Raw genomic sequence first — 57,671 nt, 5'->3', positions numbered from 1 at the left:
CCCAGAGCACGGAAGGCGAAGCCCGTGCAGAGGACGGATTCGATGAGCTTGTAGAGGGCGATGAAGATCAGGGGCGCTCCGGCCACCACGCAGACGATGCCGTAGCCTATGCCCAGCAGGGCCGAAGGCACGCGGATGCGCATCTCCACGTCCTGCCGCCCGCGGGCCTGGCAGAGCGCGAAGAAAGAGTCCGTCACCCCGTCGAGACCGAAGCCCGTAGCGATGAACAGGACGATGAGCCGCAGCTCGAAGCTGTACCCCAGCCAGCCCGTCACGAACCAGGTGACGATCAGGGCCAGCATCATGAAACAGGTCTTGAGGCCCGTCACCTCGCCCAGCAGGGTACGGGGACGTTCTTCCCGACGGGCGAACGTGGACAGCAGAAAGTCGTTGAGCCCCACGTCCGAGACGGTCTTGACCAGATAGCCGCAGGAAAGGGCCACGGCGATCTGGCCCAGCATCTCGGGGCTGCGCCGTGCCAGCAGGATGGTGAAGATGGTCCAGGAAAGGTCCCTGGTCCATTGGGCCCCTAGGATGTATCCCAGCTGGCGCGGCAGGCTTTTCAGCTTCATGGGCTACTCGGCAGCGCCAAAGCGCACCAGTGCCTTGAAGCCGGGCTTGAGCTCAAGCTGGCTGTTGGGCACGGTCAGTTCCACCGTGTAGTACGAGGGCTGGGCCACGTCCATGTTGGTGGAGATCCACGAGATCTCCGTGATGGTGGCCGAGAACACCTTGTCGCCCAGCGAGGGGATCTCCACGCGGGCATGGCCGCCTTCCTTGATGCGGCCCAGGTCGCCTTCATAGACCGGCACCTGGATCAGTACCGGGTCCAGCTGGCCCACGGTCACGGGCGTGGCCTGGGCAGGCAGCAGCACATCGGGATTGAGGTTGGGCATGAGCTGCAGCACATAGCCGTCGATGGGGGAGGTCAGCACCAGCTGATCCGGCAGGGTCTCGCCCTCCCGGATGGGCTGGCCGTAATAGCCTTCCAGTTCCTTCAGGCGGGCCCGGAAGCTCTCTTCGTTCTTCTTGATGGAGATCTGGGTCAGCTCGATGCGGTGCTGCAGGGAGCGCACGCTCTCTTCCAGACGCCCCAGGGCCTGGCGCGAGCCCAGCCCGGAAGCGGCCAGCTGGCTGGCGCGATTGCGCTCGGCGCGGGCCTGCACCAGTTCGCGCTCCAGATCAAGGATCTGGCCGCGCAGGCTCTCGGTGGCGGCACCGGTGGTCACTTCGCGCTGCAGCACGCGTTCGGCCTCGTCCTGCAGATGATAACGCACCAGCGGATCCCCGGCCTTGATGGCATCCCCGGGACGGACCAGCACCTCGTCGATGACGGCATTGAAGGGCAGACGCACATCACGCGTCACGGTGGCCACCACCTTGCCGGTGGCGGTGGTCTCCACGGCCATGGCCGGGGCGGCCAGCAGCAGACAGGCCAGCAGGGCCCAGAAAACGGTCAGTCTTTTCATTATTTTTCAATCTCCGTGGCAGGAAGGCCCAGGAAGCGTTCCTGCAAGAGGTTGGCGACGTACATCCATTCCAGATTGGCCAGCTTGAGTTCCAGTTCGGCTTCGATCAGCTTGATGCGGCTCTGGACCATGGCCTCGTGGGCGGAACTCATGGCAGGCATGTCGCCCAGACCGGTCTCGAAGGAGATGCGGGCTTCCTTGTAGCGCATCTCGGCCGTTTCGAAATGGACTTTGGCCAGGCGGCGGTTGGTCTCGGCCAGGGCCACGCGCTGTTCGCACTGCAGCCAGGTGTTGGAGTAATCCGTGCGCTTGCGCGACAGCTCATGGAAGGCCTGGGCCTTCTTCATGCGGGCCGCCTGCACGCCGCGATAGCGGCGGTTCCAGTCGATGAGCGGGAAGTCGAAGGTCAGGCGCCAGAAGTAGTCTTCCTGGCCGTCAGCGGGCTGGTACTGGCCGGCGGGCGGGTTCTTGTCCACGCGGATGGTCATGTCGGGCACGTATTCGGCCCAGGCCAGCATGATGTTGTAATCACCCAGACGGATCTGGGAACGCAGCAGCAGATTATCTTCCGTGACCAGCCAGCGGTCTTCCCAGCGGTAATCCTTGCCGTTGAAACCGCGCAGGATGTCGTTGGCGCTCTTGCTGTCGATGTTCAGGCGCTGCTGCGGCTCCACACCGGCCAGGATCTTGAGGCTGGTGCGCTCCATGACCTCTTCCATGGTCATGCGCTCGCTGGTCAGCTCCACTTCGCGCTCGTGCTGCTGGGCCAGATTGAGGGCCACGCCCTGACGGCCGTCAGCGGACTCCAGCTGCTCCCAGTAACGGGTCGTTTCCCTGGCAAGGGGAGCGACTTCTTTCTGGATGCGCAAAATCTCGTTCTTGGCCTCCAGACGCAGATAGGCCTGGGCCACCTTGTAGATGGCCTCGCCCACGGCCTTGCGGTGCGTGGAGATGGCCAGGTTGACCATGATCTTCTGGGCCTGATGATTGAAATAGGACTCTACGGGGTTGGGGAAACGCGCGTAGAAGCCGATGCGGGGCACCACCTTGCCGTAATTGCTGGGCACGTCGTCACGGTCCGCATTGTAATAGGTCAGGGTATTGCCCACTTCCACGGTCATGCGGGGTTCGGGCAGATACTTCCAGACCGCATCGGTCAGGGCCAGGCGCTTGATCTCCAGTTCCACGGCGCTGTTGACCAGCAGCGGCGACTGCTGGATGGTCAGGAACACGCAATCCTCGAACGAGAATTTCTTGGCCGGGTCATAGAGGTTGGGGATCACGGCCTCGAGCTTGCCCTTGTTCTCCACCGGCACACCGGGCACGTCTTCCAGCCAGTGCTTGGCGGGCAGTTCCGGGGCATCCGACCCGGCCTTCTGCGAAGCACATCCCGAAAGCGCCATCCCGGCGCACAAGGCCGCCACAGCCAGTCCCCGTTTCCAGCGAACCCTTCTTTTCGTCATGGTCATTCCCTTGCGACAAATATTAGGCACCGGCGCCTTCCTGCGGCCGGACATCCTTTTCAAATTCCATCTGGTGCAATGTCAGCAGCACCCGGCCGTCCGCATCCACGACCTGGGCGTCATAGCGCTGCAGACGTTCATCGTCCCAGCCGCGGCGCAACTGGATGCGCCAGGGCATCCGGGCACCGCACAGCAGCCCAGTGTCCGCGAAACGGATGAAGCCGATGCCGCTCAGACGCCAGCCCTGCGGCCAGAGCAGACGTCCTCCGGCAAGCTCCGCCCGGGGGACGGTCTCTTCCATGATACGGCAGGCTGCCTGCAAAATGGCGTCCACAGCGGACAGCAAGCTACAATAGCCGGATTTGCCAGCCGGGGCAATGCCTTGCGCCATGCCGTCGAAGCGGCCCTGCCACAGGTCATCGCCCGCCGGAGCCAGCTCTTCCAGCAGTCGCCAGCCTTCCGCCATACCGCAGCCCGCGTAGAAGTCTTCCAGAGGCAGATCAGGGCCGGTAACGGCCATCTCGCCGTCCCACAGGGGCGGCAGGCTCCCCGCGGCAGCGGCCAGGAAGACCATGCCCCGTGCCAGAGGCGAAAAATGGTTGATGCGCCGCAGGTTCGGGGCCAGATCCCGGCTTTGCAGGCGCACATGGCACATGCGCGTCATCACGCCGTCCTGCAGCAGCCAGGACTGGGAACGGGCCGTGATGCGGCACTCCCGGGTCACGGCCTCGGGCAGGGGCAGGGGCGCGGCAAAGCGCAGGTCGGAGAACCCGGTGGGTTCCAGCCACGGCAGCTGCAAACGACCGCTCTCCAGCATGGTCTGAAGCAGTTCGCTCAGGGGCAGCCAGGGCTGGCCGTCCTGCGGCAGGGCACCATGCCCGGCAAGACGCGGATCGGCATAGCGGGAGAACTGCGCGCAGGCGAGCATCTGGCGGGAAGAAGCCCGGGCGGCTTCTGGCCAGGGCATGGCCTCGTGCGCCACAGCGGCGGAAAACACACGGGGGAAGAGCTCGGGCCGCTCCAGCCACTGCCAGTCACGGACGGGGGCATCGGCCGGGGCGCGCCGCCAGAGCACCCTGTCGGACGTCCCGTGCGTCAGGGCACGGGCCAGCAGGTCGCCCAGTTCGCGGGGGATGGGAGGCCGTCCGCCGTCGTCCACGCAGACCACCCGCCAGGGCAGGTCCAGCTCACGGGCGGCCGCTTCACCGGCTTCCTGCCAGGGGGCCGCATGGGCCGCATCACCGGCATGCAGCCAGCGCAGGGCATAGACATAGCGCACACCGCAGGCTTTGGCCGAGCGGCACAGCGCTTCCATCTCGTCAGCGGCCAGCGCCCTGTCCGCGGGCGCGCACAGCAGGATGCCGTCCAGGCGCCCGCAGGCACGATGCACGGTCTCGGGCAGGGCCGTGAGGGCCGTCAGCGCGGGCAGGCCGTACAGGTGGCCGCCCAGTTGCTCCAGCGACAGACAATCTTCCAGCGCGGCATCAGGCAGGGCAAAGGTCATGCCCAGGGGGGCCAGCGCCCCCAGCAGCTCGGCCAGAGGCAATGCCTGGGCATCGGGCCCCCAGACAGCCAGCACGTCACCGGCGTGGGCACCCATGCCCCGGGCGGCCGGATCGAGGACCAGAGGCAACGGCCGGCCGTCTTCGTCGCAGCAGCCCAGATCGAAGCAGCACAGGGGCGGCAGATCTTCACCGGAGCCGTGCTGCGGCGCGCTCAGGGGAGCGACCTCTCCGGGCTTCCTCTCCGCCGGGGCAAGGCTGGCCAGCACGCGCAGCAGGTCGCCCACGGTGGCCACGTGCAGCAGGGCCTCGAAATCCACGCTGATGCCCAGCTCTTCCTCCACTTCCTGCACGATGAGCGGGAAGCGGCTGGACCGCAGGGCCAGGTCATAGCGCAGATCCATCTCCGGCTTCAGGGAATCCGCGTCACGACCGCAGGCAGCGGCCAGGATCTCCAGTACCTTGCGGGCGGCCTCGGGCAGCTCGTCCCTGGCCGGAGCAGCCGCGCGCGCCGCCGGGGCGGCAGGGGCCTCCGCAGAGGCGGCCGGAGCGGGGGCCGCATCCAGCCAGCGCTGCCGGTGCCGCGCCACGCCGTCATGCGTCAGATGGCCAAGGGCATAGAGGCGCGCGCAGGTCTGGCGCATGCCTTCGGCTTCCTTGCCTTTGCGGCCGGCAGCCAGGCACAGGGCCTGCGGCTCGATGTCGTTCACCAGACCGCACAGGGTATCCTGCGGACCCACTTCCACGAAATGCCGGATGCCGTCGCGCTGCCACATGGCCTGCACGCATTCCACCCAGCGCACGGAATTCTCGTCCAGGTCGCCGATGTGCTCGCAGATGCCGGGCTGGTCGTCGGGATAGGGGCGCGTGGTGATGCAGCTGAGCATGGGGATCTGCGGCGCCTGCATGGCCAAGGCATTGAGGCGGCGCAGGGACATATCGCGCAGCACGCGCATGCTGGGGTGATGGAAAGCCAGGCTCACGTTGAGCATGATGGCCGGGATGCGGCGTTTGCGCAGGCTCTTGCGGGCCTCCAGCAGCACGTCGCGGGGGCCGCTGATGATGAACTGGCGCGGGGAGTTGTAATTGGAGACGTAGAGCTGGGGCCAGGTCTTGCGGGCCTCTTCGATGACCGAGGCCTCGGCGGGCACGGCCATCATGCCGGTCTCGCGGGTGGCGCGGGCCTCCAGTTCGGCCATGTGGGTGGAACGGGTGTCCAGGATGTACCAGGCCACTTCCGGTTCGTAGACGCCGGCCAGGCACAGGGCGATGAGCTCGCCCAGGCTGTGCCCGCAAATGAGGGAAGGCCGCAGTCCCAGCGAGGCCAGGTGGCTCCACTGGGCGTATTCCAGCAAAAAGAGGTAGGGCTGCTGCCAGCGGGTCAGGCCGATCTTTTCCACATCGGTCTCGTCCAGCAGGGCCAGCACGTCCCAGTCGGCGGCGCGGGCGATGCGGTCCATGGCGGCCCGGGCCGCCGGGAAGTGGTCGTAGAGCTCGCGGCCCATGCCGGGCCAGACGGCCCCCTGCCCGCAGCACATGACGGCCAGCGGCGGCACGTCGCCCTGCGGATGCAGCCAGATGCCCCGCTGTCCCATGGCTTCGAGGGCCGCGGCATCGGGACGGGCCCCGAGGGCCAGCAGTTCCTGACGCCAGGCGGGCACCACGGAGCCTGCGTGCCAGATGGCCCCGCCGTGCGGCAGGTCGGCGAAGCGCACGCCGTCACAGGCGATCTCCCCTTCTCCGGGCTCACAGGACGATGCGGGCATGTCGGGCATGCTCACCACGGCAGCCTCCGGCGCAGGAGCCGCCACGTCATCCTTGCGGGCAAGCAGCATGCCTTCCCAGGGGCCTTCGGGGCGGGGCTGGAGGAGCAGGACAGGACGGTCTCCACCGGCCAGCCGGGCCAGATCGCCGGGACCGGGGACAGCCGGAAGGGCCTCGGGCTCAAGACCGGGCCAAAGCCCGACAGCCAGAGGACGGAGCATGTCGAGCGCGGCGGCCGTGGCCTGCCCGCTGCCGGCGGGACTGAGGACGAGACGGGGGGCCTTGCCCCGGAGCTGGGGCAGGCGGGAAGCTTCTTCGAGGAGCAGGCGGCAGGACTCGCCGCTGTCGGCGCCCTCGCGCCCGGCAAGGGGCCAAAGTTCGAGAGCCGCAGACGCTCCGCAAGATTCGGGTCGTTGCATCGTAAGGATACCGGGAATACCGCCACCGGCGGGTAAGGGACCCGGAGGGGTCCGGTATGTACAGCCCGCTGCCCAAGGGAGCCGCGGCCATTCTATCACAATGTTAAAAGCAAATTTTAGGCCATCTCAGGCCGCTTGTCCAGCCCGCGCCAACCGCGAGGCTTTCTCGCTTGCCTTGGTGGAACTCTTGGGATATGGTTAGCCGTTAAAAACAATTTTTACGGGCAGTTTGCCCGGAACGTTTACTGTACGTCACCTGTAACGTACGGTTTTTATACTATATCTGAGAGGATCCGGAATGAAAGAAAACCACTCCAGCCAGAACGCCCAGGAGAGCGGCACCAGCAGTTTCACACGGTTGCGCTCCAAACTGTCGTTTGAGCGCATGGTGGAAATGGGTGCCAAGATGGGCATGGAAAACCCGCTCTTCCTGTGCCACGAGCGGGCGGCTAAGGCCACCACGGTGATCAATGGCAAGGAGTACATCAACTTCTCCACCTACGACTATCTGGACCTCAATACCCATCCCGAGATCACCGAAGCCGTCACCGGAGCCGCCAAGGTCTTCGGCAGCTCCGCCGGCGCCAGCCGCCTGGTGGGCGGCGAACGTCCGCCCCATCGCCAGCTCGAGCGCGCCCTGGCCGACTTCTACGGTGTCGAGGACTGCATCGCCTATGTGAGCGGCCACGCCACCAACGTCTCCACCCTGGGTTTCCTTTTCGGTCACCGCGACGCCATCTTCTATGACGGTCTCGCCCACAACTCCCTGATGCAGGGCGCCCGCCTTTCCGGCGCCGACCGCTACTCCTACGAGCACAACGACTGCGATGCCCTGGAGAAGATGCTCAAGGAGCACCGCGGCAAGCACAAGCGCGCCTGCATCGTCACCGAAGGCCTGTTCAGCATGGACGGCAACATCCCCGACCTGCCGCGCATCATCGAGCTGAAGAAGAAGTACGACTGCATGCTGCTGGTGGACGAGGCCCACTCCTTTGGTGTGCTGGGCGCCACCGGCCGCGGCGTGCACGAATACTTCGGCATCGACGCCAACGAAGTGGACATGTGGATGAGCACCCTCAGCAAGGCCATGTGCGGTTGCGGCGGTTTCATCGCCGGTCGCAAGGAGCTGGTGGAATACCTCAAGTACGGTTCCCCGGGCTTCGTCTTCAGCGTGGGCATGCCTCCCATCGTGGCCGCTGCCTGCCACAAGGCCCTGGAACTCATGCAGCGTGAGCCCGAGCGCGTGCACAAGCTGCAGAAGATCTCCCAGTTCTTCCTCAACTACGCCCAGGAAAAGGGCCTGGATACCGGCGCCGCCCAGGGCTACGCCATCGTGCCCATCATGGTGGGCGACTCCATGGTCAGCGGCTTCCTGGCCACCCGCCTCTTTGCCCGCGGCATCTATGTGATGCCCATCACCTTCCCCGCCGTAAAGGAAGGCGCCGCCCGCCTGCGCTTCTTCCTTTCCGCCTCCCACACGGAAGAACAGATCCGCAAGACCATCGACACCGTGGTCGAAGAGATCCCCGTGGCCCGGGAGATCGTGGAGAAATTCCGCCGCGAGCACCAGGACGAACAGAACGCCTAGTCTGTCGCACAGCACGAGGCCGGGCACCCTGCCCGGCCTTTTTTTTCTTCCCCAACATCCTGCCCATCCGAGGTCCCTATGCTGTCCCCCCGTATGGCCTATGTGCTGCTCTGGTTCCCCCTCTCCTCCGAGACCTTCGTCTTCCGTGAGATCCAGCAGCTGGTCCAGCGCGGCATGGATATCCGCGTCTACACCATGTACGGTGAGAAGCTGCGCGGTTGCAGCGACGAGATGAAGAATTACGCCGGGCCCATCAAACGCTTCGGCTCCGTGGCGACCCTGCGCCTGCTCAAGGCCTTCTGGCGTGCCTGGAAACGCGACCGCGAGACCGTCAAGACCCTGATGCGCCGCGGCCTGTTCCGCAAGATGCGCAATCTGGAAGCCTATGCCGAGAACCTCTGGTGTTTCCTGGCCGGTTTCCTGCTGGCCGAAGAGGCCCAGCGCGACGGCATCGAGCTTTTGCACTCCTCCTGGGGCAACGGGCCCGCCACCGCCGTCTGGGTGGCCTCGCGCCTGTCGGGCATCCCCTTCGCCTTCACCGGCCGCGCGGGCGACATCTACCCGCAGGACGGCATCCTGGCCGAAAAATCGCGCGACGCCATCTTCATCCGCACCAACAACATGGCCAACAAGCCCTGGCTCCAGAGCTTCTGCCCCGCCGGACAGAAGGACAAGGTGCACGTCATCTACAACGGCCTGACCCTGGGCCGCCGCGTGGATTGCCGCGCTCCCTTCCAGAAGCCCTACCGCCTGCTGGCCATCGGCCGCTTTGCCCGCACCAAGGGTTTCCCCGAGCTGCTCACGGCCATGGCCCGTCTGCGTGACGACGGCTTCCCCGTGCGTCTGACCCTGGTGGGCGACGGCAACTGGAAGCGCAAGCTGGTGGACATGCGCAAGCGCCTGCATCTGGAAGATCTGGTGGACATGCCGGGCTTCGTGCCCAATGACCGCATCCGTACCTTCATGGAAGAGCACGACATGCTGGTGGTGCCCAGCGTGGTGCACACCAACGGCGACCGCGACGGCATCCCCAACGTCATCATGGAGGCCCTTTCCTGCGGCATGCCCGTGGTGGCCACCGATGTCTGCGGCGTGGGCGAGGTCATCCGCAACGGCGAGACCGGCTACCTCATCCCCCAGCGCGATCCCGCCGCCCTGGCCGATGCCATCCGCCGCATGCTCTCCGACCGCGAGGCGGCCCTGCGCATGGCCCGGACCGGGCGCGAGCTCGTCTTCCGCATGTTCGATACCGAGACCAATATCGCGGCCCTCCAGGATCTCTACTGCCGGCAGTACACGCAGTGGCGCACCACCCACGGCCCCAACGTTTAGGGAGGGATCACCGGGGAAGGGGCCCTTCCGCCAGTACGGAAGTTGGCCCTTCCCCGGCCCTCTTTTCCGGGGCACTTTCGGAAAGATGCCCTGCCGTGGTCAGCCGCGGCGCTCCCTCCGGCAGCGCCCCTGCCGGGAACGCAAACAATCCCCCTTTCCCCGCTCCGCGACGGTCTTCCGCCGGAGCCCCTTCCCCGACACCTGCAACCGGCGGCCGGCGGCCTGAACCTCCGGTACGCCCTGTGGATATGCCATGTGCGGAATAGCCGGTATCTGCCGTCTTGACGGCCAGCCCCTGAACGAGGACGCCCGGGCCCATGTCCGGGCCATGACCGACGTCATCACCTACCGCGGCCCCGACGGCAGCGGCATCTGGCAGGAAGGGCCCGTCAGCCTGGGGCACCGCCGCCTGTCCATCATCGACCTTTCCGGCGGCAGCCAGCCCATGCAGGACGTGGACGGCGAGCTCTGCATCGTCTTCAACGGCGAGATCTACAACTTTGCCGAACTCCGGCAGGAACTGCTGCAGGCGGGTGCCCGCTTCCACAGCAGCCACTCCGATACGGAGGTCATCCTCCAGGCCTACCGCGTCTGGGGCACGGACTGCCTCCAGCGCTTCGACGGCATGTTCGCCTTCGCCCTCTGGGATGCTCCCCGCCGCCGCCTGTTCTGCGCCCGTGACCGCTTCGGCAAAAAGCCCTTCTTCTACACCCTGCAGCAGGGCAGCCTGTTCTTCGGCTCGGAGCTCAACTGCCTGGCCGCCGTGCCGGGGCTGGAGCTCACTCTCGATCCGCAGGCCGTCATGCGCTACCTGGCCTACGAATACGTGCCCACCCCGGACACCATGTACCGCGAGGCCAAGAGCCTGCCGCCCTCGCACTGGCTGCTGGTGGAGGACGGGCGCCTGAGCATCCGCCGTTACTGGGACCTGCCCCCGGCCGATGAGGACGACCGTCGCTCCGAGGCCGACATCTGCGCCGACGTGCACGAGCTGCTCACCCGCGCCGTGGGCCGCCGCATGGTCAGCGACGTGCCCCTGGGGGTCTTCCTCTCCGGCGGCATCGACTCGTCCATCGTGGCCGGTCTCATGGCCCGCCAGTCTTCCACGCCCATCAAGACCTTTTCCATCGGCTTCACCGAGGCCAGCTACGACGAGAGCCGCTACGCCCGCGTGGTGGCCCAGCGCTGGAACACCGACCATCACGAGCGCGTGCTCTCGGCCGAGGACTGCGCCGAGCATCTGCCCAACATCATCAGCCGCATGGACGTACCCATGGCCGACGCCTCGGTGGCGCCCACCTGGCTGCTTTCGGGCGTGACCCGCGAAAAAGTCACCGTGGCCCTGGGCGGCGACGGTGCCGACGAGCTCTGGGCCGGGTACGAGCACTACATCGCCTTCAAGATCGCCGAATGGTACAACGCCATCCCCGGCATCCTGCGCCGCGGCGTCATCGAGCCCCTGACCCGACTCCTGCCCGCTTCGGCCGGATACATCAATCCCCGTCTGGCGGTGGAGACCTTTTTGCGCGGCGCCCACGCCCCGGCCTGGGAACGGGTGCAGACCCTGCTCACCTCCTTCACGCCCGAGATGCAGGCCGAGCTGCTGGCCCGGCCCGACCACGACTTCCTGCGCCGCGAGAACCTCTTCGCGCCCACGCGGGAGCAGTTCGAGCACTGGCCCGCCGGTCCCTCGCCCCTGGCACGGGCCTTCCACGTCTATGCCCGCCAGTTCATGCTGGACGACATCCTGGTCAAGGTGGACCGCTGCTCCATGCTCCACTCGCTGGAAGTGCGCGCGCCCTTCCTGGACAAGGATTTTGCCGAATATGTGGCCCGCCTGCCCATCCGGCACAAGCTGCACGGTTTCCAGCGCAAATACCTGCTCAAGAAGGCCTTCACCGACGTGCTGCCGCCCGAGATCCTGCACCGCAACAAGCGCGGCTTCCAGATCCCCGTGGCGGCCTGGCTGCGCGGGCGCATGCGTCCGCTCATGGAAGAGCTTTTCGCTCCCGAGCGCCTGCGTGCCCAGGGCCTGTTCCGGCCCGAGGCCGTGCGCTCCCTGGTGGACGCCCACTGCTCCGGCAAGGCCGACCTGCGCAAGCCGCTCTGGACGCTGCTCGTGCTCCAGCTCTGGCTGCGCGCCCGGGGGATGTAACGGATAAAAAAAGAGGCCCGGTACGGCTGGCAGCCTTCCGGGATGGAGGGGGGGGGGGGGGGGGGGGGGGGGGGGGGGGGGGGGGGGGGGGGGGGGGGCGGGGGAACTTTTCCTGGCGGAAAAAAGTTCCCCCGCCCCCTCGCGCTCCCCCACCCCTTCAAAAACCGCTCATACGGATTGGGAAAAGAGACAAGAGCATCCTGCAGGTCTGGGGAGGACGCCTCCCCATGGATCAGGTGTCCTTCAGACAGACAACTAACGACAGGGGCAGGCCGAGGCCCGCCCCTGGATAAGGTTTGAAAAGAAGGGATGCGTGGAGAAGACCGCCTGTCCGTGCTGACGCCTTATGCCTTCACATAGCTGCTGAGGCCCCGGTGGATCTCCCTGGCCTCGTCCGTGAACAGGGCATCGAGACCGGCCACGCCCTTGGTCTTGAAGCCCGCCAGACCGGTGTTCAGACGCTGCATCTCCAGATTGCCGCCGTTGAGGGCCACCTGCTGGAAGATCTGCTGGTCCATGGAGCTGCGCGGGGCATTGAAGGGCGGCAGCAGGCCGCCGTTCTCGTGCATCTGCAGGGCCAGGGTCTTGCAGGCCACGTCCATCTGCCCGGTGCGGTCCTTGCCGCTCTTGCAGTTGAACAGCGGCATCATGCCCATGATGTGCCCCAGCATAGCCAGACGCGCAGGCAGGCGATAGGGGTCGGCCCCGCTCATCCTGTAGCCTCCGGCGGCCCAGAGGGCGTGGATCTCGTAGCGCAGGGCCTGTATGTTCTGCCTGTCCCTGGCGGAGATGTCCGACCGCGCAAGATAGGTCTCCACCATCCCGCCGAGCATGTCGTCCCCGAAAAGCTGGGCCATGGCTTCCCTGTTGTACCGGTCGGACGTGCCCCAGCCGCCGATCAGGCCCTGGAGCCCGCCCTGCGCACCGGTGTTCACGCCGAAATTGAAGGTGAGCACCTGCGGCCTGACCTTGACCGCCCTTTCCTGCCCGTCAGGCAGGACCACGTTCACCGTGCAGGTGCCGTCAGGCCCGCAGGCATCCTTCCACGAAGCGCATTGCTCGGCCAGATAGGTCTTTTCCGACGTGCCGAAGATCTCGCGCGGCACATCGGGCGTGACCAGACTGGTGGAAAGCAAAGGCAGGTCGATGACGGCATCGGGGTTCACCGCCAGCCTGCGCTGGACGTCCGCCAGCTTCGGGGAGCTTTGCAGGGCCGCCGTGAAGATCTCCGTGGCGCGGGTGGCGTTGGCCGCCCTTCTGGCCGCGGGATTCTTGATGGAATAGGCGCTGTTGATACCGTGCCGGAGGCCCCGGAACAAAGTGTTGCCGCCCACGGCGATCTCCGTGCGGGCCAGGTTCAGGGCATGGTTGGGCTGGCCCCTGTCCTCGCAGGAGACGCCATTGATGCCGTGCCGGGCCATGCTCCGGCCGATGGGGCCGGGCTGTGCGCCCGCACCGATATGGCAGGCGGGCGTGATGGTGGACGTGGCCGTCACTCCAGCGCCCCCGCGTCCCAGATATTGCAGATCGCGCCGGATGACGCCCCAGCCCTGTTCGTTGAGCACCTGGATATGGGCCTCCTTGATCTCCCTGGCCAGCTTCCCCGCCGACAGGCCGGGCAGCAGCCGGTGCAGTTCCTTGCCCAGCTCTCCGGGGAGCTCATTGAAGGACTTCATCACCGCATCGGGGACGCGTTCCCCGTCGGCCAGGCCACGCAGCTCGGGCGGATCGGTCATCTTGTCCTGCATGGCCGCCATCAGCCTGCTGAGATCCCGGGCCCGTTCCGCAAGGCGCATGCCCTTGTCCGAAGCGGGATCCAGGGTCCCCAGCTCCACACCCGTCCGGCGCACATGCTCCCCTATGACCCGTTCGTAGGCGGCATAGGTCTGCTGAAAGGCAAGACGCACGTTCCCGGCCGTGAAGGGGCTCTGCTCCTTCTGGGCGGCCATGATGTCCCGCTTGGTATCCAGCTGTGCCTTGAGCCCTTCCAGACAATGGAGCACCCCGGCCACGCCCTCCGCGCCTGCGGGCAGCCCCGCCTGGAAGGTGTCCAGATCCCTGCGCATGGCGTCCACCGCCCAGGAGACCGCGGCAAGCTCCCGCTCGCCCTCGGCAACGGACTGCTGCCCCCAGAAATCGTTCCCCACCAGACGCACGCCCTGGCTCACCAGGCTGACGAAATAGTCGGGATCCACACCGGCCCGGCCCAGCTCCGCCATAAGCTCCGGCCGGAGGGCCCGTCGCCCCGTGGCCACCATGCCGCGCCCCAGGCAGGCCAGGTTGCGCTCCGCCGCTGCATCCAGGAGCCTGGACAGGTTACCGCCGGTGAAGGCCTTGCCCTCCAGGGACTTCTTGCCGATGTACTGGTTGAACAAACGTGTGCCCTCGGCCTTGCCGCAGTAGGCGCAGACGCTGTCGCGCACGCGCTCGGCCGCGGCCCTGTTCCCGGCCTTTTCCTGGCTGCGTTGCGACAACTGCCAGAAACGGGCCTTGGCGGTCGTCGTCTGGAGCTTGTCCGTGCTCTGGTCGAGGCGGACGAAACTGCCCTGGGCCTGACTCAGGTGGCGCAGGCCGGCTATGGAATCGATAGGCATGGCTCCCCTCCTAGACCTTCACATAAAAGGGCTGCTCGCTCTCCATCACGGTGTCGCCCAGGGTCGCGCAGCGCTGCGTCCAGAAGTCCAGCGACAGGGCGAAGGATTGCAGGAAGGCATCCAGTTTGTCCGCCGTGGCCTGTTCGGGCAGCCACATCTGCTGCAACAGCACGGTGTCGCTCTCCGGGGCCAGGGTGATGGTGGCGCCCTGGGTATCCTGCCACATGAGGTTGGCGGTGAGCAGGGCCCGCAGTTCCCGCAGGGCCACTTCCTCATCCTCGGAAAGCGTACCTATGCTGCCGAAGGCGATGAACGTGCCCTGCCCTTCATCGAAACGCAGATGCACCACATGGTCGTCGGCCGAAGCCAGGGCGCAGTAATTGGCGTCATCGAGCTGCAAAGGCTCGATCTCCTGCTGGCGGGAAAATTCTTCCAGAAGCGTGTTGGCGGTCTCGCGGCTTATCATGATGCCTCCTTCCGTGCAGAGGTCTAAAGAAGTTCAGGGGATATTTTCGGCCTGTTCCTGATGTTGGCGGTACTGCCGACAGCGTTGGCAACGGACAGGCTATACCAATGAATCAGCAAAAAGAGTGCCAGAGAGCAACCGCGGCATGGCAGCGGGGCAGACCCGCGCACCATACGCCTCCGGGCAGAGCGCCTTGCCCTGCCGGAGGGGAAGCAAAAGTCCATGCCCTCCCCGGCCGAGATGAGGGGAAGCCATATGCCATTATCCCCCAGGGGCTTGGACTTTTCAATCTGTCCGCCTCCCGGCGGCCCTGGCGAAACCGGAGCGCATGGTCCGGCAAGACGCCCCGGCGGACAGCCGTACCGGCGACGGCCCGGCGATCTGGCCCATCCCGGCCGGAGGGTCGTGCTGCGGGGCCAGCGTCCGCCGGCAGGGACAAAAAAAGCGAAGCCCCGGCAGCGGGGCTCCGCATCATACAACAAGGAAGGGAGAGAGGTATCAGAGGTTGGCGTTGAAAAACGCCTCGATCCTGTCGAAGGGGATGATGTCCACCCGGTCGTACAGGTCCGTATGCGAGGCCCGGGGCACGATCATCAGTTCCTTGTTGTTACCGCTGAGCTTCTTGAAGGCATCCTCGCTGAAGTAGCGGGAATGGGCCTTTTCCCCGTGGACCAGCAGGACCGCGCTGCGGATCTCGCCCGCATAGGCCAGCAACGGCATGTTCAGGAAGGACAGGGCCGAGGTGGCGTTCCAGGCACCATTGGAGTTGATGGAACGGGGATGGAAGCCGCGCCTGGTCTTGTAATAGCCGAAGTAATCCTTGACGAACTGCGGCTCGTCGCCCGTCAGGGCCTCGGGCAGGCCTGCGGCGGACGGTGCGATGCTGCCGGAACGTGCGTCCCGGGTGCGCTGTGCGTTCAACTGCTGGCGCAGCGCGTAGCGGGCCTCGGCATCCATGGCGTCAAAATAGCCGTTGGCCGTGACGCGGCTCATGTCGTACATGGTGACGGCCACGGTGGCCTTGATGCGGGTATCCATGGCGGCGGCGTTCAGGCCCATGCCGCCAAAACCGCAGATGCCGATGATGCCGATGCGCTCCGCATCCACCGCGTCCAGCGTGGTGAGGAAGTCCACCGCGGCGCTGAAGTCTTCGGTATTGATGTCCGGCGAGGCCACATGACGCGGCTCGCCGCTGCTCTCGCCCGTATAGGAGGGGTCGAAGGCCAGCGTCAGGAAGCCGCGTTCGGCCATGGTCTGGGCATAGAGCCCGGACGCCTGTTCCTTCACCGCGCCAAAGGGGCCGCTCACGGCCAGGGCCGCCAGCTTGCCCCTGGCATCCCGGGGCACGTACAGATCGCCCGCCAGGACAGTGCCGTAACGGGTGCGGAAGGTCACCTTGCGGTGTTCCACTTTGTCGCTCCTGGGAAAGACCTTGTCCCATTCCTGTACCAGTTCCATAGCCTTACCATCCTTGGAAGAAGCCGTGCCAGAGGGGGCCTTGTCCGCTGCGGCCGCAGATCCGGCAAACAGCATCGTGCCTGCCAGGATCGTCGCCGCCAGTGTTTTGCACATGCTCATCATGTCGCTCCGGCTTGAAGTTGTCCGGCAGGAACGTGCCTGCAGGCGTTCTTTTCTGTGTAGCCGCAGCTTCTATCCATGACAAATACCTATATCGAATGCTTCACCATAGAAATAATGCATGGATAAGCCGACATATGTCCCGCCTGGGCACACCGCTCCGGCACGGAAGGCCCCAGCAGTGCATTGCAAGAAAGGGAAGCCCATCAAACGTGCACCTCGTGGCGTTCGCGCCGCGCCACTTGATTTTTTCAAGAAAACGGCACGCATTTCTTGGCCCGGCTTCTGGCCCGGCCCCGGCGCCCCTGATACCTTTCCCTCCGGATACCGGGACTCCGCAACAACATCCCAGAGAGGTGACCCAGATGAAGATACAGCAGATCCGCAACGCCATGGTCCGCATCCGCTACGCCGGCAAGACCTTCCTCACCGACCCCTGGCTGGCGCCCAGGGGCAGCATGGGGACGTTCCGCGACTATCCCATGTTCCGCTGCCGCCCCGAACGGCTGGACCTGCCCCTGCCCCTGTGCGACCTGCCCATGCCGGTGGCCGACATCCTGGCCGGTGTGGATGCCTATATCGTGACCCATGTGCATCCCGACCATATCGACATGGCCGCCGACGGCAGCGTGGGCGCGCCGCTGGACAAGACGGTGCCCGTGTTCGTGCAGAGCGAAGAGGATGCCGCCGTGCTCCGGCGCTCCGGCTTCGCCCGGGTGGAAGTGCTGGGAGAGGAGACCGTCTTTGCGGGCATCCGCCTCAGCAAGACGCCCGGACGCCACGGCACCATCATCCCCTGCGGGCCATCCTGCGGCGTGGTCTTCCGGCATCCTGACGAAAAGACGCTCTATGTGGCCGGTGACACCATCTGGTTCGACGGTGTGGCCGAAAGCCTGCGCCGTTACCGGCCCGATGTGGTCATGGTCAATGCCTGCGCGGCCGAACTGCTGGACGAGGGCCGCCTGATCATGGACGACGCGGACGTGGCCGCCCTGCACGCCGCCCGCCCGGAAGCGCGGATCATCGTCAGCCATATGGACACCGTGCCCCATGCGGCCCTGACCCGGCAGGACATGGACCAGGCCCTGCGCCGTCGCGGCATCCGGGAGGCCGTCTTCATGCCCGACGACGGCCAGAGCGCCGATTTTTAACGGCAGGAAAACTCCGCACGGCCCGCAGACGGACGGGCTGACGCATAGCGTGGCAGGCAGGAGGGATCCGTCCCGCCACGGTGCCTGCGCTCCGGCAGGGCCACGGCTCCGCCCGGCGCCCCTGCCCTGTGCCCTCCCCGAATCAGGTCCCCGCCGGTCCCCAGGCAGAACGCCTTCCTTCCTCTTCCCCCTCCGGCGGGGGCCTTCATTCCGCCAGATCTTCCGCTTCCCGAAGGACCACATGCAGCTCGTAGCTGCCCAGCGGTTCCACCTCGGCCAGGAAGGCGTCCAGGGCCTCCATGTCCAGAAAATACATGTCGAGGAAATAGAGGTTGTCGCCTGTGGTGCGGTAACAGTGGATGGTGCGTCTGCCTTCCTTGCGGCAGCAGGCCTTCAGGGCCTCCACAGGGCCGTGCCTGAGCTGCACCCTGATGACGGCATGGACCTTGTAGCCGAAGACCGGGCAATTGACGTTGATGGTGTAGCGCTGAAGGATGCCCATGTCCTCCAGCCGTTCCACCCTGTTCCTGACGGCCTGCCCGGTAAGGAAGACCCGCGCCCCCAGTTCCTTCATGGTGATGCGCGCGTTCTTCCTGAGTTCTTCGACGATCCTCACATCCGTTGCATCTATCTTGGTCTTCATACGGCCTCCGCTCTGCCCCGCCATCTTCCCGGATAAGCAGGCCAAAAGCAAATCTTCCATCCTCCTGACGGCAAGGCGGCATCTTTGCCCTCCGCTTTTCCTGCCCGTCTTCCGCCCCTTCTGCAGCACAGCCCGCTTTCGTTGCCACATGACGGCAGGCGGCCTCCCCGGCCGCGAAGGCGACCCGTTACCCGCCTATCCCGGCAGAGGGCACGAAAAAAGCCCGGCGGACAGGGCATGCCTGTCTGCCGGGCTCGATGAGGCGGACGGATCGTCGCTGCTAGTAAGCGTGCTCGTCCTTCAGGTCTTCAGCGCTCAGGCTGTGGGAGAACAGGCGGTAGACCCAGAACTGGTACAGCAGTACGATGGGCACCATGACCAGAGCCACGCCCAGCATGATCTTAAGGGTCAGCTCGGACGAGGAGGCATTGAAGGCCGTCAGGGTGGCGGTGGGATCGATGGACGAGATGAGCATGCGCGGGAACATGCCCATGACGCCGAAGAAGGTCACACCGACGATGTACACGGCGCTGCACATCCAGGCCTTCCACAGCTGGCCGCGGCGCAGCATGCAGCGCACGCCCAGCAGACCGGCCAAGGCCACCACGGGCAGCAGGAGCAGCAGCGGATTGCTCCAGTAGTTGCTGAACAGGTCGGTGTTGAAGAAGGTCAGCACCAGGAAGGCCACCAGCAGGATGAGCATCACGGGCCAGAGCAGGTTGGCGCTGGCCACGGCGCGGGTCTGCAGTTCGCCCTGGCTCTTGATGGCCAGCCACAGGGAACCGTGCAGCATGAACATCACCAGGAAGAAAATGGCGCCGGCGATGCCGTAGCCGTTGACCAGGCCCATGAGCGTGCCGTGGAACACGCCTTCACCGTCGATGGGGATGCCCATGAACAGGTTGGCGAAGGTCACGCCCAGCAGCAGGGAGGGCACCAGGTTGGACAGGAAGTGGACCAGATCCCAGAAGCCGCGCCACACGCCGCTTTCCACCTTGCCGCGGAACTCGAAGGACACGGCGCGGAAGATCAGGGCGAACAGCAGGATCAGCAGGGGAGCGTACAGGGCGCTGAACATCACGGCATAGACCTTGGGGAAGGCCGCGAAGGTCACGCCACCGGCGGAGATCAGCCACACTTCGTTGCCGTCCCAGAAGGGACCGGCAGCGTTGTACATGATGCGGCGTTCTTCCTCATTGCTGCCGATGAAGGGCAGCAGGCTGCCCAGGCCCAGGTCGAAGCCGTCCAGGACGAAATACACGGCCCAGAGCAGCGCCCACAGGATGAACCAGATTACTTGCAAGGTTTCCAGCATGACTTAGTCCTCCTGCCCCTGCGGGCCCTTGATGGCGTACTTGCGCAGCAGGAAAATGTCCAGAAGGCCCAGCACGCTGTAAACGATGATGAAGGCCAGCAGCGACGTGGACACATGCTCGGCGGGCACCGGCGACACGGCGTCGCTGGTGCGCATCAGACCGTAGACGATCCAGGGCTGACGGCCCATTTCCGCCACCAGCCAGCCCATGGCGATGCTGATGTAGGGCAGCGGGATGCACCACACCAGGGCACGCATGAGCGTGGGGTTGATGGTCTCGCGGTTACGCTGCAGCGTGGCCCAGGCGGCCAAGGCCAGGAAGATGACACCAAAGAAGATCATGGCGCGGAAGCCCCAGAACACGGGCGTGACCGGCGGACGGTCTTCCTTGGGGAAGTCCTTGAGGCCCTTCACTTCGGCATCGGCGTCGCCGTAGGAGATCCAGCTCAGCAGGCCGGGGATGCCGATGGCTTCCACGGAGTTGGTCTCGTTGGCTTCGTCCGGCACCACGGCCAGATAGAAGGGAGCGTTCTTGGTGGTCTCCCAGTGGGATTCCATGGCGGCCAGCTTGGCGGGCTGCAGTTCGGACACCACCTTGCCCTGGATGTCGCCGCTCAGGGCGAGAGCCAGCACCAGCACCAGACAAATGGGAGCGGTCATGCGGAAGGAGCGGCGGAAGAATTCCACGTTGCTCTTGCGCAGCAGGTGCCAGGAAGACACGCCCAGCACGAAGAAGCAGGACAGCGTCCAGGCGGAGAGCAGGGTGTGGGCGTACATGCCCCAGGCGTAGGGGTTGGTGACCACGGCCATGAAGTCGGCCAGTTCGGCGCGGCCGTTCTGGATCACATAGCCCAGCGGGTTCTGCATGAAGCCGTTGGCCAGGATGATCCACAGGGCGGACAGGTTGCCGGCCAGCACCACCAGCCAGATGGCCAGCAGATGGGTCTTCTTGCCCACGCGATGCCAGCCGAAATGCCAGACAGCCAGGAACGTGGACTCCAGGAAGAAGGCCACAGTGGCTTCGATGGCCAGCAGGGAGCCGAAGATGTCGCCCACGTATTCCGAATACCGGGCCCAGTTGGTCCCGAACTGGAATTCCAGGGTGATGCCCGTCACCACGCCCAGGGTGAAGTTGATGATGAAAAGTTTGCCCCAGAACTTGGCATGCTTGCGCCAGACCTCATCCCCGGTGCGCACATAGCGGGTCTCCATCAGCGCGATGAGCAGGGACAGGCCCAGCGTCAGCGGCACGAAGATGAAGTGGAAAAAGACGGCCACGGCGAACTGTAGCCGCGAAAGCAGAATGACATCATCCATAGATCGTCCTCCTTATGGAGCGACCTGCATACCGTTATCCTTAGCGAAAAGCAAGACAAAGTTTAGGCCCTGCAAGGCCTTGACGGCTGATTGGGAAAGATTACTTATTCCCCAGCAAGTATCCATGGAGGTTGTCATCATGCCGGAAAATACGGCTCAATCCTGTGAATTTCGCGCCGAAGTGCGCAAAGTGCTGAGCATTCTCACCAATTCTCTGTATACCAATCGCGAGATCTTTCTCCGCGAGCTCATCTCCAACGCTTCCGACGCCCTGGACAAACTGCGCTTCCGCAGCAACCGGGGCGAGACCCCGCGCCATGACGACCTGCCGCTGGAGATCCGCATCAGCCTCGACAAGGACGCCAAGACCCTGACCATCGAGGACACCGGCCTGGGCATGACCGCCGCCGAACTGGCCGAGAACCTGGGTACCATCGCCAAATCCGGCACCGAGGCCTTCCGCGCCCAGCTGGCTGCCGAAGAAGCCAAGGCCGACGGCGAAAAAGCCGATGCCGCCAACATCATCGGCCGCTTCGGCGTGGGCTTCTATTCCGTGTTCATGGTGGCCGAAAAGGTGGACGTGACCTCGCGCCCGGCCTTCGGCGATGACGACAGCGCCGCCACCTGGACCAGCGACGGCCTGGGCACCTACACCGTGGCCCCCGCCGGTGACGACGCCCCGCAGCGCGGCACGCGCATCGTGGCCCACCTCAAGGAAGACGCCGCGGAGTTCCTCGAAAAGTTCCGCGTGGAATCCGTCATCCGCAAGCATTCGGCCTTCGTGCCCTTCCCCGTGCTGGTGGACGGCGAGCAGGTCAACACCCAGCCCGCCCTGTGGCGCGAGCCCAAGTCCTCCGTCACCAAGGAACAGTACGATGCCTTCTACCAGGCCCTGACCTATGACAGCAAGGCGCCGCTGGACGTGCTGCACATCTCCGTGGACGCGCCCGTGCAGTTCAACGCCCTGCTCTATATTCCCGACGTGCGTCAGGACCTCTTCGGCCTCGACCGAGATTTCTGGGGCCTGGATCTCTACGCCAGCCGCGTGCTCATCCAGCACCGCAACAAGGAACTGATCCCCGACTGGCTGGCCTTCCTCAAGGGCGTGGTGGACACCGAGGACCTGCCCCTCAACATCTCCCGCGAGACCCTTCAGGAAAACGTGGTCCTGCGCAAGATCAACCAGACCATCATCAAGCAGACCCTGAGCCACCTGGAAAAGCTGGCCGACAAGGATGCCGGGAAGTACGCCGCTTTCTGGCGCCTGCACGGCCGCATCTTCAAGCTCTCCTACCAGGACTTCGCCAACCGCGAACGCATCGCCGGTCTGCTGCGCTTCAACACCTCGGCCCTGGACGATGGCGAGGCCCTGTCCAGCCTGGACGAATACATGTCCCGCGCTCCCGAAGGCCAGAAGACCTTCTGGTACGTCTCCGCGCCCAACCGTGAGGCCGCCCGCCTGAGCCCGCACCTGGAACGCTTCACCCGCAAGGGCATCGAAGTGCTCTTCCTCTACGAGCCCGTGGACGAGTTCGTCATGGAAGGCATGGGCAAGTACAAGGACTGGGAATTCAAGGCCATCGAGAACGCCGCCGATGACGCCCTGGACGCCTTCGCCGACAAGGCCGACAGCGAAAAGCCCGCCGCCGCGCCCCTTTCCGACGACGACAACGCCAGCTTCGACAAGCTGCTGGAACGCATCAAGGAGATCCTGGGCGAACGCGTGGCCGACGTGCGCGTCTCCCACCGCCTGGCCGACAGCCCGGCCGTGCTGGTCTCGCCCGACGGCATGACCTCGTCCATGGAAAAACTCATGCGCGCCATGCAAAAGGACGACTCCCTGCCCGTCAAGGTGCTGGAAGTCAACCGCGACCACGTGCTGCTGCGCAGCCTGCTCAAGATGTTCAAGGCCGATCCCCAGGACAAGACCCTGGCCGGCATGGTGGAGAACCTCTTCGACGCCTGCATGCTCCAGGAAGGCTACCTGCGCGATGCCCAGATGCTGGCCGGCCGCAGCAGCCATCTGCTGGAACAGGCCGCGGCCTGGTACGTGGAAGTGAAAAAGCTGTAACCCGCCGACGACACACCCCGCCCGCCGGCAGGACACCGGCGGACGTTCCTCCTCGCAGGATGTCCGGCCCCGCTCAGGGGCCGGGCATCCCCCCGTACCGGGGATCGCCGCAGGCCTTGCGCCTGCGGCGATTTTGCTGTCATCCCCCTGCTCCGGCCGCCGCATCCATAAAAAGGGGACTCGCCCTGCCCTGCGGCTGCCGCACTTCGTCGGCGATTCGTCGCCGTCCCGTCTTCCTGCCGTAAAGTTGGGGCATCAGGACTTGACAAGCGCGTCCGTGCATTGTATGTGTTGCCGCTCTACGGCATTCATGCGCTGCCTGTCCGTCTTGGGCAGGCAGTGAAACTTTGGAGGAAACTATGCCTACTATCAACCAGCTCATCCGCATCGAGCGGACTGCGGTGGTGAAGCGCAAGAAGACCCCGGCCCTGCAGGCTTGCCCCCAGCGCCGCGGCGTGTGCACCCGTGTGTACACCACCACCCCCAAGAAGCCTAACTCCGCTCTGCGTAAGGTCGCCCGTGTGCGCCTGACCAACGGCATCGAAGTGACGGCCTACATCCCCGGCGAAGGCCACAACCTGCAGGAACACTCCGTGGTGCTCATCCGCGGCGGTCGTGTGAAAGACTTGCCCGGTGTCCGTTACCACATCGTGCGCGGCACCCTGGATACCTCCGGTGTGGCCGACCGTCGCAAGAGCCGTTCCAAGTACGGCGCCAAGCGTCCCAAATAGGTTATTTTTTGCTAACTCCGGCGTACGTCATGCAACGCACCCAGGCTGCCCTCTCACGGCGCGCCGGGGCGCTGCGGGGCTGGTGACGCCGAAACACAGAGATTCTCAAGGAGAATATCATGCCCCGTAAAGGTCCTGTCCCGAAGAGGGAAGTGCTGCCCGATCCGCTGTACAACAGCCGTCTGGTCACCAAGTTCGTGAACCGTCTCATGTACGACGGCAAGAAGGGCGCTGCTGAAAAGATTTTCTACAGCTCGCTGGAAACCCTGGGCGAAAAGACCGGTGAAGAACCCATGCGCGCCTTTGAAAAGGCCCTGGACAACGTCAAGCCCCATCTGGAAGTCAAGGCCCGCCGCGTGGGCGGTGCCACCTACCAGGTGCCCATGGAAGTCCGTCCCGAACGTCAGATTTCCCTGTCCATCCGCTGGCTGATCAACTATGCCCGTTCGCGCGGCGAAAAGGGCATGACCTCCAAGCTTTCCGCTGAACTGCTGGACGCCTACAACGGTCGCGGCGGCGCGGTGAAAAAGCGCGAAGATACCCACCGTATGGCCGAAGCCAACAAGGCTTTCGCCCACTACCGCTGGTAAGCTCGATTCCGAGTGACTGCTGCCGCGCCCGCAAGGGCGCGGCGCTTTTCCCCCCGCCCCACTGCCCCTTTTCTGGAGGATAACGTGTCCCGCACCACCCCCGTAGACAAACAGCGCAATATCGGCATCATGGCCCATATTGACGCCGGCAAAACCACCACCACCGAACGCATCCTTTTCTACACCGGTGTTTCCCACAAGATCGGCGAAACCCACGACGGTGAGTCCACCATGGACTGGATGGAACAGGAACAGGAGCGCGGCATCACCATCACCTCCGCCGCCACCACCTGCTTCTGGAAGGACTGCCGCATCAACATCATCGACACCCCCGGCCACGTGGACTTCACCATCGAAGTGGAACGTTCCCTGCGCGTGCTGGACGGTGCCGTGTGCGTGTTCGACGCCGTGGCCGGCGTTGAGCCCCAGTCCGAAACCGTGTGGCGTCAGGCCGACCGCTACCACGTGCCCCGCATCTGCTTCGTGAACAAGATGGACCGCATCGGTGCCAACTTCTTCCGCTGCGTGGGCATGATCCACGAACGCCTGGGCGCCAAGGCCGTGCCTCTGCAGCTGCCCATCGGCGCTGAAGACAAGTTCGAAGGCGTCGTGGACCTCATCGAAGGCAAGGCCCACCGCTTCGACAAGTCCTCCAAGGGCGCCCAGTTCACCGAAGAAGACGTGCCCGCCGAACTGAAGGACCTGTACGAAGAAAAGCGCCACGAACTCATCGAAGCCGTGGCCGAAGAAGATGAAGCCCTGCTGGAAAAGTACCTGGGCGGCGAAGATCTGACCCGCGAAGAGATCATTTCCTGCATCCGCAAGGCCACCATCGCCCGCAACATCGTGCCCGTGCTCTGCGGTTCCGCTTTCCGCAACATGGGCGTGCAGCCCCTGCTGGACGCCGTGGTGGACTACCTGCCCTCCCCCGTGGACATCGCCGTCATGACCGGCCATGAGCCCGGCAACGAAGAACACCTGATCGAATGCCCCTGCGACGACAAGGAACCCCTTGCCGGCCTGGTGTTCAAGCTGTTCTCCGACCCCTTCATCGGTCACCTGTCCTTCTTCCGCATCTACTCCGGCTGCCTGGAATCCGGTACCAGCGTGTACAACGCCAACACCGGCAAGAAGGAACGCATCGGCCGTATCCTGAAGATGCACGCCAACAAGCGTGAAGACATCAAGTGGGCCGGCGCCGGTGACATCGTGGCTCTGGTGGGCCTGAAGAACGCCTCCACCGGTGACACCCTGTGCGACGAAAAGCGCCCGGTGATCCTGGAATCCCTGAACATCCCCGAGCCCGTCATCGAAGTGGCCATCGAGCCCAAGACCAAGGCCGACCGTGATGCTCTGTCCGCCGCTCTGAACAAGCTGGCCAAGGAAGACCCCTCCTTCCGCGTCAAGGGCGACGAAGAAACCAACCAGACCCTGATCGCCGGCATGGGCGAACTGCATCTGGAAATCATCGTTGACCGCCTGACCCGCGAATTCAACGTCAACGCCAACGTGGGCAAGCCCCAGGTGGCCTACCGCGAAACCATCTCCAAGCCTGCCAAGACCGACATGAAGCATGCCAAGCAGTCTGGTGGTCGCGGTCAGTACGGTCACTGCGTGATCGAGGTGGAACCCAACCCGGGCAAGGGTTACGAGTTCATCAACTCCATCACCGGCGGCGTGATCCCCAAGGAATACATCCCCGCCATCGACAAGGGTATCCAGGATGCCATGAAGTCCGGCGTGCTGGCCGGCTTCCCCTGCGTGGACCTGAAGGTCAACCTGGTCTTCGGTAGCTACCACGAAGTGGACTCCTCCGAACAGGCCTTCTACGTGGCCGGTTCCATGGCCATCAAGGACGCCATGCAGAAGGCCGGCCCGGTCCTGCTGGAACCCATCATGGACGTGGAAGTGGTCACCCCCGAAGAATACCTCGGCGACGTGATGGGCGACCTCAACGGCCGCCGTGGTCGCGTGCAGAGCATGGAAGCTCGCGCCGGCGGTGCCCAGAGCGTGCGTGCCCAGGTGCCCCTGGCCTCCATGTTCGGTTACGCCACCGACCTGCGCTCCCGTACCCAGGGCCGCGCTACCTTCACCATGCAGTTCGATCACTACGAGCGTGTGCCCCAGGCTATCGCCGACGAGATCCAGAAGAGCAAAAACTAGCGTTCTGAACGTCCGTTCCCACAAAGACCGGACAGCGCTGGTTGCTTGATATGACGGCGGGGATTTTGCAAGGCAAGATCCCCGCCTTTTTTTCATCGTTTTCCTCCCGGAAGCCCATGACCGGAAAGGATGTTCCCATGAGCGATACGCGCAACGACCTGCCCCTCGGCTTCTCCGCCGGGGCCGCTGCCGCCGGTTTCAAAAAAGCCGGCCGCGACGACCTGGGGCTGATTGTTTCCGACCGTCCCGCCGTACTGGCGGGCCTGTTCACCACCAATGCCTTCAAGGCCGCCCCTGTGCAGGTCTGCCAGCAGACCCTGCGCGAGTACGGCACCTGCCGCGCCGTGCTGGCCAACTCCGGCCAGGCCAATGCCTGCACCGGCGACGAAGGCCTGGAGAATTGCCTCGAGACCCGACGCATGGTCGCCGCCCTCACCGGGCTGGCCCCGCATGAGATCATGCCCATGTCCACCGGCGTCATCGGCGACCAGCTCAAGATGGACCGCTGGCGCGAGGCTGTGCCCTCCCTGGTGGAAAGCCTGGGCAGCCGCGATGCCGAAGGCTTTACCCGCGCGTTCATGACCACCGACGCCTTTCCCAAGTTCGCCAGCATCACGGTGCCCCTGTCCGGCGGCACCGTGCGCCTTACCGGCATGGCCAAGGGCGCTGGCATGATCTGCCCCAACATGGCCACCATGCTGGCCGTCATGCTCACCGACGCCGATGTGGACCGCGAGACCTGGCAGGCCATGTTCGCCCGCGCCGTGGACAAGACCTTCAACCGCGTCAGCGTGGACGGCGACACCTCCACCAACGATACCATCCTCGGCCTGGCCAACGGCGCTTCCGGCATCCGTGCCGAAGGTGAGGACGCCGCCCTGCTGGAAAAGGGCCTTACCGACATCCTGGGCCAGATCTCCTACATGCTGGTCAAGGACGGCGAAGGCGCCAGCAAGGTCATGCACATCACCGTGAGCGGCGCCGCCTCCGATGAGGACGCCTGCCGCATCGCCCGCACCGTGGGCCATTCCCAGCTGGTCAAGACAGCCATCTACGGCCAGGACGCCAACTGGGGCCGCATCGTGGCCGCTGTGGGCCGCAGCGGGGCCCAGGTGGACCCCAGCCGCGTGCGCCTGGTGCTCTGCGGCATCGAGCGTTTCCGCGACGGCCAGCCCGTCAACGGCGACAAGGAAGCCGAGCTTTCCGAGCTGCTCAAGGCCACCGACATCCCGGTGGAGATCCATATGGGTCTGGGCGACGGCTGCTACGATCTGCGCGCCTCCGACCTCGGCCACGAATACGTCAGCCTCAACGCCGATTACCGCTCGTAAGCGAGAGAGTTTTTTTATGAGGGGGGAAGGAGGCCCTTTGCCGGCGCCAAAAGGGCCTCCTTCCCCCCTCAAACTCCCCCCTTCCTCCCCAAACGCGCTTTATCAGGGAGAGGCGGAGAAACACGGCATCGCCGTGCTTCCCCGCCTCTCCTTTTTCTGTCGCAGGGACATCTATTTCTCCGGCCATTTCTGCTGCCCTTCCCCAGCTTCATTTCCCCACCTCTTGCCACTTTGCTGACGCATGCTTATCTACAGTGAGCGAATCCCTACCTCGCACATCAAGGAGATACCATGACCAGCCAGATCAAGACCGTGCTGCTTCTCGCCCTGCTTTCCGCCATCATCATCGGCCTGGGCGGCATCATGGGCGGCCGCACCGGCATCATCATCGCCTTTGTGATCGCCATGATCATGAACGTGGGTTCCTACTGGTATTCGGACAAGATCGTGCTCTCCATGTACCAGGCCCGCGAGCTGTCCGAAGACGAAGCCCCCATGTTGCACCGCATGGTGGCCGAGCTTTCCGTCAATGCCGGCATCCCCAAGCCCCGCGTCTGTGTCATCCCCGAAGACGCGCCCAACGCCTTCGCCACCGGCCGCGACCCCGAGCACGGTGTGGTGGCCGTCACCGACGGCATCATGCGCATCCTCAGCCCCGAAGAGCTGCGCGGCGTCATCGCCCACGAGATCGGCCACATCGCCAATCGTGACATCCTGATCCAGACCATCGCCGGTGTGCTGGCCTCGGTCATCGTCAGCATCGCCAACTTCATGCAGTTCGCCGCCATCTTCGGCGGCAGCAGCAATGACGAGGAAGGCGGCACCAACCCCATCGCCGCGTTCCTGCTGGCCATCCTGGCCCCCATCGCCGCCAGCATCATCCAGATGGCCATCTCCCGCTCGCGTGAGTACCTGGCCGACGAGACCGGCGCCCGCATCTGCGGCCAGCCCCTGGCCCTGGCCGGTGCCCTGCACAAGCTGGGCGTGGCCAGCGGACAGATCCCCATGCAGAACGGCAACCCCAGCACCGAGCAGATGTTCATCGTCTCGCCGCTGTTCGGCTTCGGCGGCGGCAGCATGGCCAACCTGTTCAGCACGCACCCGCCGCTGGAAGAACGCATCGCCCGCCTGCAGGAGATGAGCCGTCAGGCCCGCTAACGGCCATCCCCGCCCCTCCGGCATACGAACCTTTTGACAAAAAAGCGGGCTTGGTGTGTAGTCAGCAATGACGCCACCTGCCCGCTTTTGTCGTGCCCGGGGGCGAATCTGATGCCGGTACGCCCGGCAGGAGAATGACATGAAACGTTTCCCCGTGATCCTTGCCCCCGCCCTGCTTGGGTCTCTTCTGATGCTGGGCGGCTGTGCCACCACAGGCCCCAATACGGCCCCCCTGCCGCCCGATCGTGACTGCCAGGACGTCTACACCGTGGCTCCCGGCAATTACATCATCGACATCGCGGGCGGCTCCATGGTCGTCCTCGACCCGGCCGTGCAGGACTTCCCCCTGTTCTGCTCGCCCGAAGAAGCCCGTGCCGGCCTGAAGACCGCCATGGACAACGGCGCCCTGCCTGCCGGGGACTGGCGCATCTACCGCCTCAACGGCACCCTGCAGGAGATCGGCCAGCAGCCCGAACCCGGCCATTACAGCCTGGCCCGCATGGCCCGTCTGGTGGACTGGGTGAGCAAGGCCGAAACGGAAGACCCGGACAAGAAATAGCCTGTCCCCGTACCGGGGCGGCCCTGCCCAAGATCCCATGCCGTCACAGGCCTGGCGGACTTCCTTTGTGCCTCAAATGCAAACAGCCAAAGCGCTCCATCCTTGAAGGACGGAGCGCTTTTTTATGACCAGCACGGGCGGCATCGAACACCGGCCCCCCTTCCCCAGTCCATCCCGCCTCCCCTCCCCCCCTTCCTGACGCCCTACGCCCTTCCTGACGCCAGAAGCGGCGAGAGCGCCCTCCCCTCAGGGAAAGGCGCTCTCGCTGCTTCACAGGGCCACTCAGGCCCATGATAAAAGTTTTTGGAAGGATGTGGGGGGAGCGTGAGGGGGGAGAAGGAGAACCTTTTTCCAAAAAGGTTTCCTTCTCCCCCCTCACAAAACATTCTTATTGCGGCAGCGGGCAGGGCGTCAGGAAGAACGCACGCTCCTCCTGTACCAGCGAGACGATCTCGCGCAGGCCTTCCAGCGTAGGCTGCCCCTTGTTGGCGGTCAGCAGGCCTTGCAGCTTCTTGACCAGAGCCGCGCGGGCCTCGCAGTCTTCCAGGCCCAGCAAGCCCTTCTTGCCAAGGATCTCCAGGGCCTTGCCGTGCCGGGTGGCCAGACCGGTATGCACCTGATAGAGCGGCTCCAGCGTGTCGCTTTCCGCAGCGGCCAGCACCATGACCGAGGCCATGTACAGGCGCTCCAGATAAAGGCCGTACAGATGCGCCCCCAGCAGGCGCAGCAGCTGGTCGTCCTGACGGGCGGCCTCCAGCAGGCGGGAAAGCTCCTGCTGGCGGAAGCGCGCCAGAATGTTCGCGGACTCCTGACTGTGCGGGGCCTTGCGGATGCGGGCCATGTCCTTGCTGTTCAGCGTGGGCAGGGGCTTGCCCACCAGCTGCTGGAGCAGCTCGTTCTTCTTGGCCGCGTCGGACACATCGCCGAAATAGAAGGCATACATCCTGTCAGCGGCCAGCATGCCGCTGAGCACGGCCAGCTGGTCCTGGCTGCCGTCCACGGGGCACATCTCGCCCGTGATGGTCAGGTCGGGCTGATAGATGAAACCGGCCTTCTTGAGCAGGCCGATATCCTGGATGCTGTTCACGATGGCATCACTGTCCAGCAGGGGGGCCAGCCCGTCCACCACATGGGCACGGGCCGGCAGAGCGGACAGGCAGAACACCAGCAGGAGCAGCAGGCAAAACAGCGGCGCGGCCGCCGGCCTCCGGCCCGAAAGACCGGAGGCGACGACCGCGCCGGGCACGACGCCCACCGCTCCGCGCCCGGAAGCGCAGAGCATGGGGGGCGTGGCAACGGCGGACATCTTCATGACGTTGTTCCTTATTCCTCGTTGAGGGCTTCGCTGAAGCGCTGGCGCAGGGCCTGCATCTTGGCCTTGGCATCCAGCAGCTGTTCGGCACGGGCGCGTTCGCGTTCCACAACCTGGGCGGGAGCGCGGCTCACGAAACTTTCGTTGTGCAGCTTGCTCTGCACGCCCACCAGATCCTTTTCCAGTTTGGCCATCTCCTTGTCCAGACGGGCCAGTTCGCCGGCCAGGTCCACGGCGCCCTTGAGGGGCACGATGACCTGGCAGCCGCCCACCACGGAGGAGGCGGAAGCCTTGGGAGCGTGCAGGTCGGCACCGATCTGCAGGTCTTCCAGGCGGGCCAGGGTGGTCATCATCTGGCGGCAGCTTTCCAGCAGGGCGGCCTGGGCCTCGTCCACAGGATGCAGCATCAGGCTCACCTTGTGGCTGGGGCTGATGTTCAGCTCGGCCTTGATGGTGCGCACGGCCACGATGATGCCCTGCACCAGTTCCATGCGGGCGGCCTCGGCTTCATGCAGGCAGCCGGGACGGGCGGCGGGATAGAGCTCCAGGGCGATGTCCGTGGGCTGCTCGCCGGCGGGCACGGGCAGGGCGTTCCAGATCTCGGCCGTGACGAAGGGGATGATGGGATGCAGCAGGAGCAGCAGCTCGCGCAGCACCACCCACAGCACATACTGGGCCACGGGCTTGCGGGCCTCGTCCTGCATGTCGGGCTTGATGAGTTCCAGATACCAGTCGCAGAACTCGTTCCACAGGAACTTGTAGCCCAGCTGGGCGGCGTCGTTGAAGCGGTACTCTTCCAGCGCCTTGTCCATGTCCTGCTTGACCTGCTCCAGACGGTGCAGGATCCACTGGTGGTGCAGGCCTTCCACGCTTTCCAGGGCCACCGGGGCGGGCGCGGTCTCGGGCAGGTTCATGAGGGCGAAGCGGGCGGCGTTCCACAGCTTGTTGACGAAGTGGCGGTAGCCTTCGATGCGGGCTTCGGACAGGCGGATGTCGCGGCCCATGGCGGCAAAGGCCGTCAGGGTGAAGCGCAGGGAGTCGCAGCCGTACTTGTCGATCATCTCCAGCGGGTCGATGACGTTGCCCGTGGACTTGGACATCTTGCGGCCGGTCTCGTCACGCACCAGGGCGTGCAGGTACACGTCGTGGAAGGGCACCTGGCCCATGAAGTGCTGGCCCATCATCATCATGCGGGCCACCCAGAAGAAGATGATGTCGAAACCGGTCACCAGCACGCTGGTGGGGTACCAGGTGGCCAGATCCTTGGTCTGCTCGGGCCAGCCCATGGTGGAGAAGGGCCACAGGGCCGAGGAGAACCAGGTATCCAGCACGTCCTCGTCCTGCTTCAGGTCAGTGCAGCCGCACTTGGGGCAGGAGCTGGGGTCGTGCTCGGCCACGATGAGCTCGCCGCACTGCGCGCAGGTCCAGGCGGGGATGCGATGGCCCCACCAGATCTGGCGACTGATGCACCAGTCGCGGATGTTGTCCAGCCAGTGATAGTAGGTCTTGGCCCAGGATTCCGGCAGGATGCGGGTCAGTTCGGGCACGGCCTTGCGGGCGGCGGGAGCCATCTTGGTGGTGGCCACGAACCACTGCGTGGACACATGCGGTTCCACCACGGTGTGGCAGCGGTAGCAGTGGCCCACGGAGTTGTCCAGGTCTTCCACGGCCAGCAGGTCGCCGGCGGCTTCGATGTCGGCCACGATCTTCGTGCGGCAGTCTTCCTTCTTCAGACCGGCGTAGGGGCCGGACTCGGCCTTCATGATGCCGTCTTCGTCGATGACCTGCAGGAATTCCAGATCGTGCTTCTTGCCCAGGGCCCAGTCGTTGTGGTCGTGGCAGGGGGTCACCTTGAGGGCGCCGGTACCGAACTCGCGATCCACGTAGCTGTCGGCGATGATGGGGATCTCGCGGCCCAGCACGGGCACGATGGCCGTCTTGCCCACCAGATGCTGGTAGCGCTCGTCCTCGGGATGCACGCAGATGGCGGTGTCGCCGGGGATGGTCTCGGGACGGGTGGTGGCGATGGTGATGCTGCCGGAGCCGTCGGCCAGGTGGTAACGGATCTTCCACAGCTTGCCCTTGTGGGCCTCGTGTTCCACTTCGTCATCGGCCAGGGCCGTATGGCAGCGCGAGCACCAGTTGATGATGTAGTCGCCCTTGTAGATCAGGCCTTCGTTGTAGAGCTGCACGAAGACCTTGCGCACGGCGGCGGACAGGCCTTCGTCCATGGTGAAGCGCAGGCGCGTCCAGTCCACGGAAGCGCCCAGGGCGCGGATCTGGTTGAGGATGCGGTGACCGTAGTCTTCGCGCCACTGCCACACGCGCTCGATGAAGGCTTCGCGGCCCAGGTCCTGACGGGTCTTGCCTTCCTTGGCCAGAGCGCGCTCCACCACGTTCTGGGTGGCGATGCCGGCGTGGTCGGTGCCGGGCACCCACAGCACGTTCTTGCCCTTCTGGCGGGCATGACGGCACAGCACGTCGATGAGGGTCTGGTTCAGGGCATGCCCGATGTGCAGGGCGCCGGTAACGTTCGGCGGCGGGATCACGATGGAAAAGGGTTCGCCCTGGGCATCCGGGTCGGGTGTGAAGGTCCTGTTGTCCTGCCAGTGGTCGCGCCAGCGCGCTTCCACGTCATGGGGCTCGTAGCCCTTGGGGAGGGTATCCGCCATCTTGCTTTCTCCATGAAAGGCGGCCATAGTACGCTGTTATGTGTGCCGCCAACCCTGTATGTATTCTTTGGGACGCGTCCCATATCTGGGGCCTTATGGTCTGGCGCGCCCTGTGCGCGCTGGGACTGCCCTGTCGTCTGGTCAAGGGACAAGACATAGCCAATGGCGCGCTTTTTCGCAAGCCATGCCCGCAGGGCACGCCCGGCAAGGAAAGGGGAGCGGCCCCGCTCCTGCTGGTCCCCGGCGGCAACGCCCGGCTCAAGGCGCGGGCCCTGGGCGAGAAGGGGCGGCAGGCCGTGCGCGACTATCTGGCCGAAGGCGGCCGTTACCTGGGCTTTTGCGGCGGCGCCGGACTGGCCCTGAGCCAGCACCGCAGCCAGGACGGGCTGGGGCTCTGCCCCTGGGGCCGCGCGCCCTATCCCGAGCGTCTGCACCATCTCATCTCCGGCCATGCCCACATGCGGGTGCGCTCCTGCATGGCACGCGACCTGCCCGCCGTGCGGCCGGATTTTCCCAAAGCCTTCCCGGACGGGGCTGCTCCCGATCCGCTGCGCCCGCCGCTGGGCGACGAGGCGTGCGCCCTGGTGCCGCCGCACTGGCGCGGCTGCGCCCACGGCCATGACGACGACTGCCGCCATTGCGGCAACTGCCGCCCGCCCCGGGATGATGGCCACGTGCCGTCCCTGCCCGTCTGGTGGCCCGGCCGCTTCGCCCCGGAAGCCGACGAACGGGTCAGCATCCTGGCCTCCTACCGTCAGCCGGATACGGACTTCTGGCTGGCCGACCTGCCCCTGAGCCGCATCCCGGCCCCTGTCTTCGAAGCCTGGAAGGACCTGTACGGGGTCAACGTCTCGGCGGACTTCCTCGACGGCCAGCCCCTGATGGTGGCGGGCAATTACGGCCAAGGCCGCTACGTCCTCAGCTATTCCCATCTGGAGACCCCGGACAGCCCCGATGCCAATGCCTGGCTGGCCCATCTGCTGCGCGTGCTGGCCGGTCTTGCGCCGCAGCGCGAGCTGGTGCCCGCCTGGGACCTGCACCGCAAGGCCGCGTTCCGCTGGCCCGACACGCCGCAGACGGCCCCCCTGCGCACCCTGCTGCACGGCATGCGCGAGCTGCTGGATCTGGGCGTGGAGCACAACCTCTTTTTCGAGCGCACCCCCTGGCTCTGGGGCTGGCGCCCCGGCTTGCCCGGCGCGGTCTGCAACAACCTGTATTCGTCCCTGCGCGTGCTCTGCGGCCTGCGTCCCGGCCAGGACACCCTGGCCGCCTGGGACGGCATGCGCGCCCGCTTCGCGGCCCTCACGGACATCTTCCTGCCCGGCGCCGAGGGCTATCTGCTGGCCTGCCGCCTGCGCGAGACCCTCTCCCCCACCATGCCCGACGCCGTGGACCGGCGCGGCCTCACCAACCAGCGCGAGGCCCTGTTCGGGCATCCCATGACCGGGGGCGGCATCGTGGGCGAACTGCTGGAGATGACCGACGAGCTGCTCTACCGCGGCCAGCAGGAAGATGCCTGCGCCGCGCTGGACGACTGAGCCGGCCAGGGGCCTCCTTGTCCGCACCATCAGCGGACGTGCTCTCTGCCGTGCAGACGGCGATCTCACATCTTCGCTTCCTGATCCTCTTCCCTACAGACAGCCCGCCCCCTGCAGCAGAAAGATGAACAGCATCAGGCTGACCATGCTGGCGGCATTGCTCAGTACGGCGGTCAGGGCCGCCTCTTCGGGCACGGCGCTGTAGACCTCGGCCAGCACCGAGGCCACCAGGGCCGTGCCGGTGGCGGACATGAGCACGCCCACGCCCAGCCAGAGCGACGGCAGGCCCGCCAGATGCATGATGCCCCAGCAAATCAGGGGATGGATGCCCAGCTTGCACAGCAGGAGCCAGGCCTGCCGGATAACCGTATGCCCGCCGTTGCGGCGCAGGGCCAGCACCAGCTTCTGGCGCAGGTCGAAGCCCAGGGCCAGCAGCATGCAGGGCGCGGCCGTACTGCCGATGAGCGCCGCGGCGTGATCCAGCGGCTGCCACAGCCCCAGCCCCGAGCAGGCCAGGGCAAGGCCCGCCAGCGTGGCCAGCAGCAGGGGGTTGCCCAGCAGGAACAAACGCAGCAGCTTCCAGATGCGGCCCCGGCCGTCGCCCCAGGCCGCGGAACCTGCCAGACAGTCCATGCGGATCTGGGCCATGATGACCACCACATTGGGCGTCAGGGCCGCCAGCCCGGCCACCACCATGGCTTCGTGATTGCCCGGCAGCAGGCCGGCCACGATGGGCAGGCCCACGAAGGCCGTGTTGCTGGCGCTGCAGGCCAGGCCGGAGATGATGGCCGGGCCCGTCCCCCGCCGGGAAAAAAGCCTGTCCACGGCGTAGCCCAGCAGATAGCACAGCATCTGCGCCCCGATGACGCCCAGCCAGAAACCGCCGTGGGCCAGATCCAGACGGCTCGCACCGGACAGGATATGCAGCATGAGCACGGGCAGGGCCAGCTTGAGCACATAAAGGCCCATGGCCGCGCCGGTATTCTCCGGCAGCACGTCGGTCATGTGGACCGCAGCCCCCACGGCTATGAGCAGAAAGACGGGAAGAACAGCGTAGAATGCTTCCATACGACACCTCCATGCGGACCGTAGTGTGGCTCTCCCGGAGGATGTCGCTTGCGGTGAGGGGAAAGATGCGCCTCTTTCCTCCGCTTGTCCAGAAAATTGTTTGTTTAACCAAACAATATATAACCTATTGAAAAAGCCCGGTATCGACCGGGCTTCGATAGAATTTTATCCAGCAGTGTGGAGCGCTTTGCAGGACAAGGCCCCGCAGGGCGCACGTCGGCGGGCGCCCCTCTGCCGCCCCTGCATCCCCAGTCAGGACACCGGCACGGCAGGAAGGCCGTCCAGGCGCATCAGATATGGCCCAGCAGACGCATCACCCAGATGAAGAAACTCAGCGAGAACAGGCTCAGGCCATTGGAGACCAGGGCCGTCAGGGTCGCCTCCTCAGGACCGGCATGGTGCACGTCCGCCAGCACGGGGACCACCAGGGCGGAGCCGGAAGCGGCCATGATGACCGAAACGGCCAGCCACAGGCCTTCCACGCCCAGCGCGGCCAGGATGCCCCAGCAGACCAGGGGCTGCACCACCAGCTTGCAGATCTGCAGGGCCGTCTGGCGCAGCAGCGCATGGCCGCCCGCGTGCCGCAGGACCACGGCCAGCCGCTCCCGCAGGGTCAGGCCCAGGGTCACGAGCATACAGGGGGCGGCCGTATGGCCCACCAGCTCGGCGGCCCTGTTCAGCGGATCCCACAGGCCCAGCCCCAGGGCCGAGACCAGCACGCCGCCCGCCATGCCCCAGAACACGGCATTGTACAGCAGCGAATAGCGCAGCACATGCAAGAGCACGGCCTTGCGCCCCTGCGGCATGGAGCGGGAAGGATCATGCGCGGCCAGCTGCACCTGCCCCACCACGAACAGAAGATTGGGCGTGATGGTGAACAGCCCGGCCACGAACAGGGCCTCGGCATTGCCCGGCAGGGCACTGGTGATGACGGGGATGCCCACGAAGGCGGCATTGCAGAAACAGCCGCCCAGGGCCGTCACGGTCGCCGCCGCGCTGTCGTGGCGGGCCAGGATGCGGTCGGCCGCGTAACAGACCCCGTAGATGAGGAACTGCGCGGCGATGACGCCCAGCCAGAACTGCGGATGCGCAAAACTCTCCAGGGGCGCGGTGGCCATGATCTGGAACAGCAGCAGCGGCAGGGCCACGTTGAGGACATAGAGGCTCAGGGTCTGGTTGGCGTTCTCGGGCAGGGCCCGGAAAAGATCCAGGCAGACGCCCAGACCGATGAGCAGGAACACAGGAACAACGGCGGAAAATGCTTCGATCATGCCCTTGCTTATGCTTCTCCCGGGCGGATGTCCAGAAGCGCAGGCTACAAAACCGGGCACCATAAAAAAGCCCGGGACAGCACGGGGGAGCCTGCCGGACAGCGGCCTTGCCGCCATCCGGGACAGGCCCTGCATCCGTACTGCCGGGCCATTTCTCAGCGTATGGGGAGGACAGGCGCCGGGCCTGTCCTAGGCCTGGCTGCCATGCGCATGGCAGCCACAGGCGGCATCCAGGGCCCCGCACTGGCGGCAGTGGGCCACCAGGGGCTCGAAGGTCTCGCTGTCCGGGAAATAGGCCAGCAGGGAGCCCTGCGACATGTCGAAATACCAGGCGTGCAGCGACAGCTTGTGGGCGGCCACCCGTTCCTGGATCCAGGGATAGGAGAGCAGATTGTCGATGGAGACCAGGATGGCGGCCTCTTCGCAGTGGCGCTGCCGGTCAGCCGGGCTCTCGTCGCGCACGTCCTCGCGCATCCGTTCCAGGGCGGGCGCGGCCATGGAGACCCAGTTGGCCACGAAGCTCTCGTCATGCAGCGATTCGGGGTTCAGCAGGGCCTGGATGCCGCCGCAGCCGGAGTGCCCCAGCACGATGATATGCTCCACCTTGAGGTGGTGCACCCCGTATTCCAGCACGGCCAGCACGGCATCGCGACGCAGGGCGTCGTCGGCATGGGGCACCAGGTTGGCCACGTTGCGCACCACGAAGATGTCGCCCGGGTCGCAGCCCATGAGCAGGGCCGGGTCGGCACGGGAATCGCTGCAGGCGATGACGATGGCCTTGGGATGCTGCCCCTTGTTCAGGGACGTGTAGTAGTCGTTCTCCGCATCGAAGTAGAAGCGGCGGAAGTTCCTGAAACCGTCGATGAATTTTTCAAAGTCTTTCATTGTTCCCTCAAAAATACCTCCCGCCGTGCGACACCTGGATGCCGCCGGACGGAAGAGACAAAAAGAGCCCCGGAAGGACCGGGGCTCTTGGATAGCATCGAAGACTGGGGCTACTTGGCCTTGGCTTCGGCCGGAGCGGCCTTTTCGGCAGCGGGCTTTTCGGCGGCGGGAGCGGGCTTTTCAGCGGGCTTCTCCGCGGCCTTGGTGTCCTGGGCGGCCTTGGCGGGCGCTTCGGCGGCGGGAGCTTCGGCCGCGGCGGGAGCTTCGGGCTGGGGGTTGCTCACGGACACGAAGTTGACCTTCTGCTTGTTCATTTCGTCCAGCAGGGCATTGGTCACGTCCAGGGCGGGATCATAGGCCACGGCCACGTCCGTGCCCAGCACCACGCTCAGGCCGTTGGCCTTGCGGTAGTTGTTCACCAGACGCTGGGTCAGGTCCAGCAGCTGGCTGACCACATTCTGCTGTTCGGCGTTGATGCGCTGCTGGCCACCCATGTAGATGGCCTGCAGTTCACGCTGCAGGGCTTCGTTCTCGGGGTCTTTGCCCAGACGGGCCTGCACGTCGTCGATCTGCTGCTGGATCTCTTTCTGCATGCCTTCCAGGAAGCGGCTGGCTTCCTTGCCGGGCTCGCTGTCACGCAGCAGGCGGTTCATATCGACCACGCCGACCTTGACGGCGGGTTCCTGGGTCTGCTGGCAGCCGCTGACGGCGAGGCAGAGGACGAGCAGGGAAAGGACGAGGAAACGAATACGCATGGGGAGTTCTCCTTGGATCATCCGCAAGATGTGCGGTTTCAGTCTGAATGGCCTGCTTGTACGATGTTTTGTTCCGGGACTCAACTCTTTTCCGCCGCCCCGCTCCGGCGTACGGCCGGGACGGGACCTCGTGCAAGACGGCACGCGCATTGACAAAGGTTGCGATATTGTTATTCTGAACGTTGTCCTTATTTCATAAGATCTTCAGGGCGGACCTGCCACCAAGCGAGAATTTTCGTGTCATACCACTCCCTGCGCACCCCGCGCGAAGCCATCACCGAGATCGTCAGACACGCGCCGCCCGAAGTGCGTCCTGCCATCATCGCCCTTATCCGGGCCGCCTACCGCTCCCTGAAGCGCGGCTACCAGCCCGATGTGCGGGCCGTGCCCCTGCGCAGCTGGCGCTCGCTGCTCCAGCTGCTCTCCTCCGTCGCCGCCATGCAGAGCGAGACGGAGACCCTGCTGCGTGTCTCCAACGACCTGCTCTCCATGGCCGACCATATGGCGCCCCCCGGAGAAGTGCTGCGCCAGAGCGCCGAGATCCTGGTCCATGCCCTGCATGCCGACCTCTATGTCTGCCGTCTGCGCAACCCCCAGGGCGAGTGGGTGGTGCAGGCCGCCGCGCGCCGTGACGGCGGCGGCATCCCCATGGTGGTCCCCGCCCTGGAAGAAGGCATCCGCAACCACCCGGTCATGCGCACGGTCAAGGAAGGCTCGGCCCGGCATGTGGTGTCCAACAACCTGCGGGGCATCGAACGCGGCGGCGAGTCCTTCGACTGCGTGGTCTACAAGGCGGGCTACCGTTCCCGTCTGGCCTTCGTGCTGCGCGAACGCAACGACCGGCCGCCCTTCGGCCTGGTGCTGCTCTACACCCAGCGGGAATACGGCTTCGAGATGTACGACGCCCACTTCCTGTCCAAATGCGCCCGCATCGTGTCCCTGACCACGGGCCGCCGCCTGGCCGTGGCCCGCGACACGCTGGAAAAGGCCGCCGGCGCCATGGCCCACTACGGCAACAATGCCCTGAACATCATGCGCAACCAGGCCGAATACTGCGGCGAGCTGGTGGAAGACATCGACAACAACCTTTCCCGTGCCCTGCGCCTTTCCCGCGAACTGCGCGCGGAGTTCCACGAGGATTCACGCGGCCAGCGCCTGGCCCTGGAACTGGAAAAGATCCTGGCCCGCGCCGACCTGACGGAACTGGCCGGGCATCTGGGCGGCGTGCTGGAAGGCACCCGCCGCATGACCCGCATCATCGGCTCCCTGAAAAAATCCGCGGAGCGTCCTTCCCTCATGCGCTACGCACTGGGGCAGGACGTCCTCAAGCTGGAAGACGACTCCCACGACTAGGCCGGGGCAGGCCGATCCCCCGTAACGCCGCCGTCCCCTGCCAGGACGGCGGAACCGTACGCCACACGGCGCACGCCGTCGGGATACCCTGCCCCTTTCCTGTCACGATGCCGCCCGCCCTGCGGGGACATGCGCCGTTTTTTTCCGGCGCCCTGTCCTGCCGGGCGTCGCCCTTCCGGGCCCGTCACCTTCCATACCTCGGAGCGCCGCCATGAATGCCGCCCGCCTCTTCCCCTTCCTGAACGAACTGCGTCACTACAGCCTGCGCGACTTCCGCGCCGACTTCGTCGCCGCGCTCACCGTCACCCCCATGGCCGTCCCCCAGGCCATGGCCTATGCCCTCATCGCCGGGGTGCACCCGCAATACGGCATCTATGCCTGCATGCTGCCGGTCATCGTGGCCGCCCTCTGGGGGTCGGCCCGCTATCTGGCCGCCGGCCCCACCAACGCCATCTCCATGGTGCTGTTCACCACCATGAGCACGGTCAGCATCGGCGGCATCACCGTGGCCAGTCTGCCCGAAGAGGCCCGCATGCCCTACATCTTCGGCATCGCCCTGCTCTGCGGCCTCATCCAGGTGGGCATGGGCCTTGCCCGTCTGGGCGAGCTGGCCAATTTCATCTCCCATTCGGTCATGGTGGCCTTCTCCGCCGGTGCGGCCCTGCTCATCGCGTCGGGCCAGCTCAAGACCGCGCTGGGCCTGCCCTCCTCCCAGGCACAGGGATTCTTCCCCCAGATCGATCACGTCATCCACAACTTCACTCATCTCAACATCTGGTGCCTGCTGGTCTCCGGGGGCACCATCCTGCTGATCCTGCTTTTCAAGCGCATCTCGCGCCGCTTCCCGGCCACCCTGGCGGCCCTGGTCATCATCTCCGCCGTCTCGGCCCTGCTGGGTCTCCACGAGCAGGGCGTGCGCCTGGTGGGCGCCATCCCCAGCGTGGTCCCGCCCCTTTCCCTGCCCCCGGCCTTCGACATGGCCTCCATCCGCGACCTGTTCATGCCCGCGCTGGCCATCGCCCTGCTGGGCGCCGTGGAATCCCTGGCCATCGGCAAGCAGCTGGCGGGCATCCGCGGCGACCGCTTCGACGGCAGCCAGGAACTCATCGGTCAGGGCCTCGGCAACATCGCCGCGGGCCTCACCTCCGGCATCCCCGGTTGCGGCTCCTTCACCCGCAGCGCCCTGGTGGTCACCAGCGGCGGGCGCAGCCGCATGGGCACGGTCTTTTCGGGCCTGCTGGCCCTGCCCATGCTCTTCGTTATGGCGCCGCTGGTCAGCTGGCTGCCCATGCCTGCCCTGGCGGGCGTGCTGCTGCTCATCTCGGTGAACATGATCGACATCCCGGCCATCCGCCTTTGCCTGCGGGCCACGCGCATCGACCGCTGGGTGCTGCTCATCACCTTCGCGTCCACCCTGCTCCTCGATCTGGAGCGGGCCGTGTTCATCGGCGTGCTGCTCTCCCTGACCCTCTTCATCTACAAGGCGGCCCATCCCCGGGTACGCCGCCTGCGGGCCACGGACCCGCTCATGCGCTATGCCCCGGACAACATGCCCGAAGGCCTGGTGGTCTACGTCATCGAAGGCACGCTCTTCTTCGGCGCCATCCATGAGCTGGAGCGCCAGCTCTACGAAGAGGACGACACGCCGCCCCGTCTGGTGGTCCTGCACCTGACCCGCGTGTTCTGGCTGGATGCCTCCGGCGCCCATGCCCTTGAGCAGTTCCTCGAACGCTGCTATGCCCGCAGTGTGCCGGTGGTCCTGGTGGTGGGCAGCCGCAACGTGCGCGACATCCTCGGCCGCACGGGCGTCATCGACTGCCTGAGCGACGGCTTTGTGGCCGATACCCTGGGCGACGGCCTGCGCATCGGCGTGGACATGCTGAACAGGCATATCTGCTGCCACACCGGCTGCCCCGAGGAATCCTGTCCCGGTCCCGCCTGCCCCACGGCCGCTGCCCCCCGCAGCGTGGACCAGCTGGCGCAGCAGCGCCTGCAACAGATGCAACCCGAAGACCCTGCGTCCCGCACTACGGAACATTGATGATGCACAAAGCGTTTTTCCTGCCGGAATCCCCGGCCACCCCCGACAGCCTGCCCTTCGACCGGGAGCACCCCTGGCTGGCGCCCCTGGCCGGCTACAGCGACCTGCCCTTCCGCCTGCTCTGCCGCCAGTACGGCGCGGCGGTCTGCGTGACCGAGATGGTCAGCGCCAAGGGCCTTGTCTACCGCAGCCCCGGCACCGGCGAGCTGTTGCAGAGCCTGCCCGAGGACCAGCCGCTGGTGGTCCAGCTTTTCGGCGCCGAGGCCTCCTTCCTGCAACGGGCCGTGGAGATGCTCCGCGACGTGGGCTACGGCTGGTTCGACCTCAACATGGGCTGCTCGGTGGCCAAGGTCCTCAAACAGGGGGCCGGGGCCGCCATGCTGGGCGATGTGCCCAATGCCCTCGAAGTGGCCCGCGCCATGCTCCAGGCCGCCGGTCCCGGACGGGTGGGCTTCAAGATCCGTCTGGGCCTGGACAGCCAAAGGCATGTCTGGCGCGACCTTTCCCTGCGCCTCCAGGATCTGGGCGCGGGCTGGATCACCCTGCATCCGCGTACGGCGCGCCAGGGCTTCGGCGGCGAGGCCGCCCACGAGGTGCTGGCCGAGCTCAAGCAAGCCCTGGACATCCCCCTCATCGCCAGCGGCGACCTGTTCAGCGCCCGGGACGGCCTGCGCGTGCTGGAGCAGACCGGCGTGGATACGGTCATGTACGCCCGGGGCGCCATGCACGGCCCGGCCATCTTCGACGACCACCTCCGCCTTTGCCGGGGCGAGGAGCCCCAGCCCCCCTCACCGGCCGCCCTGCGGGCCATGGTCCTGCGCCACATGGAACTGGCCCAGGAGCTCTGTCCCGGTCGCGCCGCCCTCTGGAAGATGCGCAGCGTGGTGCCCCGCTACGTGCGCAGCCTGCCCGGCGTCAAGGCCCTGCGCCTCGAGCTCTGCCGCTGCACGTCCTGGGAAGGTCTGCACGAGCTGATGGACCGCTTTTTGCCGGAATAAACGGCAAGATCTGTTGAGGGGGAAGGGGACTTTTTCCAGCGGAAAAAAGTCCCCTTCCCCCTCAAACTCCCCCATCCTTCAAAAACCGCTCACGGCGTCCCGTGCTCCGCACAGGACGCTCGACGGGGAGTTCCGGTCTTCTCTCCCCCGCGCTTTCCTTTGCCTTCCTGGACAGCCTTCTTCATCTCCTCTCCAGCCGGGGAGCCATCCGCCGCCTGCCGGACGGGATTTCCCCTGCCTGCCCCGTCCCCCACAGGCAGGCGTCTTGTATCCCCCGTGCAATCACAGACGCACCTGCTCACAGGCTCTGCCCCTTTCCCGTATATCGAGCGTGTCGATAGGACGGTGTGCGCCGAAGGTGCCGTGCCGCCGCACAGGCGGACCCGCCCGGATGCCAGACAGCATCCGCCATCCGGCGGCGATTCCCGCACAGTGCGAGCGCCCCTTCCCCTTGACAGGGCCTCCCTCTCACGGAACACTGCCGCAAAGAATCTTTTCCGGGAGAGAACTATGGACGTCATCCGCGCCAAGACCGCCGGTTTCTGCATGGGGGTCGGCCTGGCCCTGCAAAAACTGGATACCGCTCTGGAACAGCCCTGCGAAGGCCGCACCTGCACTCTGGGCCCCATCATCCACAACCCGCAGGTCCTGGCCGACTATGGGGCCCTGGGGGTCTTCTGCGCCCAGGATCCTTCCCAGCTCAACGCCACGGACAGGGTCCTCATCCGCGCCCACGGCATCACCCGTCAGGTGGAGGAGGCCGTCCGCGCCACCGGCGCCGACGTGGTGGACGCCACCTGCCCCAAGGTCAAGCGCGCCCAGCTGGCCATCGAACGTGCCACCCGCGACGGCGAGGAGCTGCTGCTTTTCGGTGAGGCCGACCATCCCGAAGTGCGCGGCCTTGTCTCCTATGCCCACGGACCGGCCCATGTGTTCGGCAGCCGTGACGAACTGGCCGCCCTGCATGTGGACCCGGAACGTTCCTATGTGCTGGCCTCCCAGACCACCCAGGACCGTTCCGTCTTCGAACAGCTGGAAAAGGAACTGCGCGACCGCCTGCCCCGGCTCAAGGTGCTGGCCACCATTTGTGATGCCACCCGCGAACGCCAGGAAGAGGCCCGCAGCATCGCTGCCCAGGTGGATGCCATGGTGGTAGTGGGCGGCCGCCAGAGCGGCAACACCCGCCGTCTGGCCGATCTGGCGGCCCAGAGCGGCATCAGCACCTATCATATCGAACAGGCCGAAGAACTGCGGGCCGAAGACTTTGCCGGCAAGGGGCGTGTGGGCCTTACCGCCGGGGCTTCCACGCCCCGCAAGCTCATCGACGCCACCCAGCAATGGCTGGAGCAGTTGCCGGATTAACGGGACTTCCGCGGGGCACCGCTGTGTGCCCCGCAGACCGTGCAGCCTTGTGAACAAAAGGCTTTGCCGTACGGAACGGACGGCAAAAAAACTTTTCTTCCGTCCCCGGCCCTTGCGGAGCTGCCCTTCCTGCCCCCGCCAAGGCCCTTCGGACATTCCCCTTATTTTTTTCTTGTATTTGTTTGCCGGCGGCACTCGTTCTCCGGTAAACAGGGCATAGCCCGGACGCTGTTCATAATGATCTGTATTTGATGATTATTTTTGAACAAAATCGTACCATGGCTCTAATTGTGATATTTTTCACCAGAGCGTTGGAGGCCTGAAACTTCTTCGGTCGTCCGCCGCAGCCGTTTGCAAAGCCCCGCTCTCTGGCGTACACTGAAAACCAGTTCCGTACACGGGACAGTCCCCCTCACCGGGCCGCCGCAAGGCGTTTCCGGCGGGGCTCCTGTGTTTTTTCTGGGGGTAGAATGGCTCTGATCCTGGGTACCGCCGGTCACATCGACCACGGCAAGACATCTCTGGTCCGCGCGCTGACGGGCATCGACTGTGACCGTCTGGAAGAAGAGAAGCGGCGCGGCATCACCATCGAACTGGGCTTCGCCTGGGTCCCCATGCCGGGTGGCGAGCGTCTGGGCATCGTGGACGTGCCCGGCCATGAACGCTTCGTCAAAAACATGGTGGCCGGTGCCGCCGGTGTGGACTTCGTCATGCTGGTCATCGCCGCCGACGAAGGCGTCATGCCCCAGACCCGCGAACATCTGGAGATCTGCTCCCTGCTGGGCATCCGGCACGGTTTCGTGGCCCTGACCAAGGTGGACATGGTGGACGCGGACTGGCTGGAACTGGTCCAGGAAGACGTGCGCACCTTCCTGCAGGGCACTTTTCTGGAAGGCGCCCCCATCTTCCCCGTCTCGTCCAGCACGGGCCAGGGCATCCCGGCCCTGCGCGAACATATCCTGGCCTGCGCCAGCAGCCTGCCGCCCCGGCACGGCTCCGACATCTTCCGCCTGCCGGTGGACCGCGTGTTCACCCTCAAGGGGCACGGCACGGTCATCACGGGCACGGTCATTTCCGGCGCGGTCAGCGAAGGGGACGAACTCTGCTTCATGCCCGGCGCCCTGCCCACCCGCGCCCGCAGCCTGCAGCGCCACGGCAGCAGCGTGGAGATGGTCCGCGCCGGCGAGCGCTGCGCCGTCAACGTGCAGGGCCTGGAAGTGACGGACATCCATCGCGGCAACACCCTCTGCCGTCCCGACACCCTTTTCCCCTCCCGCCGCTGGCTGGTGCGTCTGCAGTGCCTCAAGTCCGCGCCGCGGCCCCTGCGCCAGCGTACCGAGGTCCACTTCCACCACGCCACGCAGGAATGCGCGGCCCGGGTGGTCTTCTTCGACCGTGACCGCCTGGCCCCCGGCGATTCCTGCCTGGCCGAACTGCGCTTCTCCAGCGATATGGTGGGCGTGTTCGGCGACCATTGCGTGCTGCGCGCCTACTCGCCCCTGCGCACCGTGGCCGGCGGCACCATCGTCAGCCCCCTGCCGCCCCTGCTGCGCCGCAAGGACCCGGATTTCCAGAACAAGCTCGACCTGCTGGCCCGTCTGCCCGAACTGGCCGCACCCGAATACATCACGGCCCACTCCGGCCTCGACCTCACCAGGGCGGCCCTGAGCCTCAGCGGCAGCGCGGGCGCCAGCCACAGCCAGCTGCAGGCCCTCACCGGCCAGAGCGCCGCGGCCCTGCAGAAGCAGCTGGTCCAGCTGTCTTCCCAGGGCGAGGCCATCTGCTGGCACAAGGAAGGCCGCATGTGGATCGCCAGCCTGCATTTCGAGGCCCTGATCCGCGCCTGCCTGGACAGGGCCGCCGCCCTGCACGCCAAGAACCCGCTCAAGCCCTCGCTGCCCAGCGGCGCCCTGTGCGCCGGCTGGAGCGACAAGCTGCCCCAGCGTCTGGTGGCGCGCGTGCTGGAAGCGGCCCAGAAAAAGGGCCTGCTGGTGGCCGAAGGCGACGGCCTGCGCCTGGCCAGCCACAAGATCACGCTGGCTTCCGACCAGGAGGGCCTGAGCCGCAAGCTGCTGGAGGCCCACACCAGCGCGGGCCTGACCCCGCCCAACCTCAAGGACGTGCTCGAGGAGCTGGGCGTGAGCAGCAAGGAGGCGGCGCCCGTCCTGCGCCTGCTGTGCGAACAGAAGAAGCTGGTGCGCGTCAAGGACGGCCTCTACTACGGCAACGAGGCCGTGGAAGAGATCCTGGACAAGGTGCGCCTGTGGTTCAGCGACCATGAGGATCTGGACGTGGGCGGCCTCAAGGAGATCCTGGGCCTTTCGCGCAAGTACCTCATCGCCCTGCTGGAGTTCATGGACAGGGAAAAGATCACCGTCCGGGTGGGAGACGCCCGGCAGTATCGGGGCCGCTAGGGACAGGTATCCTGTCCCCGTCTGGTGACCGCAGGGTCGCCGCCCGAGGCCCGACCAACAACAGCGTCATGCTCCGGCGACCGCGCCCGCGGCCGCCCGTGTCCGGGCGAGAGACCTCGTCCCCGGACGGCACAAAGTTTGAGACGCCCGGCGTTTCAAACGCCAAATGCTCTACAAGGAGAGTCTATCATGGCACAGAAAATCCTGGTTATCGGCGGCGTTGCCCTGGGTCCCAAGGCTGCCTGCCGCTGCAAGCGCCTGATGCCCGACGCCGAGATCACCCTGGTGGATGAAAACCTCTTCATCTCCTACGGCGGCTGCGGCATCCCCTATTATGTGTCCGGCGAGGTCAACAACCTCGACGACCTGCGCGCCACGCCCTACCACACCGTGCGTGACCCCGAATTCTTCCGTACCATGAAAGGCATCACCGTGCGCAACCAGACCCGCGCCATGGCCATCGACCGCGCCGCCAAGACCCTGCTGGTGCGCAACGTGGTCACCGGCGAGGAAGAAAAGCTGCCCTACGACAAGCTGGTGCTGGCCACCGGTGCCACCCCGCGCATGCCTCCGGTGGAAGGTCACGACCTGAAGAACGTCCTGACCCTCACCCGTCTGGAAGCCGCCGACGTCATCCGCAAAGCCTGCGAACACGGCCAGGTCAACGAGGCCGTCATCGTGGGCGGCGGTTTCATCGGTCTGGAAGCTGCCGTGGCCCTGTCCGACATGTGGGGCGTTAAGGTCAGCGTGGTGGAAATGATGGACCAGATGCTGCCCGGCGTGCTCTCCCACAACATGGGCAAGATGGCCGCCCACGACTGCGAGGCCCACGGCCTGTCCGTCTACACCTCTGAAAAGGTCGTCAAGCTGGAAGGCAAGGACGGCGCCGTGTGCAAGGTCATCACCGACAAGCGCGAACTGCCCGCCCAGCTGGTGATCTTTGCCGCCGGTTTCCTGCCCAACGGCCAGCTGGCCAAGGACGCCGGTCTGGAAGTGGCCCCCTTCGGCGCCATCGTGGTCAATGAAAAGATGCAGACCAGCGACCCCGACATCTATGCCGGCGGCGACTGCGTGGCCATCAAGAACCTCATCACCGGCAAGCTGGGCTACCTGCCCCTGGGCAGCATGGCTAACCGCCAGGGCCGCGTCATCGGCACCAACCTGGCCGGCGGCGATGCCAGCTTCCCCGGCTTCGTGGGCACCTGGGCCGTGAAACTGTTCGACATGTCCTTCTGCGGCGCCGGCCTCACTGTGGAACGCGCCCGCAAGGAAGGCTATGACGCCATCTCCGTGGCCGTGGAACAGCTGGACCGCGCCCACTTCTATCCCGAAAAGAACATGATGAGCCTGGAACTGGTGGTGGACAAGAGGGACCGCCGCGTGCTGGGCATCCAGGGCGCCTGCACCGCCGGTGACGCCCTCAAGGCCCGCATCGACGCCGTGGCCGCCGTGCTGCAGTATGGCAAGCCCACCGTGGAAGACATCTCCAACCTGGAGATCTCCTACGCGCCGCCTTTCGCCTCCGCCATGGACGTGGTCAACGTGGTGGCCAACGTGGCCGACAACGTGCTGGCTGGCCGTGTGAAGCCCATCACCTCCGAAGAGTTCATGGCGCTGTGGGAAAAGCGCGCCGAGAACAACATCTTCTTCATCGACGCCCGTCCCGCCAAGGCCGGTCAGGCCGTGCAGGCCGTCCATCCCGAATGGCACTCCATCTCTCTGGAAGAGATGCCCAGCCGGGTCAACGAAGTGCCCAAGGACCGTCCTGTGGCCATCATCTGCAACACCGGTCTGCGCGCCTATGACAGCGTGCTGATCCTGGCCCGCAACGGCATCACCGACGTGGTCAACGCCGCCGGCGGCATGCAGGCCGTGCTCAAGACCGGCGGCAAGATCTAGCTGTTTGTCCTTGTGACCTGTTCAAGGGGCGCCCGTCAGGGGGCCCCTTTTTTCATGGCCTGCCGGCGGGCCCCTGTCCGGCACGGCGGCAGTCGCCCCGGGCACCCGGCCGACCGCCCCTGAAGGCCGGGGAACGGCCTCTTCGCCCGCCTCCCTTCCCTGCGCTTTCCCGGTCAGCAGCCTGCCGCAGCAAGGTGCCATGACCGGCAGGGCACCGCCCCTTCCCAAGCCCTGCCGGGAGGACCTCCAAAGCCTTTCGCAGCGCCGTTTTGCGGGCTATGATCACATGACATATTTCATGGTATTTTCCGTTATTGCCTTTTGTCGCCCTTTTTAGTAGGCAGCCTGAAGAGAGACAAAGGCGCCGGTCACGCGTCCTGCGGAGCCGCAGCGGCTCAATATCTTTCTAACTCCTTTGTTTCTCTTGCAAAAATGCTTGTGCATTTTTTTTCACAGCCTGCCCACATTAGACTGTTCAAACAAACAATTTTGTGGTAGGGCTCATCCATTGCGAACAGGCACGGTCCCGGCCGTTTTTTCGGGCTTCTTCCGCCCGGGCCGCTCCGGCCTCATGCCACGGCATGATGCGATGGATCCTCTCTGTTTGCACAAGACCACCGCTTGCCGGTGTGTCCATTCCGGAAAAACATGCGCGCCAAGATAGACGCGCAAGGAGGAACAGATGGCGAAAATGAAAACCATGGACGGCAATAACGCCACCGCGTATATTGCCTACGCTCTGTCGGACACGGCTGCCATTTACCCCATTACCCCTTCGTCCGTCATGGGCGAAGTCATGGACGAAATGGCTGCCAAGGGTTGCAAAAACCTGATGGGCCAGACCGTGACCGTGCGTGAAATGCAGTCCGAAGCCGGTGCCGCCGGTGCCGTGCACGGTATGCTGGCTGCCGGTTCTCTGACCAGCACCTACACCGCTTCCCAGGGCCTGCTGCTCATGATCCCCAACATGTACAAGATCGCCGGCGAACTGCTGCCCGGCGTCTTCCATGTTTCGGCCCGTGCCCTGGCTTCCCACGCTCTGTCCATCTTCGGTGACCATCAGGACGTCATGGCCTGCCGCCAGACCGGTTTTGCCTTCCTCTGCTCCTCTTCGGTGCAGGAATGCATGGACATGGCCCTGGTCGCCCACCTGTCCGCCCTTGACGCCAGCGTGCCCTTCTGCCACTTCTTCGACGGTTTCCGTACCTCTCACGAAGTGCAGAAGATCGAGACCATCGATTACGAAGACATCCGCAAGCTGGTTCCCTGGGACAAGGTCGAAGAGTTCCGCGCCAATGCCATGAACCCGGAACATCCCCATATCCGCGGCACCGCCCAGAACCCCGACATCTTCTTCCAGAACCGCGAAGCCAGCAACCTGTACTATGACGCCGTGCCCGGCATCGTGCTGGAAAACATGAAGAAAGTGGCCGCCATCACCGGCCGCAAGCATCGCCTGTTCGACTACGTGGGCCATCCCGAAGCCGACCGCGTGATCATCAGCATGGGCTCCTCCTGTGAAGTCATCCAGGAAACCGTCAACTACCTGAACGAACGCGGCCAGCGCGTGGGTCTGGTGAAAGTGCATCTGTTCCGTCCCTTCTCGGCCGAACACCTGCTGCAGGCCATCCCCGCCACCGCCACCACCATCACCGTCCTCGACCGCACCAAGGAACCCGGTTCCCTGGGCGAGCCCCTGTACCAGGACGTGTGCACTGCCTTCATGGAAAAGGGCGAAGCTCCCACCATCGTGGGCGGCCGTTACGGTCTGGGCTCCAAGGACTTCACCCCCGGCATGGCCAAGGCCGTGTTCGACAACATGCTGGGCCTGGCTCCCAAGAACCACTTCACCGTGGGCATCCACGACGACGTGACCAACCTGAGCCTCGACGTTGAAGAAGAGATCGACACCGTGCCCGCCGGCACCGTGCAGTGCAAGTTCTTCGGTCTGGGCGCCGACGGTACCGTGGGTGCCAACAAGCAGGCCGTCAAGATCATCGGTGACAACACCGACATGTACGCTCAGGCCTACTTCGCTTACGACTCCAAGAAGTCCGGTGGCTTCACCGTGTCCCACCTGCGCTTCGGCAAGAGCCCCATCCAGTCTTCCTACCTCATCACCCAGGCGGACTACATCGCCTGCCACAAGGCCGCCTATGTCACCCAGTACGACATCCTGGACGGCATCAAGGACGGCGGTACCTTCGTGCTGAACTCCAACTGGTCGCTGGAAGACATGGAAAAGCACCTGCCTGCTTCCATGAAGCGCACCATCGCCCGCAAGCACCTGAAGTTCTTCAACGTTGACGCCGTTGCCGTGGCCCAGGAAGTGGGTCTGGGCGGCCGCATCAACATGATCATGCAGACCGCTTTCTTCAAGCTGGCCAACGTGATCGACTTCGACAAGGCCGTGGCCCTGCTGAAGGAATCCATCAAGAAGACCTACGGCATGAAGGGCGACAAGATCGTCAACATGAACATCGCCGCCGTGGACAAGGGCATGGACGCCCTGGTCGAGATCAAGTACCCCGAATCCTGGGCTGACGCCACCGAAGGTGCCGAAGTCTGCCATTGCGGCGACGACGACTACATCGCCGGTGTGGTGCGTCCCATCCTGGCCCAGCGCGGCGACAAGCTGCCCGTGTCCGCCATGGAACCCGCCGGCATCATGCCTCTGGGCACCGCTGCCTGTGAAAAGCGCGGTGTGGCCATCAACGTGCCCGAATGGGTGGCCGACAACTGCATCCAGTGCTGCCAGTGCTCCTTCGTGTGCCCCCACGCCGCCATCCGCCCCGTGGTCGCCAATGACGAAGAACTGGCCGGCGCTCCCGAAAGCTTCGTGACCGTGCCTGCCAAGGGCAAGGAACTGACCGGCATGAAGTTCCGCATGCAGGTGTACGCCGAAGACTGCCTGGGCTGCGGCTCCTGCGTGGAAGTCTGCCCCACCAAGACTGAAAAGCGCGCCCTGACCATGAAGCCCCTGGATACCCAGATCGACGCCCAGGTGGCCAACCTGGCCTTCGCCGAAGCCAACGTCTCCATCAAGGACGACCTGATGGCTCGCGACACCGTCAAGGGTTCCCAGCTGCAGCAGCCCCTGCATGAGTTCTCCGGCGCCTGCGCCGGCTGCGGTGAAACCCCCTACGTCAAGGTGCTCACCCAGCTGTTCGGCGAACGCATGCTGATCGCCAACGCCACCGGTTGCTCCTCCATCTGGGGTGCTTCTTCCCCCACCACGCCCTACACCACCAACAAGGACGGCTTCGGTCCCGCCTGGGGCAACAGCCTCTTTGAAGACGCCGCCGAATTCGGCTGCGGTATCGGTCTGGGCTACAAGCAGCGCCGCGGCGCCCTGGCCCTGGCTGTCAAGGAAGCCCTGGCCACCGAAGGCATCGACGACGAACTGAAGGCCTCCCTGCAGGGCTGGCTGGACAACATGGAAGACGCCGAAGGCTCCCGCAAGTTCGGCGAAGAGATCCTGGACAACCTGGACAGCCTGTCCGAAGCCAACCACGCTCTGGCCCACAAGCTGTGGGATATGGGCGACCTCTTCACCAAGAAGAGCGTGTGGATCTTCGGTGGTGACGGCTGGGCCTACGACATCGGTTACGGCGGTCTGGACCACGTTCTGGCTTCCGGCGACGACATCAACGTCCTGGTGATGGATACCGAAGTGTACTCCAACACCGGCGGTCAGGCCTCCAAGTCCACTCCTCTGGGCGCCATCGCTCAGTTCGCCGCTGCCGGCAAGCGCATCGGCAAGAAGGACCTGGGCCGCATGGCCATGAGCTACGGCTATGTGTACGTGGCCTCCATCGCCATGGGCGCCGACAAGCAGCAGGTGCTCAAGGCCTTCCGCGAAGCCGAAGCCTACAAGGGCCCCTCGCTGATCATCGCCTACGCTCCCTGCATCAACCAGGGTATCCGCAAGGGCATGGGCAAGAGCCAGGAAGAAGAAAAGCTGGCCGTGCAGACCGGCTACTGGCCCCTGTACCGCTTCAACCCCGAACTGGCCAAGGAAGGCAAGAATCCCTTCCAGCTGGACTACACCAAGGATCCCAACGGCGAACTGCAGGCCTTCCTGGCCGGCGAAACCCGTTTCGCCGCTCTGGACAAGAAGGATCCCGAAGTGTCCAAGCAGCTCAAGGCTGAACTGGACAAGGCCTACAACGAGCGTCACGCTCTGTACAAGCAGCTGGCCAGCCTGCCTCATCCCGGCAGCGAAAACTAAGCCGGCATACGCTGAATAAATGAAGGGGCGCGGCCGCAACGGCCGCGCCCCCATTATCTGGAGCGTGGGTCGAGCCCCAGCGTCCTCCGGCCCGCCGGCAAGGACGCGCCCATGCCGGGACGGCAGACCCGCATGGCGCAACATCATCTTTCCGCCCGCAAGGGCAGCGGCCCTCGGGCCGCGGCGCGCAGCGCGCCATCAGCCAACCCGCGCTCGGGAAGTTTCCGGCTCGCGAAACTTCAAACATAACGGCATCGATTCACCGGGGCCAGCGCCCCGTCCTGGAGGAAACCATGCATCGCGCCCTATACCTTACCGCCACGGGCCCGCGCACCGGCAAGCGCGCCATCGCCCTGGGCACCATGTCCATCCTGAGCCGCAACATGCAGGATGTGGCCATTTTCCGCCCCATCATCAATGAACCCCAGCTGGATGACCGCGCCCCGGACATCAACCTGCTGCTGGAACACTTCAAGCTCAAGCAGGACTACTGCGACACCTTCGCCTACACCTACCAGGAAGTGCGCACCATCATCAATCAGGGCGACCGCAACCTGGTCATCGAGAACATCATCCAGAAGTTCAAGGAACTGCAGAGCCGCCACGATTTCGTGCTCTGCGTGGGCACCGAATTCCTGGGCAAGGACCCGGTCTTCGAATTCGAACTGAACGCCGAGATCGCCTCCAACCTGGGCTGCCCCGTGATGCTCATCACCAGCGGTGAAGGCAAGAACGCCGAAGAAGTGCGCGACTCCCTGCTGGTGACCCGCGACTCCATGGCCCCCTACTCCTTGGACGTCATCGCCACCATCGTCAACCGCTCCAGCCTGACCCGCGCCGAAGCCGACGGCCTGAGCGACATCTTTGCCGCTGATGACAAGCCCGGCCTGGTCTACGCCATCCCGGACGAGCCCGCCCTGGGCCGCGCCACCATGCGCGACCTGCAGAAGGGCCTGAACGCCGAAGTGCTCTCCGGTGAGGCCCATCTCGACGCCCTGGTGGGCGACTACCTCATCGCCGCCATGCACGTGGACAACTTCCTGGGCTACCTGGCCAAGGACCAGCTCATCGTGACCCCCGGCGACCGCACCGACATCCTGCTGGCCTCCATCGCCTCCCGCCTGTCCTCCAGCAAGCCCGACATCGCCGGCGTGCTGCTGACCGGCGGCATCCGTCCCAGCGCCGAAGTGAGCAGCCTCATCGAAGGCTGGACCGGTGCCCCCCTGCCCGTGCTGCTGACCGAACAGCACACCTCCAAGGCCTTCATGTCCCTGCAGGAGATCTACGGCCTCATCGAGCCCACCGATACCCGCAAGATCAACACCGTGCTGGGCCTGTATGACCACTACGTCAACGGCAAGGAGATCAGCGCCCGCCTGAACATGACCAAACCCGGCCGCATGACGCCCATGATGTTCGAACTGAACCTCATCGAGCGCGCCAAGGCCAACAAGATGCGCATCGTCCTGGCCGAAGGCGAGGAACCCCGCATCCTGCAGGCCACCGACATCCTGCTGCGCCGCGAAGTAGCTGACATCATCCTGCTGGGCAATGAAGACAAGATCAACAAGCTGGCCCGCGAACTGCACCTCGACATCAGCAAGGCCACCATCATCGATCCCGTCACCTCGCCCAAGTTCGAAGACTACGCCGCCACCTATGCCGAACTGCGCAAGGCCAAGGGCGTGACCATCGAACGCGCCCGCGACGTCATGAGCGACGCTACCTACTACGCCACCATGATGGTCAAGAAGGACGACGCCGACGGCATGGTCTCCGGTGCCGTGAACACCACCGCCCACACCATCCGTCCCGCCTTCGAATTCATCAAGACCAAGCCCGGCTACTCCGTGGTCTCCTCGGTCTTCCTGATGTGCCTCAAGGACCGCGTGCTGGTCTTCGGTGACTGCGCCGTCAACCCCAACCCCACCTCCCAGCAGCTGGCCGAGATCGCCGTGGCCTCCGCCGATACCGCCAAGGTCTTCGGCATCGATCCCCGCGTGGCCATGCTCTCCTACTCCACCGGTACGTCCGGCAAGGGTGCCGACGTGGATGTGGTGGTGGAAGCCACGGCCCTGGCCAAGGAAAAGGCTCCCGAGCTCTCCCTGGAAGGCCCCCTGCAGTACGACGCCGCCATCGATCCCACCGTGGCCAAGACCAAGCTGCCCAACAGCAAGGTGGCCGGCAAGGCGACCGTCTTCATCTTCCCCGACCTCAACACCGGCAACAACACCTACAAGGCTGTGCAGCGTGCCGCTGAGGCCGTGGCCATCGGTCCTGTCCTGCAGGGCCTCAACAAGCCCGTCAACGACCTGTCCCGCGGCTGCACCGTGCCCGATATCGTGAATACCGTGGCCATCACCGCCATCCAGGCCGCTGCCGAAAAGCAGAAGTAGTACGGACACGCGCCGGCCTCGCCCGGCATCCTGTCCGCAACCACCATATCAGGGACGGAGCCCAGGCTCCGTCCCTCCATTCCCCCCTGACGAGGATCCTCATGAAAGTACTGGTTATCAACGCTGGCTCTTCCTCCTGCAAATATCAGCTGCTGGAAATGGACACCGAGACCGTCCTGGCTTCCGGTCTGGCCGAACGCATCGGCCAGGGCATGGGCAAGCTGACCCACAAGATCGCTCCTGACAGCGACCACGAAGAAAAGATCGTGCGCGAAAGCGCCTTCCCCACCCACGTGGAAGCCATGGAACTGGTCATCTCCCTGCTGACCGACCCTGAAAAGGGCGTCATCAAGGACAAGAGCGAGATCTACGCCATCGGCCACCGCGTGCTGCACGGCGGCGAATCCATCACCGAGACCGTGAAGGTGGACGAAAACGTGAAGCAGATCATCCGTGACTGCTTCCCCCTGGGCCCCCTGCACAACCCCGCCAACCTCATGGGCATCGAAGTGGCCGAAAAGCTCTTCCCCGGCGTGCCCAACGTGGCCGTGTTCGACACCGAATTCGGCATGGCCATGCCGCAGGAAGCCTACATGTACGGCCTGCCCTACGAGATCTACGAAGAGATGCACATCCGCCGCTACGGCTTCCACGGCACCTCTCACAAGTACATCGCCAAGAAGACCGCCGAATACCTGGGCAAGCCCCAGTCCGAGCTGCGCTCCATCACCATGCACCTCGGCAACGGCTCTTCCATGAGCTGTGTGAAAGACGGCAAGTGCTTTGACACCAGCATGGGCCTCACCCCTCTGGAAGGCCTCATCATGGGCACCCGCTGCGGTTCCATCGACCCGGCCATCGTCCCCTTCATCATGGAAAAGAAGGGCCTGACCCCCGAGGAAATGGACACCCTGATGAACAAGAAGTCCGGCCTGCTGGGCCTGTGCGGCTTCACCGACATGCGTGACGTGCACAAGGAGATCGAGAACGGCAACAAGAAGGCCGAACTGGCCCTCAACATGCTGGTCCGCAGCATCAAGAAGACCCTGGGCGCCTACTTCTTCCTGCTGGGCGGCAAGGTCGATGCCCTGGTCTTCACCGCCGGTATCGGTGAAAACGACGACATCGTCCGCGCCAAGGTCTGCGAAGGCCTGGAAGAACTGGGCGTGCGCCTGAACCTGGAAGAAAACGGCACTCGCAAGCCCGGTGCCCGCACCATCTCCACCCCCGACAGCAAGATCAAGGTCCTCATCATCCCCACCAACGAGGAACTGCAGATCGCCCAGGCCACCATGGAAGTGCTGGCCTAAGGCACGAATATGTTGAGGAGGAAGGGCCCCTTTTGCCTGCGGTAACAAGCGGGCCTCTCCTCAAACTCCCCTCCCCAGACGCTCTTGGAAAGGCGCCTACGCACCTTCCTCCGTTCAAAGCAGAGCAGCATGGGACGGGGCGCGGCAACAAAGGCCGCATTCGGAGCTGTGCCCGCCGCACCGGTGCCTCGCTTCCCGGCGTCAACGACAGCTCCCACGATACGAAACGGGCCGTCTCTTCAGGAGACGGCCCGTTTTTGTTTTATTGATGATCTGCCGGGCTGGCTGGCTTAAGGGGGAGGGCCCCTTTTTCCTGCGGTAAAAAGCGGGCCCTCCCCCTCAAACTCCCCCTCCCCCCAAAAAACGCTCATGGGAAGGCGCGCTCCACGCGCCTTCCTTCGTTCAGGACAAAAAAACGCAAGGCGGGGAAGCGACAACAGAAATGCCGCCCGAAGGGTGTCCGCCATACCGTCCCCGCCAGCAGCCTGCCGGCGGGGACAGCGTGCCATATCATGCTGTGCATCCCGGAGACCGGCAGCCGCCACAGGTCCCGCTCGATGCTCCGGGACAACGATTTTTAAAGAGAGGAAGAGAACCTGGGAGGAGGGATTTGGAGTGCGGGGAAAAACCTCCGCCTGCCCGGCAGGCCTGTGCTTCCTTTTCCCCTCCCGGCAGAGGCAGGCCCTGATAAAGTTTTTTGGCGTGGAGGGGGAGGCCGCACCTTTTGTCCGGCAGATTGTAAATTGAAACGCAACACGGGGCTTGCGTAAAACAGGAAGACCCACAACAGTCAAGGTTGGAAAAAAA

37 protein-coding genes (1 of these 37 running past the window's edge) are annotated in these 57,671 nt (G+C 65.0%); 21 read left to right on the top strand and 16 right to left on the bottom strand.

The genetic code is table 11. From position 1 onward, the window contains the following. The 4 genes in view from HF854_RS02875 to HF854_RS02860 are tightly spaced (at most 22 nt apart) and all read right to left on the bottom strand, a layout consistent with a single transcriptional unit that may run on beyond the window. On the bottom strand, positions 1–572 hold the start of the coding sequence (locus tag HF854_RS02875; protein ID WP_006007699.1) for an oligosaccharide flippase family protein. The gene continues 850 nt to the left of window position 1, outside the view; 572 of the gene's 1,422 nt are visible here — the first part of the coding sequence; it begins with the start codon at positions 570–572; the stop codon falls past the left edge of the window. 3 nt (positions 573–575) lie between these two features. Continuing rightward, on the bottom strand, positions 576–1,469 hold the full coding sequence (locus HF854_RS02870; RefSeq protein ID WP_168934925.1) for an HlyD family secretion protein: 894 nt from the start codon (positions 1,467–1,469) through the stop codon (positions 576–578). Then, positions 1,469–2,932, bottom strand: coding sequence for a TolC family protein (locus tag HF854_RS02865; protein WP_240937639.1), 1,464 nt, complete (start codon positions 2,930–2,932; stop codon positions 1,469–1,471). Before HF854_RS02865 ends, HF854_RS02870 begins: the two co-directional genes overlap by 1 nt. A gap of 22 nt (positions 2,933–2,954) precedes the next feature. Beyond that, positions 2,955–6,617, bottom strand: coding sequence for an acyltransferase domain-containing protein (locus HF854_RS02860; RefSeq protein ID WP_168934924.1), 3,663 nt, complete (start codon positions 6,615–6,617; stop codon positions 2,955–2,957). Between the two features lie 298 nt (positions 6,618–6,915). Here HF854_RS02860 and HF854_RS02855 point away from each other — a divergent pair, with 298 nt between their 5' ends. The 3 genes from HF854_RS02855 to asnB all read left to right on the top strand — a co-directional run bounded on the left by HF854_RS02855 (position 6,916) and on the right by asnB (position 11,692). Next, the gene (locus HF854_RS02855; RefSeq protein ID WP_168934923.1) at positions 6,916–8,205 is read left to right on the top strand and encodes an aminotransferase class I/II-fold pyridoxal phosphate-dependent enzyme; all 1,290 of its coding nucleotides are present in this window, start codon (positions 6,916–6,918) and stop codon (positions 8,203–8,205) included. A gap of 78 nt (positions 8,206–8,283) precedes the next feature. Next, positions 8,284–9,537, top strand: a complete 1,254-nt coding sequence (locus HF854_RS02850) for a glycosyltransferase family 4 protein (protein ID WP_168934922.1) — start codon at positions 8,284–8,286, stop codon at positions 9,535–9,537. Between the two features lie 253 nt (positions 9,538–9,790). Further along, the gene (gene asnB / locus HF854_RS02845) at positions 9,791–11,692 is read left to right on the top strand and encodes an asparagine synthase (glutamine-hydrolyzing) (protein ID WP_168934921.1); all 1,902 of its coding nucleotides are present in this window, start codon (positions 9,791–9,793) and stop codon (positions 11,690–11,692) included. Positions 11,693–12,036: 344 nt separating this feature from the next. Here asnB and HF854_RS02835 read toward each other — a convergent pair whose 3' ends face one another. The 3 genes from HF854_RS02835 to HF854_RS02825 form a co-directional block, all read right to left on the bottom strand. Continuing rightward, positions 12,037–14,286: an inositol phosphate phosphatase SopB gene (locus HF854_RS02835; RefSeq protein ID WP_168934920.1), complete on the bottom strand. Its 2,250-nt coding sequence runs from the start codon at positions 14,284–14,286 to the stop codon at positions 12,037–12,039. Positions 14,287–14,296: 10 nt separating this feature from the next. After that, the gene (locus tag HF854_RS02830; protein ID WP_006007678.1) at positions 14,297–14,752 is read right to left on the bottom strand and encodes a type III secretion system chaperone; all 456 of its coding nucleotides are present in this window, start codon (positions 14,750–14,752) and stop codon (positions 14,297–14,299) included. A gap of 498 nt (positions 14,753–15,250) precedes the next feature. Beyond that, positions 15,251–16,210, bottom strand: a complete 960-nt coding sequence (locus tag HF854_RS02825; RefSeq protein ID WP_240937638.1) for an alpha/beta hydrolase — start codon at positions 16,208–16,210, stop codon at positions 15,251–15,253. Positions 16,211–16,695: 485 nt separating this feature from the next. Here HF854_RS02825 and HF854_RS02820 point away from each other — a divergent pair, with 485 nt between their 5' ends. Further along, positions 16,696–17,481: an MBL fold metallo-hydrolase gene (locus HF854_RS02820; protein ID WP_168934918.1), complete on the top strand. Its 786-nt coding sequence runs from the start codon at positions 16,696–16,698 to the stop codon at positions 17,479–17,481. A gap of 205 nt (positions 17,482–17,686) precedes the next feature. Here HF854_RS02820 and HF854_RS02815 read toward each other — a convergent pair whose 3' ends face one another. From HF854_RS02815 to HF854_RS02805, 3 genes are all read right to left on the bottom strand, one after another. Beyond that, positions 17,687–18,124 carry an Lrp/AsnC family transcriptional regulator gene (locus HF854_RS02815; protein WP_168934917.1) on the bottom strand — a complete coding sequence of 146 codons (438 nt, stop codon included), beginning with the start codon at positions 18,122–18,124 and terminating at the stop codon, positions 17,687–17,689. A gap of 280 nt (positions 18,125–18,404) precedes the next feature. Then, positions 18,405–19,439 carry a cytochrome d ubiquinol oxidase subunit II gene (gene cydB / locus HF854_RS02810; protein ID WP_168934916.1) on the bottom strand — a complete coding sequence of 345 codons (1,035 nt, stop codon included), beginning with the start codon at positions 19,437–19,439 and terminating at the stop codon, positions 18,405–18,407. 3 nt (positions 19,440–19,442) lie between these two features. Next, positions 19,443–20,756 (bottom strand): cytochrome ubiquinol oxidase subunit I, encoded by a 1,314-nt coding sequence (locus HF854_RS02805; RefSeq protein ID WP_168934915.1) that lies wholly within the window; start codon positions 20,754–20,756, stop codon positions 19,443–19,445. Positions 20,757–20,895: 139 nt separating this feature from the next. Here HF854_RS02805 and htpG point away from each other — a divergent pair, with 139 nt between their 5' ends. The 7 genes from htpG to HF854_RS02770 all read left to right on the top strand — a co-directional run bounded on the left by htpG (position 20,896) and on the right by HF854_RS02770 (position 29,359). Next, positions 20,896–22,827 carry a molecular chaperone HtpG gene (htpG, locus tag HF854_RS02800; RefSeq protein ID WP_168934914.1) on the top strand — a complete coding sequence of 644 codons (1,932 nt, stop codon included), beginning with the start codon at positions 20,896–20,898 and terminating at the stop codon, positions 22,825–22,827. Between the two features lie 359 nt (positions 22,828–23,186). Continuing rightward, a complete protein-coding gene (rpsL, locus tag HF854_RS02795; protein ID WP_006007654.1) occupies positions 23,187–23,558 on the top strand; it encodes a 30S ribosomal protein S12 in 372 nt (123 codons plus the stop codon). Positions 23,559–23,677: 119 nt separating this feature from the next. After that, a complete protein-coding gene (gene rpsG, locus HF854_RS02790; RefSeq protein WP_006007647.1) occupies positions 23,678–24,148 on the top strand; it encodes a 30S ribosomal protein S7 in 471 nt (156 codons plus the stop codon). A gap of 84 nt (positions 24,149–24,232) precedes the next feature. Next, on the top strand, positions 24,233–26,311 hold the full coding sequence (fusA, locus tag HF854_RS02785; protein ID WP_168934913.1) for an elongation factor G: 2,079 nt from the start codon (positions 24,233–24,235) through the stop codon (positions 26,309–26,311). A gap of 137 nt (positions 26,312–26,448) precedes the next feature. Beyond that, on the top strand, positions 26,449–27,642 hold the full coding sequence (gene argJ, locus HF854_RS02780; protein ID WP_168934912.1) for a bifunctional glutamate N-acetyltransferase/amino-acid acetyltransferase ArgJ: 1,194 nt from the start codon (positions 26,449–26,451) through the stop codon (positions 27,640–27,642). Positions 27,643–27,933: 291 nt separating this feature from the next. Beyond that, a complete protein-coding gene (locus HF854_RS02775; protein WP_168934911.1) occupies positions 27,934–28,800 on the top strand; it encodes a zinc metalloprotease HtpX in 867 nt (288 codons plus the stop codon). A gap of 139 nt (positions 28,801–28,939) precedes the next feature. Continuing rightward, positions 28,940–29,359, top strand: a complete 420-nt coding sequence (locus HF854_RS02770; RefSeq protein WP_168934910.1) for a DVU_2496 family lipoprotein — start codon at positions 28,940–28,942, stop codon at positions 29,357–29,359. A gap of 388 nt (positions 29,360–29,747) precedes the next feature. Here the strand turns inward: HF854_RS02770 and HF854_RS02765 are convergent, their stop codons facing one another. Next, entirely contained in the window at positions 29,748–30,671 is a 924-nt protein-coding gene (locus HF854_RS02765; protein ID WP_168934909.1) for a hypothetical protein, read from the bottom strand. A gap of 11 nt (positions 30,672–30,682) precedes the next feature. Next, positions 30,683–33,343, bottom strand: a complete 2,661-nt coding sequence (locus HF854_RS02760) for a valine--tRNA ligase (protein ID WP_168934908.1) — start codon at positions 33,341–33,343, stop codon at positions 30,683–30,685. Between the two features lie 95 nt (positions 33,344–33,438). On the opposite strand from HF854_RS02760, the gene HF854_RS02755 reads away from it, so the two are divergent. Next, positions 33,439–34,881: a BPL-N domain-containing protein gene (locus tag HF854_RS02755; protein WP_205906009.1), complete on the top strand. Its 1,443-nt coding sequence runs from the start codon at positions 33,439–33,441 to the stop codon at positions 34,879–34,881. Positions 34,882–34,974: 93 nt separating this feature from the next. On the opposite strand, the gene HF854_RS02750 is transcribed toward HF854_RS02755, so the two are convergent. The 4 genes from HF854_RS02750 to HF854_RS02735 form a co-directional block, all read right to left on the bottom strand. After that, positions 34,975–35,949, bottom strand: coding sequence for an AEC family transporter (locus HF854_RS02750; RefSeq protein WP_168934906.1), 975 nt, complete (start codon positions 35,947–35,949; stop codon positions 34,975–34,977). Positions 35,950–36,239: 290 nt separating this feature from the next. Next, on the bottom strand, positions 36,240–37,220 hold the full coding sequence (locus HF854_RS02745) for an AEC family transporter (RefSeq protein WP_168934905.1): 981 nt from the start codon (positions 37,218–37,220) through the stop codon (positions 36,240–36,242). A 189-nt stretch (positions 37,221–37,409) separates the two neighbouring features. Continuing rightward, a complete protein-coding gene (locus HF854_RS02740; RefSeq protein ID WP_168934904.1) occupies positions 37,410–38,105 on the bottom strand; it encodes a carbonic anhydrase in 696 nt (231 codons plus the stop codon). A gap of 110 nt (positions 38,106–38,215) precedes the next feature. Continuing rightward, entirely contained in the window at positions 38,216–38,860 is a 645-nt protein-coding gene (locus HF854_RS02735) for an OmpH/Skp family outer membrane protein (protein WP_168934903.1), read from the bottom strand. 237 nt (positions 38,861–39,097) lie between these two features. Between HF854_RS02735 and HF854_RS02730 the strand changes: the two genes are divergently transcribed. From HF854_RS02730 to HF854_RS02690, 9 genes are all read left to right on the top strand, one after another. After that, positions 39,098–40,213, top strand: a complete 1,116-nt coding sequence (locus tag HF854_RS02730) for a hypothetical protein (RefSeq protein ID WP_040369755.1) — start codon at positions 39,098–39,100, stop codon at positions 40,211–40,213. A gap of 211 nt (positions 40,214–40,424) precedes the next feature. Further along, a complete protein-coding gene (locus HF854_RS02725) occupies positions 40,425–42,254 on the top strand; it encodes a SulP family inorganic anion transporter (protein WP_168934902.1) in 1,830 nt (609 codons plus the stop codon). Then, complete coding sequence (locus tag HF854_RS02720) at positions 42,254–43,252, top strand: tRNA dihydrouridine synthase (protein ID WP_205906008.1); 999 nt, start codon at positions 42,254–42,256, stop codon at positions 43,250–43,252. Before HF854_RS02725 ends, HF854_RS02720 begins: the two co-directional genes overlap by 1 nt. Positions 43,253–43,762: 510 nt before the next feature. Beyond that, positions 43,763–44,614, top strand: coding sequence for a 4-hydroxy-3-methylbut-2-enyl diphosphate reductase (gene ispH, locus HF854_RS02715; protein ID WP_168934901.1), 852 nt, complete (start codon positions 43,763–43,765; stop codon positions 44,612–44,614). A gap of 470 nt (positions 44,615–45,084) precedes the next feature. After that, complete coding sequence (gene selB, locus HF854_RS02710) at positions 45,085–47,028, top strand: selenocysteine-specific translation elongation factor (RefSeq protein WP_168934900.1); 1,944 nt, start codon at positions 45,085–45,087, stop codon at positions 47,026–47,028. A 189-nt stretch (positions 47,029–47,217) separates the two neighbouring features. Continuing rightward, the gene (locus HF854_RS02705) at positions 47,218–48,927 is read left to right on the top strand and encodes an FAD-dependent oxidoreductase (protein ID WP_168934899.1); all 1,710 of its coding nucleotides are present in this window, start codon (positions 47,218–47,220) and stop codon (positions 48,925–48,927) included. A 682-nt stretch (positions 48,928–49,609) separates the two neighbouring features. Beyond that, complete coding sequence (nifJ, locus tag HF854_RS02700; RefSeq protein WP_168934898.1) at positions 49,610–53,158, top strand: pyruvate:ferredoxin (flavodoxin) oxidoreductase; 3,549 nt, start codon at positions 49,610–49,612, stop codon at positions 53,156–53,158. A 293-nt stretch (positions 53,159–53,451) separates the two neighbouring features. After that, a complete protein-coding gene (gene pta, locus HF854_RS02695) occupies positions 53,452–55,554 on the top strand; it encodes a phosphate acetyltransferase (protein ID WP_168934897.1) in 2,103 nt (700 codons plus the stop codon). Between the two features lie 101 nt (positions 55,555–55,655). Continuing rightward, positions 55,656–56,864 (top strand): acetate kinase, encoded by a 1,209-nt coding sequence (locus HF854_RS02690; protein ID WP_168934896.1) that lies wholly within the window; start codon positions 55,656–55,658, stop codon positions 56,862–56,864. Positions 56,865–57,671 lie beyond the last annotated feature (807 nt).

This window comes from Desulfovibrio piger, assembly GCF_012843875.1.
In the GTDB taxonomy this organism is placed as follows: Bacteria; Desulfobacterota; Desulfovibrionia; order Desulfovibrionales; family Desulfovibrionaceae; genus Desulfovibrio.
Note: the sequence above shows the minus strand (reverse complement) of the source record. Positions and strands in the feature narration are given on the sequence as shown.

Excerpts from the sequence above, each read along its gene's own strand:
- HF854_RS02870 (WP_168934925.1), bottom strand. The coding sequence starts at position 1,469 with ATGAAAAGACTGACCGTTTTCTGGGCCCTGCTGGCCTGTCTGCTGCTG.
- HF854_RS02865 (WP_240937639.1), bottom strand. The coding sequence starts at position 2,932 with ATGACGAAAAGAAGGGTTCGCTGGAAACGGGGACTGGCTGTGGCGGCC.
- HF854_RS02860 (WP_168934924.1), bottom strand. The coding sequence starts at position 6,617 with ATGCAACGACCCGAATCTTGCGGAGCGTCTGCGGCTCTCGAACTTTGG.
- HF854_RS02855 (WP_168934923.1), top strand. The coding sequence starts at position 6,916 with ATGAAAGAAAACCACTCCAGCCAGAACGCCCAGGAGAGCGGCACCAGC.
- HF854_RS02850 (WP_168934922.1), top strand. The coding sequence starts at position 8,284 with ATGCTGTCCCCCCGTATGGCCTATGTGCTGCTCTGGTTCCCCCTCTCC.
- asnB (WP_168934921.1), top strand. The coding sequence starts at position 9,791 with ATGTGCGGAATAGCCGGTATCTGCCGTCTTGACGGCCAGCCCCTGAAC.
- HF854_RS02835 (WP_168934920.1), bottom strand. The coding sequence starts at position 14,286 with ATGCCTATCGATTCCATAGCCGGCCTGCGCCACCTGAGTCAGGCCCAG.
- HF854_RS02830 (WP_006007678.1), bottom strand. The coding sequence starts at position 14,752 with ATGATAAGCCGCGAGACCGCCAACACGCTTCTGGAAGAATTTTCCCGC.
- HF854_RS02825 (WP_240937638.1), bottom strand. The coding sequence starts at position 16,210 with ATGGAACTGGTACAGGAATGGGACAAGGTCTTTCCCAGGAGCGACAAA.
- HF854_RS02820 (WP_168934918.1), top strand. The coding sequence starts at position 16,696 with ATGAAGATACAGCAGATCCGCAACGCCATGGTCCGCATCCGCTACGCC.
- HF854_RS02815 (WP_168934917.1), bottom strand. The coding sequence starts at position 18,124 with ATGAAGACCAAGATAGATGCAACGGATGTGAGGATCGTCGAAGAACTC.
- cydB (WP_168934916.1), bottom strand. The coding sequence starts at position 19,439 with ATGCTGGAAACCTTGCAAGTAATCTGGTTCATCCTGTGGGCGCTGCTC.
- HF854_RS02805 (WP_168934915.1), bottom strand. The coding sequence starts at position 20,756 with ATGGATGATGTCATTCTGCTTTCGCGGCTACAGTTCGCCGTGGCCGTC.
- htpG (WP_168934914.1), top strand. The coding sequence starts at position 20,896 with ATGCCGGAAAATACGGCTCAATCCTGTGAATTTCGCGCCGAAGTGCGC.
- rpsL (WP_006007654.1), top strand. The coding sequence starts at position 23,187 with ATGCCTACTATCAACCAGCTCATCCGCATCGAGCGGACTGCGGTGGTG.
- rpsG (WP_006007647.1), top strand. The coding sequence starts at position 23,678 with ATGCCCCGTAAAGGTCCTGTCCCGAAGAGGGAAGTGCTGCCCGATCCG.
- argJ (WP_168934912.1), top strand. The coding sequence starts at position 26,449 with ATGAGCGATACGCGCAACGACCTGCCCCTCGGCTTCTCCGCCGGGGCC.
- HF854_RS02775 (WP_168934911.1), top strand. The coding sequence starts at position 27,934 with ATGACCAGCCAGATCAAGACCGTGCTGCTTCTCGCCCTGCTTTCCGCC.
- HF854_RS02770 (WP_168934910.1), top strand. The coding sequence starts at position 28,940 with ATGAAACGTTTCCCCGTGATCCTTGCCCCCGCCCTGCTTGGGTCTCTT.
- HF854_RS02765 (WP_168934909.1), bottom strand. The coding sequence starts at position 30,671 with ATGAAGATGTCCGCCGTTGCCACGCCCCCCATGCTCTGCGCTTCCGGG.
- HF854_RS02760 (WP_168934908.1), bottom strand. The coding sequence starts at position 33,343 with ATGGCGGATACCCTCCCCAAGGGCTACGAGCCCCATGACGTGGAAGCG.
- HF854_RS02755 (WP_205906009.1), top strand. The coding sequence starts at position 33,439 with ATGGTCTGGCGCGCCCTGTGCGCGCTGGGACTGCCCTGTCGTCTGGTC.
- HF854_RS02750 (WP_168934906.1), bottom strand. The coding sequence starts at position 35,949 with ATGGAAGCATTCTACGCTGTTCTTCCCGTCTTTCTGCTCATAGCCGTG.
- HF854_RS02745 (WP_168934905.1), bottom strand. The coding sequence starts at position 37,220 with ATGATCGAAGCATTTTCCGCCGTTGTTCCTGTGTTCCTGCTCATCGGT.
- HF854_RS02740 (WP_168934904.1), bottom strand. The coding sequence starts at position 38,105 with ATGAAAGACTTTGAAAAATTCATCGACGGTTTCAGGAACTTCCGCCGC.
- HF854_RS02735 (WP_168934903.1), bottom strand. The coding sequence starts at position 38,860 with ATGCGTATTCGTTTCCTCGTCCTTTCCCTGCTCGTCCTCTGCCTCGCC.
- HF854_RS02725 (WP_168934902.1), top strand. The coding sequence starts at position 40,425 with ATGAATGCCGCCCGCCTCTTCCCCTTCCTGAACGAACTGCGTCACTAC.
- HF854_RS02720 (WP_205906008.1), top strand. The coding sequence starts at position 42,254 with ATGATGCACAAAGCGTTTTTCCTGCCGGAATCCCCGGCCACCCCCGAC.
- ispH (WP_168934901.1), top strand. The coding sequence starts at position 43,763 with ATGGACGTCATCCGCGCCAAGACCGCCGGTTTCTGCATGGGGGTCGGC.
- selB (WP_168934900.1), top strand. The coding sequence starts at position 45,085 with ATGGCTCTGATCCTGGGTACCGCCGGTCACATCGACCACGGCAAGACA.
- HF854_RS02705 (WP_168934899.1), top strand. The coding sequence starts at position 47,218 with ATGGCACAGAAAATCCTGGTTATCGGCGGCGTTGCCCTGGGTCCCAAG.
- nifJ (WP_168934898.1), top strand. The coding sequence starts at position 49,610 with ATGGCGAAAATGAAAACCATGGACGGCAATAACGCCACCGCGTATATT.
- pta (WP_168934897.1), top strand. The coding sequence starts at position 53,452 with ATGCATCGCGCCCTATACCTTACCGCCACGGGCCCGCGCACCGGCAAG.
- HF854_RS02690 (WP_168934896.1), top strand. The coding sequence starts at position 55,656 with ATGAAAGTACTGGTTATCAACGCTGGCTCTTCCTCCTGCAAATATCAG.